Origin of the sequence: Brachymonas sp. J145, assembly GCF_036312245.1 — a bacterium.
GTDB lineage: Bacteria > Pseudomonadota > Gammaproteobacteria > Burkholderiales > Burkholderiaceae_C > Brachymonas > Brachymonas wangyanguii.
This window is the reverse complement of the sequence record NZ_JAZDCI010000006.1, coordinates 1-56,088: the sequence shown is the minus strand read 5'-3', so window position 1 is coordinate 56,088 and position 56,088 is coordinate 1. Positions and strand designations below refer to the sequence as shown.

The following is a 56,088-nucleotide window of genomic DNA, read 5'->3' as shown; positions in this document are numbered from 1 at the left end:
GCAGATCGTCCAGCAGTTCCAAGAAGACGGACAGCGGTGCCGACAGCAGGTGGAAGCCCTGGCTGCTGGCCTGCTGCTGCACATGGGCGGTCTGCTGCTCCCATTCTTCGCGCACATCCAGCACCACCGGCTGCTTGCCGGCGGCGCGCATGCGCTCGGCCCAGTCGGCCACCTGGGCCGGGGGCAGGGGCTGGAAACGCATCAGAAGCGGAAGCTGGTCGGCTCGGTCACGCCTTCGAGGCGTTGCACGACAACATCCCACAGCTCTTCGGTGGTGTAGCTGTTTTCGCTGTCGCGCGTGATGCGGATGGTCTGCATGGACGGCTCGTTGCCGGTGATGGCGACCAGGCGGCCACCGATCTTGAGCTGGGACAGCAGGTCATGCGGCACTTCGGCGACGGAGCCGCACAGCACGATGGCGTCGAACGGGCCGGTGGCCTGGGCACCCTTGAAGCCGCAGCCGTCACGCACATCAGCGTGGATGCCGGTGCGGTGCAGGTTGTCACGTGCGAACTGGGCCAGTTCCGGGTGGATCTCGAAAGCGACCACGCTTTGTGCGCTGCGTGCCAGCAGGGCGGTCAGGTAGCCGGAGCCGGCACCGATCTGCAGTACCTTGTCGGTGGGCTGCAGCTGGGCATCCTGCAGCAGGCGCGCCTGCACGCGCGGCGCCAGCATGACCTGCCCGCAGGGCAGCGGCAGTTCCAGATCCATGAACGCCATGCTGCGCTGGGCCGGCTGCACGAAATCATCGCGGCTGATCTGGTCCAGCAGGCCAAGGACGAACGGGTCCAGCACGTTCCAGGGGCGGACCTGCTGTTCGATCATGTTGAAACGGGCTTGTTCGGTGTTCATGCGTGCTCCGACATGGGCGCGCGCATGCACGCCCCTGATGTGACAAATGTAACCCTTATTCTAGCGTGTCTGGGCCCTTCCTTGGCAGGCGGCCATGCCAGATATTGGGAGCAGGAAGCTGGGCGCGCAGCGCTCAGAGCCAGCCCGCCAGCAACAGCACCGCTACCGGCAGCGCCAGCGCAGCCAGCAGCGTCTGGCAGGCGATGATGCCGGCCATCAACGGCGCATCGCCGCCGAGCTGGCGCGCCAGGATATACGATGACGATGCCGTCGGCATGGCCTGGAACAGCAGGGCCACCAGCGCGGCCGGTCCCTGCAAGCCCAGCGCGCGGCAAGCCAGCACGGTGGCAAGTGGCAACAGCACAAAGCGCGCCAGGGACGACATGACGACCGGGCGCATCCATTGCCGGGCCGCAGAGAAATCCAGTGCGGCACCGACACACAGTAGGCCCAGCGGCAGCGAGGCCGCGCCCAGTGTCTTCAGCGTGCTGTCCAGCCCGGGCGGCAAGCCCCAGCCACTGGCTTGCAGGCCGATGCCGATTGCGCAGGCAGCCACCAACGGATTGCGGATGATCTGCAGCAGCACATGTTTCAGCGCAAAGTCGTCTGTCGGGCAGAGGCGGACAAATACCAGCACGCACAGCACGTTGACGGTGGGCACCAGCGTGGCATTGGCGACTGCTGCCAGCGCCACGCCCTGGGCACCCAGCAGGCCAGCCGCGGCCGAGACGCCGACATAGTTGTTGAAACGGATACCGCCCTGGAAGATCGAGGTGAAGGCTGGCTTGCTGACCGCCATCCAGCGCCGGCTCACGAGCAGCAGCAGGGCGACTGTCAGTGTCGCCAGCAGCAGTACCGCCACCATGTTGCCAATGGGCAGGCCGCGCAGATCGGCCGTGGCCAGGCTGTGGATGAACAGGGCGGGCAGCAGGATGAAATAGCAGAGCCGTTCTGCCTGCGGCCAGAAGGCATCGGCCAGGAAGTTCTGCTGACGCAGGCCGGCACCCAACGCAATCAGCAGGGCGATCGGCAGCAGGGTCAGGAACAGGTCGACGATCATGGCGCAGAGTGGAGAAAACCCGGCATCATAATGAAAGCGGTTCACATCGAAAAACCGCTGATGCATTGGTGACAATCACAGTCGGACAACCACAAGGCGCTAACTGGTATTGGCCTGGTACTACCATGCGGGCAAGAGCATGCTCCGGATCCGGGAGCGAGACCAGCACAACCCCAAGACAAGGAGCGGGCGATCATGACAGATCAGACAGGCACGGTGTACGAGACGATCACCCTGGGTGGCGGCTGCTTCTGGTGCATCGAGGCCGTGTTCCAGCGCGTGCGCGGCGTCGTCGCCCTGGAAAACGGCTACAGCAATGGTGACCTGCCCACGGTCAATTACGAGGCGGTGTGCCGTGGCGATACCGGATTCACCGAAGTGGTGCGGCTGCAGTTTGATCCGGCCGTGATCAGCCTGGAGCAGATCCTGGAGATCTTCTTTGTCGTGCATGATCCGACCAGCCTGAACCGCCAGGGCAATGACGTGGGTACGCAATATCGCAGCGCCATCTACGCTGACGACGAGGCCCAGCTGCAGCGCGTGCAGGCTTGGGTGCAGGCGGCGCAGGCGCACTTTCAGCAGCCGCTGGTGACCGAGGTAGCGCTGACCGAGCGCTATCTGCGCGCCGAGGACTACCACCAGGACTATTTCAACCAGCACCCCTATCAAGGCTACTGCATGATGGTGGTGGCGCCCAAGGTGCAGAAATTCCAGCAGACCTTTGCCGACTGGCAGCGCTGAGCCTGCCGCAACGGGTCAGGGCGCGAGGCGTTCGCGCAGCCAGCTGCCATCGGGCTGGCGCTGGTAGCGCAGGCGGTCGTGCAGGCGGCTCTTGCGACCCTGCCAGAACTCCCATTGCTCGGGCACCAGGCGGTAGCCGCCCCAGTGCGGCGGGCGCGGCGGTTGCAGCAGGAATTTGGTGCCGTAATACGCGGCATTGGTGACCAGCACGCTGCGGCCATCGATCACCTGGCTTTGCGGCGAGGCCCAGGCACCGATGCGGCTGTCCAGTGGGCGCGTGGCGAAGTAGGCATCGCTTTCGTCGCCGCTGACCTTTTCCACGCGGCCCTCGATACGCACCACGCGCTCCAATTCGACCCAGTGGAACTGCAGTGCGGCAAACGGATTGCCGGCCAGCTGGCGGCCCTTGCGGCTCTCGTAGTTGGTGTACCAGCTGATGCCGCGTGCGTCATAGCCCTTGATCAGTACCACGCGTGTGCTCGGGCGCAGGTCGCTGCCCACGGTGGCCAGCGTCATGGCATTGGGTTCGGGGACTTCGGAGGCAACCGCTTCGCTCAGCCACTGGTCGAACTGCTGCATCGGATCCTGGTGCGAGGCGGATTCGTCCAGCTCGGCGCGTTCATAGCTCTTGCGCAGGCTGGCGATGTCGGGGTGGGTAGTTTTCATGGTCGGACCGGAAGTCATGTATGACAATACTTTACAATAGCCGCGATGCCGCAGTCGTGTCAGGTACCGGCTGCGCCCGATTTTCATTCCTCAACGATTCATAGCCCTGGAGAAACCATGTCCACGACCCAAGACAACGACAAGGAACAAAACACCGTAGTCGGCGTGCTGCTGACGCTGATCATCCTGTTTGCCATTGCCCTGGCAAGCGGCTTCGGCCTGTACAAGAGCGGCGTGTTTGGCGGCAAGAACGGCGCGGTGGCCACTTCCAGTGCCAGCGCTTCCGCCGCTGCCATGGCCGCTGATGCCGCATCTGCATCTGCATCTGCATCTGCTTCCGCCACCGATGGCGCTGCCGCTGCCGCTGCTACCCTGGCCGCTCCGGCTGCCGATACCGCTTCTGCCACTGCGGCTGCCGACGAGGCCAGCGTGCAGTACGACAACGGCAAGGTGCGCTTCTACTTTGCCAGCGGCAAGACCGAACTGGCTGCGGGTGCCAACGACGCCCTGAACCAGCTGCTGGCAGCCGCGAAGGACGGCCAGAAGCTGGTCATCAGCGGCTACCACGACAGCACCGGCAGTGCCCAGCTGAACGCCGAACTGGCCAAGCAGCGCGCCATCGCCGTGGCTGATGCCCTGAAGGCGCTGGGTGTGCCCGAATCCCGCCTGGAGCTGAAGAAGCCGGAAGTGGCTGAAATCACCAGCGGCAGCAACGCCGAAGCGCGTCGCGTGGAAGTGACGATCGAGGACTGATCCGGTCCTGTCGCCTTGCCGCTCTGGCAAGGCCGTCCATGAAAAATCCCCTGGAGCTGATGCTGCAGGGGATTTTTTTCGTCCGGGCCGAAGAAGGGGGTCTAGAACTTCTCCATGCCGGCGTCGTGGGCACGCTCAATCAGTTCGATCTTGTAGCCATCGGGATCGACGACAAAGGCGATCACGCTGCTGCCGCCCTTGACCGGGCCTGGTTCGCGCGTGATCTGGCCGTTGGCGGCCCGGATCTTGTCGCAGGCGGCGTAGATATCGGGTACACCGATGGCCAGGTGACCATAGGCCGTGCCATGGTCGTAGCTGTCGGTGCCGTAGTTGTAGGTCAGCTCCAGTTCGGCCTGTTGCGGGTTGCTTTCGTAGCCGAGAAAGGCCAGCGTGTACTGATATTCCGGGTTGTCACTGGTACGCAGCAGCTGCATGCCCAGTACCCGGGTATAGAAATCAATGGAGCGCTGCAGGTCGCCGACGCGCAGCATGGTGTGGAGGATTCGCATGGGGTTTGCTTCCTGTTGGTGGGGGAGGGTGCGCACAGGGGCGCATCATGACCCGGCTAGTGTGCCACATGGCCGGCTGGTGCATGGACTGCCACGGTCGTGACATATTGACGAATTGCCGGTTTCCCTGAGATGCAGGTTTTTTCTTGCAGAGGCATAATATCGCGATTCATACATTGAACCGAGATATCTGAAATCATGAGCGAAGTCCTGATTGACATGCAGCACATGCAGCTGGCCGCACGCGAAGCCAGCCAGTTGCTGCGTGTGCTGTCCAATGAAAACCGCCTGCTGCTGCTGTGCCAGCTGAGCCGGGGTGAGCGTTCCGTGGGGGAGCTCGAAGACATGCTGGGCATCCGCCAGCCTACGCTGTCGCAACAGCTTGGCGTGCTGCGCAACGAAGAGCTGGTGCAGACACGCCGCGAGGGCAAGCAGATCTTTTACCGCATCGCCGACAGTCGCGCCCAGGAGGTGCTGGAAACGCTGTATCGGCTTTATTGCTCCTGATCCGGGCAGCGCTTTACCAGCAAGCCTTTTTGCCAGCGGCCGGGATGTCCCGGCCGTTGCCGATTCTGTCGCAGTCGGACAGCCGGGCGGCAGGCAGCAAAAAGGCCGGAATCTCCGGCCTGATCTGGCAGCCCGGCGAACCGGGTCTGCAGTGATTTACCAGCCGAAGCCGCCACCACCGCCACCGCGCTTGTTGCGGTTGCTGCGGCGCAGACTGTCCACGCTGGTGCGCAGCGGGTCCGGCTGACCGCCGTTGCCCTGGTTGCGCGGTACACCGAATTCGCCCTTGAACAGCTGGCTTTCGTGGCTGCGCGGTTGTGCGTCGCTGCCGGCACGCTGCGGGTTGCGCCGGCCACGGCCCTGGCCGGCATTGCCGTGGGCCTGCTGTTGTTGCGGGTTGCGCGGCTTGTGCTGGCGCGGTTCACGGGCCTCACGCGGTTCGCGCTGGCCGGCGTTGTCAGCGTAGTTGTCCTGGCGCTGCTCGCCGGCACCACCGCTGCGGAGGCGGTTGCGACGGCGGCGGTTGCGCTGGGCGTTCTGTCCGTTGTCGGCATTGTCGGCGCCGGACTGCTGCGGAGCGTTGGAGTCTTGCGCATCGGCACGGGCGGCATCGGCCTGGGCTGCCGGCTTGCTGCGGCCAGCCGGGCGTGCCGTCTTGTTTTCGCGCAGGCGCTGCATCATTTCCTGGCGCGCAGCCTTGGCGGCGGCGGCCATCACGTCGCGGCTCGGCGGCTTGCCGGCACCACCCCACAGGGTCTGGCGCCCCATGGCGATCGGCTCGGCCTTTTCGCCTTCTTCCGGACCGAAGCCTTCGACGAATTCGACCGGAATCTGCTGGCGCGTGAATTTCTCGATGGCGTGCATGAAGCCTTCTTCGTCCAGGCAGACGAAGTTGACGGCGGTGCCGCTGGCACCGGCGCGACCGGTACGGCCAATGCGGTGCACATAGTCTTCGGAGATGTTGGGGATCTCGTAGTTCACCACGTGCGGCAGGTCATCGATGTCGATACCGCGGGCAGCGATGTCGGTGGCGACCAGGGCACGGATCTCGCCGGTCTTGAAGCCGGCCAGCGCCTGGGTACGGGCCGACTGGCTCTTGTTGCCGTGCAGCGCCATGGCAGTGATGCCGTTCTTGTTGAGGTAGTCGGCCACGTGATTGGCACCGAACTTGGTGCGCGTGAACACCAGCACCTGGCTCCAGTCGTGCTGCTGGATGATGTGTGCCAGCAGGGCCTTCTTCTTGTTGCGGCCGACCGGGTGGATGACCTGCGTGATGCGCTGCACCGTGGTGTTGCGCGGCGTGACCTGCACTTCGCGCGGATCATGCAGCAGGCCCTGGGCCAGTTCGCGGATGTCATCGCTGAAGGTGGCGGAAAATAGCAGGCTTTGCTTGTTGCGCGGCAGCAGGGCCAGCACTTTCTTCACGTCGTGGATGAAGCCCATGTCCAGCATGCGGTCGGCTTCGTCCAGTACCAGGATCTCGACCTGGGACAGGTCGACAGCACCCTGGCCCTGCAGGTCCAGCAGGCGGCCCGGCGTGGCGACCAGGATGTCCACGCCTTTCTGCAGGCGCTGGATTTGCGGGTTCATGCCGACACCGCCGAAGATCACGGTCGAGGTCAGCTTGAGGTTCTTGCCGTATTCACGTACCGATTCCTCGACCTGGGCCGCGAGTTCACGCGTCGGGCAGAGTACCAGGGCACGTACCTGGCCATTGCGGGCCGGCGGCTTGCTGTTGAGCAGCTGCAGCATCGGCAGCGAAAAGGCGGCGGTCTTGCCGGTGCCGGTCTGGGCACCGCCGAGCAGGTCATGGCCGGCCAGCACCAGGGGGATGGCCTCGACCTGGATGGGAGAGGGCTGCTCGTAGCCCAGTTCGCGCACGGCAGAAATCAGCTCCGGCGCCAGGTTCAGTTCTTCGAATGTCATGTTGTTATCAGGCACCAGCAGGGGTGCAGAACCATCGGCCGTAAGCGTGTGCACGGGAGGCACTGGCGCAAAACCAGTGAGTGGCAGATGGAATCCAGAGGAGCCGCAAGAAGGGACTAGCCCGATGGCCGGGCTGTGCGGCAGGCGGTAGAACACCGGTGTTGCCATGCACTGGTGGTGGCAACAGCATTTATTGTCGCATGCTGGGATAATGGAGGCATCAGGTATTTGAACGAAATCCCTGCATTTTTTCCGTTTTTGCCGGTTTTTGGTGGTTTTCGAACCACGGGCCGGCCTTTTGACCAAGGATTTTTGCCACATGGCCCAATACGTTTACACCATGAACCGCGTCAGCAAGATCGTGCCGCCCAAGCGGCAGATCCTGAAGGACATCTCGCTGTCCTTCTTTCCGGGAGCCAAGATTGGCGTGCTCGGCCTGAACGGTTCGGGCAAGTCCACGCTGCTGAAGATCATGGCCGGCATCGACAAGGAGATCGAGGGCGAAGCCATCCCGATGCCGGGTCTGGACATCGGCTACCTGCCGCAGGAGCCGCAGCTCAATCCCGAGCACACGGTGCGCGAAGCAGTGGAAGAGGCGATGAAGGAAGTCAACGATGCGCGTGCGCGTCTGGACGAGATCTACGCCGCCTATGCCGAGCCCGATGCCGACTTTGATGCCCTCGCCGCCGAGCAGGGCGAGCTGGAGGCCATCATTGCGGCGGCCGGCACCGATAGCGAGCACCAGCTGGAAATCGCTGCCGACGCGCTGCGCCTGCCGCCCTGGGATGCCGTGATCGGCAAGCTTTCGGGGGGCGAAAAGCGCCGCGTGGCACTGTGCAAGCTGCTGCTGAGCAAGCCCGACATGCTGCTGCTCGACGAACCGACCAACCACCTGGACGCCGAATCGGTCGAATGGCTGGAGCAGTTCCTGTCGCGCTTTACCGGTACCGTGGTGGCCATCACCCACGACCGCTACTTCCTCGACAACGCCGCCGAGTGGATACTGGAACTGGACCGTGGCCACGGCATTCCGTACAAGGGCAACTACAGCACCTGGCTGGAGCAGAAGGAAGCGCGTCTGGAGCAGGAACAGCGCACCGAGGATGCCCGCACCAAGGCCATGAAGAAGGAGCTGGAGTGGGCGCGCCAGAACCCGAAGGGCCGCCAGGCCAAGTCCAAGGCGCGTCTGGCGCGCTTCGAGGAGCTGAGCGATTACGAATACCAGAAGCGCAACGAAACGCAGGAAATCTTCATTCCGGTGGCCGAGCGTCTGGGTACCGAGGTGATCGAGTTCACCAACGTCAGCAAGTCCTTTGGCGACCGCCTGCTGATCGACAACCTGAGCTTCAAGATGCCGGCAGGCGCGATTGTCGGCATCATCGGCCCGAACGGCGCGGGCAAGTCCACGCTGTTCAAGCTGGTGGCCGGCGTCGAGCAGCCCGACAGCGGTGAGGTGAAGATCGGCAAGACCGTGCAGATGGCCTTTGTCGACCAGCACCGTGACGACCTGGCCAACGACAAGACCGTCTGGGAAGACATCTCCGGTGGTCTGGACCTCATCACCGTAGGCAAGTTCCAGATGCCGAGCCGTGCCTACTGCGGCCGCTTCAACTTCAACGGTGGCGACCAGCAGAAGAAGGTCGGCATGCTGTCCGGCGGTGAGCGCGGCCGTCTGCACCTGGCCAAGACGCTGATGCAGGGCGGCAACGTGCTGCTGCTGGACGAGCCGTCCAACGACCTGGACGTGGAAACCCTGCGTGCGCTGGAAGACGCGCTGCTGGAGTTTGCCGGCAGCGTGATGGTGATCAGCCACGACCGCTGGTTCCTGGACCGCATCTGTACCCACATCCTGGCCGCAGAAGGCGATTCCCAGTGGGTGTTCTTTGACGGCAACTACCAGGAGTATGAGGCCGACAAGATCAAGCGTCTGGGCGAAGAGGGCGCCAAGCCCAAGCGCATGCGCTACAAGGCCCTGAAGTAATCATGGCGTGCCGGCAGGAGCTTCGGCTCACGGCCGGCACTTTCCAGGACCGTTGCCCATGCACGTGATCCCTTATCTGCTGGTGGACCAGCTGCCGTTCATGGCCAACCATGACCAGGTTCGCCATTACTACGGCAAGCCGCTCAGTATCGAACGGCTGGAGATCGGCCTGCAGGCCTTGGATTACGGCAGCTGGGTGGCGCGTTTCCAGCACAACGGCCGGTTGGAAGAAATCACCAAGCGCGCGCCGGAGCTGTTCCTGTTCGGGCAGCGCGTACCGTTTGCCGGTCTTGAGACCTTTGTTCGCCAGCGTGATGCTGGCGTTTTTGTGCGCAGCGGCTTTGTCGTCAGCCCGCGATTTGGCCTGGCGTTCGTACCGGGCGAACCGGACTGGGTGACGGCGCTGGCGGCACACTGCATCCCGACCTGGCGCTCCATGCCGGCAGTCTGAATCGCTGTTGTTACGCCGGCTTACATGGGGCGGCTCCGGCTTGGGCTATGGTGAAAGCTGTACAAGCACAAGGAGAATGCAATGCAGGACCAGGCAATGATCGTGACCGGGGCTGCCATGGGTCTGGGGCTGGCTGCGGCCAGGGTGCTGGCGTCACGCGGTGCTGCCGTGGCACTGGTGGATTACAACGCGGACGTCTTGCAGCAGGCGCAGGCGGCACTGGCGGCTGAATGCCCACAGGCCAGGATCATCACCGTGGCGGCCGATGTGTCGGACGAGGCCGCCGTGCAGCGCTATGTGGATGCCACGGTAGAGGCTTTTGGCCGCATCGATGGCCTTTACAACAACGCCGGTATCGAAGGCCGCCAGGCACCGATGACGGACTACGACCTGGAGGTGTTCCGCAAGGTGCTGGACATCAACGTGATGGGTGTCTACTACGGCATGCGCCATGTGATTCCGGTGATGCGGAAACAGGGCTATGGCCGCATCGTCAATGCGGCGTCGGTGGGTGGCATTCGCGGCGTATTGAACCAGACTGCCTATGTGGCCAGCAAGCACGCCGTGGTCGGCATGAGCAAGAATGCGGCACTCGAATACGGCAAGGACGGCATCCTGACCAATGCCATCGCGCCTGGTGCGATCCTGACGCCGATGGTGGCCGAGGCCTTCAAGCAGGTCAATCCGGCCGATCCGAAAGCGGCGGAAACCGAATACGCCTCGCGCAACCCGACGCGCCGGCTGGGCGCGCCGGAAGATGTCGGCCAGCTGGTGGCCTATCTGCTAAGCCGCGAGAACGGCTATGTCAGCGGGCAGGTGATTGCCATCGACGGTGGTGAATCGAATATGTACGGTAATCCCTGAGCGTCTGCCGCTTCAGGCGCGGGATTTTTCCAGCGCCGCGCGCGGCACCACTGCCATGGTGACGCGCGAGATGCAGACCAGCTTGTCCTGTTCGTCGGTGATGCGCACTTCCCAGACCTGGCTGGTACGGCCCAAGTGGGCCGGGCGTGCCGTGCCGATCACCCAGCCCTCGCGTACCGCGCGTACGTGGTTGGCATTGATTTCCTGGCCGACGCACAGGAACTGCTGCGTATCCACGGTGCAGACCGAGGCAACCGAGGCCAGGGTTTCGGCCAGCACCATCGAGCAGCCGCCGTGCAGCAGGCCAAAGGGCTGGCGCGTGCGCGCATCCACCGGCATGCGTGCCGTCAGGAAGTCGTCGCCCAGGGCGGTGCATTCGATGCCGAGGTGGCTGACGGCGCAGCCGCTGTTGAGCTGGTTGATCTGCTCCAGGGTGACGGGTTGGTGCCAGATGCGCATGGGAAATTCCTGAAATAAGACGGTCGTGCCATTTTAGGGGCGCGCGTGCCGGGGGCTGGGCTCAGGAAAACCCTGAGTTTACGTTTACGTCAATGTCGTTATCCTGATGCGTTCCATTCCAGAGCCACAGGAGCAGACAGCCGATGCTGACCAAAGAAGAGATCAGCGCCTTTCTGGCGCGCGAGTTTCCCCAGACCAAGTGCGTGATCGAATCGCTGGGCGATGGCGAGGCGGTGCTGTCGCACCCGGTGGGTCAGGACGAGATCCGGCCGGGTGGCACGGTATCCGGGCCGGTATTGATGGAACTGGCCGACGTGGCCCTGTATGTGGCGCTGTTCACGCGCATCGGCATTGTGCCGCTGGCAGTAACCACCAACCTGACCACCAATTTCCTGCGCAAGCCGCCGGGCGACCGACCGGTGATGGCGCGCTGCCGCATGCTCAAGGTCGGGCGCAGCCAGGCGATGGGCGAGGTGCTCCTGTACTCCGAAGGCCGTCCGGAAGACACGGTGGCCCACGTGGTGGGCACCTACGCCATCCCGCCCAATCGCTGATCAGCGCGCGCTGCGCGAGCGCGGGTTGACGTACTGGCGGAAAAAGCGCAGCGATTCATCGCTGGCATTGGGGCCGACCGGATCGGTATAGCTGCCGGATGGGTGGCCGCCGCTCCAGGCATGGCCCAGGCCGTGTACCAGCCAGAGTTCACCAGCGATGCTGCCTCCGGGCGTCAGGTAGCGTGTCAGCGTGACGTCGCGGCCCGGAGTGCTGATGCGCTGTTCGACCGAACTGCAATCGCTGGGCAGCATGGCCTGGATCGTATTCAGGCCGTTGTCCGGGTGCACGGTTTCGTCCCGGTCGCCTTGCAGCACCAGCACCGGTACCGGCGGGTGGCCGGCAGGCAGCGGTGTGCCGCGGGCACCGCGTCGCATCGCGCTAAAGGCACCGGGAATGCTGGTGGCAGCACCGGGTGGCAGGCCGGCATGGATGGCTGCGGCAGCGAACAGGTCGGGGTAGTTGCGCGCCATCAGGGCGGTCATGGCACCGCCAGCCGACAGGCCGGCGACATAGATGCGCGAGGTATCGACCGGATGGTCCTGCATGGCCTTGCGCACCATGGAGGCGATCAGTTCCGGTTCGCCCCAGTCACGGCGCTGGTTGCGGCGCGAGAACCAGTTCCAGCAGCCTTGCGGGTTGCGCTTGCGGTTCTGGCCCGGGTAGAGCACGAAAAAGCCTTCGGTATCGGCCAGCTGGTCCATGCCGGTACCGGCGGCAAAATCGTCCGGGTTTTGCTTGCAGCCGTGCAGCATCAGCACCAGCGGGCGCGGGCGCTGCGGATCAGCCTGCAGCGGAATGAACAGGCGGTAATCGCTGCTGCCCACGCCGGGCTGGAATTCTTCACCGCGCTCGATGCGGCCGCGCAGGGGCGCGGGCGGGCGGGCAGTCGATGCCGGAGGTGGCGGGCTGGCGGGGGCAGCGGCAGGAGGGCTGCTGCGCTTGCGTTTGCGGAACAGCGAGGATACGCCGCTCCTGAGTTTGTCAATCCAGGTCATGGGCGTGATTGTGCAGGAAGTCGCCAGGCGCTGTGTGAGACAGGCGTGACATTGGACCAGAAACCCTGTTGCCTGGAGGACTAATTAGTTGAAAAACATGACACGTATGGTCACGGTCTGATACAACCGCTACATTCCGACAATCACGCCGGAAGTTTTTATACGGAGTTCAGCATGAATCAAATGTTATCCCGGCTCCTGTGGCTGGTGGTAGCCATTGCCGGGGCAGGTGCACTCGGCTACGTGGCACTGCAGCGAGGGGAGTCCATCAATGCCTTGTGGATTGTCGTGGCTGCAGTGTGCGTCTACCTGATTGCCTACCGCTACTACAGCCTGTTCATTGCGAACAAGGTGCTTGGCCTGGATGCCACGCGCATGACGCCGGCCTGGCGTCACAACGACGGTCTGGACTATGTGCCGACCAACAAGGGTGTGCTGTTTGGCCACCACTTTGCCGCGATTGCCGGCGCCGGCCCGCTGGTCGGCCCGGTCCTGGCCGCACAGATGGGCTATCTGCCCGGCATGCTGTGGATCCTGGCTGGCGTGGTGTTTGCCGGCGCGGTGCAGGACTTCATGGTGCTGTTCGTGTCCACGCGCCGTGACGGCCGCTCGCTGGGCGACCTGATCAAGTCCGAAATGGGTCCGGTGGCCGGCGTGATTGCGCTGTTCGGCACCTTCATGATCATGATCATCATCCTGGCGGTGCTGGCCCTGATCGTGGTGAAGGCGCTGACGCACAGCCCCTGGGGCACGTTCACCGTGGCCGCCACGATCCCGATCGCCATCTTCATGGGCTTGTACATGCGCTACCTGCGTCCGGGCCGCATCGGCGAGATTTCCATCATCGGCTTCCTGATGCTGATGTGGGCGCTGTACTACGGCGGTGTGGTGGCCGAGACGCCTTCGCTGGCGCAGCACTTTGACCTGGACGGCAAGCAGCTGACCTGGGCGCTGGTGATCTACGGTTTCGTTGCTGCAGTGCTGCCGGTCTGGCTGCTGCTGGCGCCGCGTGACTACCTGTCCACCTTCTTGAAGATCGGCACGATTGTCGGTCTGGCATGCGGCGTGCTGTTCATCGCGCCCGAGATGAAGATGCCGGCCGTGACCCGTTTCATCGACGGCACCGGCCCGGCCTGGAGCGGCAACCTGTTCCCGTTCCTGTTCATCACGATTGCCTGTGGCGCCGTGTCCGGCTTCCACGCGCTGATTTCTTCCGGCACCACGCCGAAGATGCTGGAAAACGAAAGCCACGCACGCCTGATCGGTTACGGCGGCATGCTGATGGAATCGTTCGTGGCCATCATGGCGCTGATCGCTGCGTCCGTGATTGACCCGGGCGTCTACTTTGCCATGAACGCACCGGCAGCGGTGCTGGGCACCACGCCGGAATCGGCGGCTGCCGTGATCAACGGCTGGGGCTTTGCCATCACGCCGGAAATCCTGAACCAGGTCGCGGCCGATGTGGGTGAATCCACCATCATCTCGCGTGCCGGTGGCGCACCGACGCTGGCGGTGGGCATGGCCCACATCCTGCACCAGGTGTTTGGTGGCGAGGGCATGATGGCCTTCTGGTACCACTTTGCCATCCTGTTCGAGGCGCTGTTCATCCTGACCGCGGTGGACGCCGGTACCCGCTCCGGCCGTTTCATGCTGCAGGACCTGCTGGGCAACTTTGTGCCGGCGCTGAAGCAGACCGATTCGCTGATCGGCAACCTGGTGGCTACCGCCGTCTGCGTGGCGCTGTGGGGCTACTTCCTGTACCAGGGCGTGGTCGATCCGCTGGGCGGCATCAACACGCTGTGGCCGCTGTTCGGCATTGCCAACCAGATGCTGGCCGCGATCGCGCTGACGCTGGTGGCGACCGTGCTGTTCAAGATGAAGAAGGACCGCTACGCCTGGGTCGCCATCGTGCCCACGGTCTGGCTGCTGATCATCACCATGTACGCCGGTTTCCAGAAGCTGTTCCATACCGATCCGCGTATCGGCTTCCTGGCGCTGGCCAACAAGTTTGATGCCGCGATGCAGTCGGGCCAGTTGCTGGCCCCGGCCAAGTCCATGGAAGAAATGAGCCGCCTGGTGTTCAACAACCGCCTGGATGCGGCCCTGACGGCCTTGTTCATGTCGGTGGTTGTGGTTATCCTGTTCTACGGTATCCGTACATCGCTGGCTGCGCGCAAGCAGGCACAGCCGGTGATGCATGAAGTGCCGTACGAGCCCTTGCCTGCCGAGGCCATGGCCAAGTCCCACTGAAGGAGACATCAGCATGTTCCAGAAACTGACTGCCGCCGGCCGTTACTTCGGCCAGACCGCCCGTCTGATGGTGGGCGTTCCCAGCTATGACAACTACCTGGCGCACATGAAGCGCACCCATCCGGACCAGCCGGCGATGACTTACGAAGAGTTCTTCATCAACCGGCAGCAGGCACGTTACGGCGGCGGTATCGGTCGCTGCTGTTGACCCCATGGTGGCGGGCGATTGGCCCCGCTGACCTGCAAAACGGCCACACCTGTTCAGGTGTGGCCGTTTTGCGTGTGGGGTAAACCCTTGGGCTAGTTATAAAGCACGATCGTGCGTCACATACGTACGGTAGCATGTATGTATAAAGCAACAGCATCGGCGCTGTGCCGGTGCAATAGCCTGAGAAGAATCATGGATATGGCACGCAGTACTGGTGCAGATCGGGCTAGCCCGCTGACCCTGGCTTCAGGGCTGACTACGGTCCCTTCTACCTTGCGCATCCCGCTGGCAGGACGCGCGCTCGGCGATGCCATGTTTCCCCAACTGGCCATTCATGACCAGTATGCTGCCGGTGTGTTGCAGTCCATGGGCGACGACGGATCGCGCTGGGCGGAAGATCGCCACAGCATCTGGGGCGTGCTGGTCCGTACCCGGTTCATCCTCGACAAGGCGCTGGCGTTTCTGCAGCAGCATCCGGATGCCGTGTTCCTGAATCTGGGCTGTGGCCTGAGCCAGTATTTCCAGTGGCTGGACAGTGGCAGCAGCATCATGGTCGATGCCGACTTGCCTGAGGTGATGCAGTTGCGTGAGCAACTTCTTCCCTGCATCAATGCGCGTCATCATGCTGTCACGCTCGACCTCACCGCGCCGGACTGGTGGCAGCAGTTGCCGCTGCAGCAGATTGGCACGCGTCCGGTGTTCGTGATGCTGGAAGGCGTCACCATGTATCTGGACCCGGAACAGGTGCGAGACCTGCTGCATAGCCTGGCCACGCACCTGCCGATCGGTTCGCAGATGGTGATGGATGCCTTCAGCCAGCTGGCCTGCGGTTCGGCCTATTGGCATCCTTCGCTGCGTCAGACGGGAGCCAAGCTGCGCTGGGGCCTGACGCACGCCGGCAGCCTGCAGGCCCTGGAAGGGCGCCTGAAGCAGCTGGACTGCAAGGACGTGATGGCGGGTTATGACTGGACGCTGGCGATGGCCATGGGTGGCTTCACCATGCTGTCGGGCGTACCGTTCTACGCCATGTACCTGCTGTCCTGGGAATAAGGCACAGGCGCACCTTGGCGCGCCACCATGTTCAGGCCATCAGGCCAGTTCCACGATCATCTCGATTTCGACGCAGGCACCCAGCGGTAGCTGGGCCACGCCAAAGGCACTGCGCGCGTGCGTGCCCACTTCCGGACCGAACAGTTCGCCCAGCAGCTCGCTGCAGCCGTTGGTGACCAGGTGCTGCTCGGTGTAGTCGCTGGTGGAGTTGACCAGGCTCATCACCTTGACCACGCGCTTGATGCGCTTCAGGTCACCGGTGGCGGCCTGCAGCGTGCCGAGCAGGTCGATAGCGACGGCACGTGCCGCCTGGGCGCCGGTGGCGGTATCCATGTCCTTGCCGAGCTGGCCGGTCCAGACTGTGCCATCGCGTCGGGCGATGTGGCCGCTGAGGAACAGCAGGTTGCCGGTTTGCATGTAAGGCACATAGGCGGCAGCCGGCACGGCGACCGGCGGCAGGCTGATACCCTGGGCTTCGAGGCGGGTGTAGATATCGGACATGGGGGCTCCTGGTGAAGTGGGAGGGATTTGCGCTACCATCGCGGCATGCGTCAAATATTAATACAAAATAATTACTATACGGTAAGGCAGTCCAGCCGGATCTGGCCGTCGCCGGGCATCACGGGAGGCGCTCTGGCCTGGCTGGCCGGAATCTGGCTGCAGCTGCAACAGGCCAGCCTGTCGGCCTTGCTGCATTACCAGCTGGCCGTGCTGCTGGCACTTGGCATCATCGGATTGTGCCTGAAACAGCGCCGCGCCTTGTCGGCCTTGTGGCTGGCCTTGGCCTGTCTGGGCTGGGGCGTGGCGGGCTGGCAGGCGCATGGCATGCAGGCACAGCAGCTGGATCCGGAACTGGAGGGGCAGACCTTGCTGGTCACCGGCGTGGTGCAAGGCCTGCCGCAGTGGTCGGCGGACGGGTCGCGCTTCGAATTCCTGGTGGAGCAGGCCTTGCTCCCGGATGGCCGTGCCGTGCGCCTGCCTGATCGCCTGTCGTTGGGCTGGTCGCAAGAGGCGGTTGCCGGGCAGTGCCAGGCTTGCGTGCAGCCGGGCGAGCGCTGGCAGCTCAGCCTGCAGCTGCGCCGGCCGCATGGCTATCGCAATCCCTTCGGCTTTGATCTGGAGCGCTGGATGTGGGAGCAGGGGCTGGGCGCCACGGCGCAGGTGCGTGCACAGGAGGGCGCCATGCGTCTGCCCGATGCGGGCTGGCTGTCTCCGCAGCATGCGCTGGATCGGGCACGGCTGCACGTGCGTGAGCAGATCCGGGCGCGCTGGAGCGCAGGTGATGTAGAGGGCCAGCGCGCCGGCAATCTGCTGGTGGCGCTGGTGGTGGGGGATCAGACAGCGATAGCGCAGGACGACTGGACCGTGTTCCGGCTGACTGGCATCGCGCACCTGGTGAGTATTTCCGGCCTGCATGTGACCATGTTTGCCTGGCTGGCAGCGGCCCTGGTCGGCTGGGGCTGGCGCTGGACGGCACGCCGGGGCTGGCCGTGCTGCCTGTGGTTGCCGGCACAGCATGCGGCGGCCATCGGTGCCTGCCTGCTGGCAGCTGGCTATGCCTGGTTCAGCGGTTGGGGCGTACCGGCGCAACGCACGGTCTGGATGCTGGCGGTGGTGGCCTTGCTGCGCTGCAGTGGCCGGCAATGGCCCTGGCATGCGGTGCTCGGTGCGGCTGCGGTGCTGGTGACGGCGCTGCATCCGCTGGCCTTGATGCAGCCGGGTTTCTGGCTGAGCTTTGTGGCAGTGGGGGTGCTGTTCCTGACAGGTGATTCGGCGAAATCCGAAACCCCAGACAACTGGTGGGCGCGCCTGCTGGCAGCAGTACTCGCGTTTGGCCAGCAGCAACTGGTGGTGGTACTGGCGCTGACGCCGCTGGCCTTGCTGATGTTTGGCCAGGTGTCGGTGGTCGGAATACTGGCGAATGCAGTGGCCGTGCCCCTGGTGACCGTACTGGTCACGCCCTTGGCGATGCTGGGCATGCTGTGGGCACCACTCTGGACGCTGGCTGGTGTGATCCTGGAATGGTGCTGGCCGGGGCTGGTCTGGATGGCGGCCTATCCGTGGGCGGTCTACGGCACGGCGATGGCACCGGTCTGGGTTGGCGCCATCGGCATCGCTGGTGGCGCGTTGCTGTGCCTGCGCCTGCCGCTGTGGTGGCGTGCGCTGGGTGCGGTCTGCCTGGTGCCGGTACTGGGTTGGCAGGCTCCGGCACCGCCCGCTGGTGGTTTCAGCCTGCAGGCGGTGGATGTGGGGCAGGGTGGTGCCGTGCTGCTGCGTACGGCACGCCACAGCCTGCTGTTCGACGCCGGTCCCGCCATCGGCCGCCATACCGATGCCGGCGAGCGCATTCTGGCGCCGATGCTGGCAGCGCAAGGCCTGCAGCTGGACCGCATCGTGCTCAGTCATTCCGATACCGATCACGTTGGGGGCCTGCTGTCCCTGCTGGCGAGCCAGCCGCAGGCCGTGTTGTCCGGCGTCATTGAGCCGGGCCATCCGCTGCATGAGCAGCGGCAGATCCAGCCCTGTCTGGCGGGCCAGCGCTGGGCATGGGATGGCGTGCAGTTCGAGGTGCTGCATCCGGCAGCGCAGGATCTGGCCGGCAGTGACTGGGGCAATGCCGGCAGTTGCGTGCTGCGTATCAGCAACGGCCAGCGTACCGCCATGCTGATGGGGGATGCCGAATTTGTCAGCGAGCAGCGCATGCTGCAACGCTATCCGGCGCAGCATCTGCGTGCCGATGTGCTGCTAGCCGGCCACCACGGCAGCAACAGCTCTACGGGTGCGGACTGGCTGCAGGCGGTGCAGCCGCGCTGGACAGTGATCCAGCACGGCTACCGTAACCGTTATGGTCATCCGCATACCGAGGTCTTGCAACGCTTGCAGGAGCAGGGTGCCAACGTAGTGCGCAGCGACAGTTGTGGTGCTGCATTGTGGAGCTCACAGGATCAGCGGATGCACTGCGAGAGGGCAGGAAATGCCCACTTCTGGTCATTCCGGATGTTATAAATTTGAAGTTGCGGCAGCAATTGCTACACCAGATTACAACTAGGCATCATTCTTGCTTGTCTTGCAGTGATCCATTCCAAACCTGAGGAGTCCCGACGATCATGCGCGCCTTTGATGAAATGTTTGCCTCCGTGCCTTACGCGGATGATCAGGTTCGCGACCACTATTTGCGCTACGCCGAGTGGCTGCGTAGCCAGACAGCCGAATCAATGCAGCGGCGTCGAGAAGAGGCTGAGATGATCTTTCGCAAGGTCGGCATCACCTTTGCCGTATATGGCGAAAAAGACGAGGATGGTGCCGGTACCGAGCGATTGATCCCCTTTGATCTGGTTCCACGCATCATTCCTGCCCAGGAGTGGCAACAGCTGGAAAAAGGGCTGGCGCAGCGTGTGACTGCACTGAACCGCTTCATTCAGGACATCTACCACGACCAGGACATTCTCAAGGCGGGCGTGATTCCGGCCGACCAGGTGCTGCAGAACGCGCAATATCGTCCGGAGATGGAAGGTGTGGTGGTACCGCATGGGGTGTATTCGCACATTAGCGGCATTGATATCGTTCGAGCCAGCCATGGTTCCAAAGACGGCGAATACTTCGTACTGGAAGACAATCTGCGCGTGCCCAGCGGTGTCAGCTACATGCTGGAAAACCGCAAGATGTCGATGCGTCTGTGCCCCGAACTGTTCCGCACCTATCAGGTCGAGCCGGTCGCCCACTATGCTGACCTGCTGCTGGAAACCTTGCGCTCCTGTGCTCCCGGCGCGGTGTCCGAGCCGGTGGTGGTGGTATTCACGCCCGGCATGTACAACAGTGCCTATTTTGAGCATGCCTTTCTGGCGCAGCAGATGGGCGTGGAGCTGGTTGAAGGCCAGGACCTGTTTGTCAAGGATGGCTTTGTCTATATGCGCACCACGCGGGGCCCGCAGCGCGTCGATGTGATTTACCGTCGGGTCGATGATGACTTCCTGGATCCAACCGTGTTCCGTGCCGATTCCACACTGGGCTGCCCTGGACTGATGGAAGCCTATCGATCCGGTCGTGTCACGATATGCAATGCCGTCGGCACCGGCATTGCCGACGACAAGTCGATCTATCCCTATGTGCCGAAAATGATCGAGTTCTATCTGGGTGAAAAGCCGCTGCTCTCCAACGTGCCGACCTGGTGCTGCCGCGAGCCCGACGACCTGCAGCATGTGCTGGCGCACCTGGACGAGCTGGTGGTCAAGGAAGTGCACGGTGCCGGCGGTTACGGCATGCTGATAGGCCCGACCGCCAGCAAGGCAGAGATTGCGGAATTCCGCCAGGTGCTGCAGGCGCATCCGGAGCGCTATATCGCGCAGCCGACGCTCAGCCTGTCCAGCTGCCCGACCTATGTGGAGCAGGGCATTGCGCCGCGCCACATCGATCTGCGCCCCTTCGTTCTGTCTGGCAAAACCGTGGAAATGGTGGCAGGTGGCCTGACGCGGGTTGCCTTGAAAGAAGGCTCGCTGGTGGTCAACTCCTCTCAGGGAGGCGGCACCAAGGACACCTGGGTCGTCTGACCAGAATTTTCCCATTCACGCAAACCGAAGGCCATCATGCTATCCAGAACCGCCGATCACCTCCTGTGGATGTCCCGTTATATCGAGCGTGCCGAAAACACCGCACGCATGCTGGACGTGAACTACCAGACCACGTTGTTGCCACAGTCAGCTTTCCAGGCCGAGCAAGGCTGGACCGGCCTGCTGTCGATCTGTGAACTGCTGCCCGCCTATCGCCGGCGTCACGGCGACATCCAGCCTGACAAGGTAATCGACTTCATGGTCGCCGATATGGACAACCCGGCCTCCATCATGTCCTGCCTGCATGCCTCGCGCGAGAATGCACGCGCGGTACGGGGTACGCTGACCACCGAGGTCTGGGAAACCTATAACCAGGTTTGGCTGGACGCCAAGCACCTCATCAAGACCGATGTGCTGCGCTCGGATCCGAGCCGCTTCCTGGAGTGGGTCAAGTACAACTCCCACCTGTCGCGTGGCGTGATCCTCGCCACCATGCTGATGGACCAGTCCCTCCACTTCATGCGGCTGGGCACCTTTCTGGAGCGTGCCGACAACACGGCGCGCCTGCTGGATGTGAAGTTCCACGGTAATGACCGAATGCCAGCGATGGATCTCGATGATGACGAGGAGCTGGACTTTTATTACTGGAGCAATATCCTGCGCAGCGTCTCGGCCTTCGAGATCTACCGCAAGGTCTATCGCGACGTGATCACGCCGGAACGCGTGGCCGAGTTGCTGATCATGCGGGGCGACATGCCGCGCTCCCTGACGCATTGCCTGAACCAGGTGGTGATCAAGCTGGAAAGCATTGGTGCCAGCATGCACAGCGGCAGCCAGTCACGCCGGCTGGCCGGACGGCTGCAGACCGACTTGCACTATGGTGATATCCGCGAGATCCTGCATACCGGGCTGCATGCCTACCTGACGCACTTCCTGGAGCGCATCCACGCCCTGGGCGTGGCGGTATCGCGCGAGTTCCTGCACCCGGAACACTGAGCCGGCTCAGCGCTGCGGCCCGCTGCCGGCCATGTGCAGCCGGATGCGTTGCACCGGCAGGCCGTCCTGCTGCAACCGCGACAGCCACAGCGGCAGCAGCTGGCGCACCTTGGCCGCCACGGCATTGCCGGAAATGATGACGCACCACTCGCCGTCCTGCACCGCACCCCAGGTGATGCGGCTGCGCATCATCGGCGGCACCAGTCGCGCAATGCTCTGACTGCACTGCTGCGACAGCTGCATGCACTGCAGCAAGGATCCCAGGATCGGTGCTTCCTCGGCAGCCTGGTTGACGTGAATGGCGTAATGCTTGCGCTTCATGCAGGGATTATCGGCCAGTCGCCGCCGCCGTGCAGCACCTTGTCACACGCGCAGGGGCTGGTGACACATGGCAGACAGGTGGCAAGAGTAGAATAGATCGTCTTATCCGGCAGCGGGAGCCGGGTCCGGCATGGGGAGGTGGCTTGCAGTACGGCCTTTTGCCCCCATGTAGCCTTTTTCGGATTTCCCTATCCCGGTGCTCCGGTTTTCATTACCTACCAAGGACATGGCCGTCTGGCGCTGCGACAGCGCAGGCGGTGATGTAGATGCATGGCCACAATCCTGACAAAAATCTTCGGCAGCCGCAATGACCGTCTGCTGGGCAAGTACCGCAAGGTCGTCTCGCGCATCAACGCCCTCGAAAAAGAATACGAACAACTCACCGACGAACAGATTCCGGCCAAGACCGCGGAATTCCGCCAGCGCATCGCCGATGGCGCCAGCACCGACAGCCTGCTGCCCGAAGCCTTTGCGCTGGTGCGTGAGGCCTCGCGCCGCATCATGAAGATGCGCCACTTTGACGTCCAGATGATTGGTGGCCAGGCGCTGCACGAAGGCAAGATCGCCGAAATGCGCACCGGCGAGGGCAAGACCCTGACTGCCACGCTGCCGGTCTACCTGAATGCACTCACCGGCAAGGGCGTGCACGTGGTGACGGTCAACGACTACCTGGCCAGCCGTGACGCGCAGTGGATGGGCCGTCTGTACAACTTCCTGGGCATGACGGTGGGCATCAACCTGCCCAACATGGCGCGCGCCGAGAAGCAGCAGGCCTACGCCGCCGACATCACCTACGGCACCAACAACGAATTCGGCTTTGACTACCTGCGCGACAACATGGTCTACGACCTGAACGAGCGCGTGCAGCGTCCGCTGCACTACGCCATCGTCGACGAGGTGGACTCGATCCTGATCGACGAGGCACGCACGCCGCTGATCATCAGCGGCCAGGCCGACGACCATACCGAGATGTACCGCGTGATGAACCAGGTCGCGCCGCAGCTGACACGCCAGGAGGGCGAGGCCGATCCGCTGACCGGCGAAGGCGTGACCAAGCCGGGCGATTTCACCGTGGACGAAAAGGCGCATCAGGTCTACATGACCGACCAGGGTCACGAACGCGCCGAAGAGCTGCTCAGCAAGATCGGCCTGCTGCCCGAAGGTGCTTCGCTGTACGACCCGGCCAACATCACGCTGATGCACCACCTGTACGCCGCCCTGCGTGCGCACAACCTGTACCACCGCGACCAGCACTATGTGGTGCAGCAGGGTGAGAAGGGGCTGGAAATCGTCATCGTGGACGAATTTACCGGCCGCCTGATGGCAGGCCGCCGCTGGAGCGATGGCCTGCACCAGGCCGTGGAAGCGAAGGAAAACGTGCCGATCCAGGCCGAGAACCAGACGCTGGCCTCGATCACCTTCCAGAACTATTTCCGTCTCTATGAAAAGCTGTCCGGCATGACCGGTACCGCTGATACCGAGGCTTACGAATTCCAGGAAATCTACGGCCTCGAGACCGTGGTGATCCCGCCGAACCGCCCGAGTGCGCGCCAGGACCAGCTGGATCGCGTCTACAAGACCACGCCCGAGAAGTACCAGGCTGCCATTGACGATATCCGTGACTGCTACGAGCGTGGCCAGCCGGTGCTGGTCGGCACGACCTCGATCGAGAACTCCGAGATCATCTCCGGCATGCTCACCGAAGCTGGCCTGCCGCACCAGGTGCTCAATGCCAAGCAGCACGAGCGCGAAGCCGAGATCGTGGCCCAGGCCGGTCGTGCCAAGATGATCACGATTGCCACCAACATGGCCGGTCGCGGTACCGACATCGTGCTGGGTGGCAACCTGGAAAAGATGATTGCCGCCGTCGAGGCCGACACTTCGCTTGACGACGCCACGCGCCAGCAGCGCATCACCAGCCTGCGCGATAACTGGCAGTCCGACCACGACGCCATCCGTGAGCTGGGTGGCCTGCGCATCATCGCGACCGAGCGCCACGAATCGCGCCGTATCGACAACCAGCTGCGCGGCCGTTCCGGCCGCCAGGGTGACCCGGGTTCCTCGCGCTTCTACCTGAGCCTGGACGACCAGCTGATGCGCATCTTTGCCGGTGACCGCGTACGCGCCATCATGGACCGCCTGAAGATGCCCGAAGGCGAGGCCATCGAGGCCGGCATGGTGACGCGCAGCATCGAGAGCGCGCAGCGCAAGGTCGAGGCGCGCAACTTCGATATCCGCAAGCAGCTGCTCGAGTACGACGACGTCGCCAACGAGCAGCGCAAGGTGATCTACCGCCAGCGCAACGAGGTGCTGGAGTCGCTGGGCGTGCAGGACGTCGTGGACGGCCTGCGCCACGGCTGCTTCACCGATCTGGTGAACGCCTTCGTGCCGCCGGAAAGCATGGAAGAGCAGTGGGACCTGCCCGGCCTGGAAAAAGTGCTGGCCGAAGAGTGGGGCGTGCCCATGAACCTGCGCGCCGAGGTCGAGCAGTCCAGCAGCATGACCTCCGAGGACATCCTGGAGCGCGTACTGCAGGAAACCGATGCCGCCTTCCAGAGCAAGCTGGAGCTGGTCGGCGAAGAGCAGTTCGTCAACTTCGAGCGTGCCGTGGTGCTGCAGAGCATTGACACGCACTGGCGCGAGCACCTGAGCGCGCTGGACCATCTGCGCCAGGGCATCCACCTGCGCGGCTATGCGCAAAAGCAGCCCAAGCAGGAATACAAGCGCGAGGCCTTCGAACTGTTCGGCCAGATGCTGGACGCGATCAAGAATGATGTCACCCGCATCCTGATGACGGTGCGTATCCAGTCGCCCGAGCAGCTGGACCAGGCCGCCGACCAGATGGTGGGCAACGACGGTGGTGGCTACATCAACATCACCTACACTTCGCCCGATGAATCCGGCGAGCCGCAGCAGAACGCCGGTGTGCCGCTGGGTGAAGACGGCTCGCTGCCGCCCGAGGCCCTGGCTGGAGTCGGTCGCAACGATCCCTGCCCCTGCGGCAGTGGCAAGAAGTACAAGCAGTGCCACGGCAAGCTGAGCTGATTTTTCCTTCTTTTTTGCAGGAGCTTCCATGCCCGTACAACTCCAAGCCCCCCGTCCCGAAGATCTGCATCCGGTCGCCGGCGTGCGTCTGGGCGTGACCGAAGCCGGTGTGCGCAAGGCCAACCGCAAGGACCTGACCGTGATCCTGCTGGACGAGGGTGCCAGCGTTGGTGCCGTATTTACGCAGAACCGCTATTGCGCCGCACCGGTGCAGGTCTGCCGCGAACATCTGGCGGCCGACAACGCGGCCATTCGCGCACTGGTGGTCAACACCGGCAATGCCAACGCCGGTACCGGTGCCAGCGGCCTGCAGCATGCGCGCCAGACCTGCGATGCCATGGCGGCACAGCTTGGCGTGCAGCCGCAGCAGATCCTGCCGTTCTCGACCGGCGTGATCATGGAGCCGCTGCCGGTGGATCGCATCATCGCCAAATTGCCGGATGCGATCGCCGCAGCCGCGCCGGACCAGTGGGCCGTGGCCGCCGAAGGCATCATGACCACCGATACCCTGCCCAAGGCCTACAGTGCCACGGCAGAAATCGGCGGTGCTAGCGTCCACATCACCGGCATCAGCAAGGGTGCCGGCATGATCCGCCCGAACATGGCCACCATGCTGGGCTTTCTGGCCACCGACGCGCGTGTCAGCCAGGGCGTGATGGCACAGCTGGCGCGTGAGCTGGCTGATGGCTCGTTCAACCGCATCACCATCGATGGCGATACCTCCACCAACGATTCCTTTGTCGTGATCGCCAGCAACCAGGCCGACCATGCCGAGATCACCTCGCTCGACAGCGCTGACGGTCAGGCGCTGAAGGCGGCGATGCAGGCGGTGGCACTGAAGCTGGCACAGGCCATCGTGCGCGATGGCGAGGGTGCCACCAAGTTCATCACGGTGCAGGTCGAAGGCGGCAAGACCGCCGAGGAGTGTCGTCTGGCGGCCTATGCGATCGCGCATTCGCCGCTGGTCAAGACCGCCTTCTACGCCAGCGACCCGAATCTGGGCCGCATCCTGGCGGCGGTAGGATATGCCGGCATCACCGATCTGGACCAGGAAAAGATCGAGCTCTACCTGGATGACGTGCATGTGGTCACGCAAGGTGGCCGCAACCCGTCCTACCAGGAAGCGGATGGCCAGCGCGTGATGCAGCAGGCCGAGATCACCGTGCGCGTGCAACTGGGTCGCGGTGATGCCTCCGACACGGTCTGGACCTGCGACTTCAGCCACGATTACGTGAGCATCAATGCGGATTACCGGTCGTGATCTGATCGGCTGATCCAGACATGACAAAGGCGGCTCCATGAGCCGCCTTTTGCGTTTGCAGGGTAGGGATGAACTCAGTGCAGCGTATCGTTGCCCGGCAGCAACTGCGCCCCCGGCTCCAGCTTGAAGAAGCCGGTGCCGGCCGAACCGCGACCGATTTCGTCCACCGTGGCTTCGCGCACGCCGTGGATGCGCAGCTGCAGGTGCAGGCTGATGCCGGCCAGCGGGTGGTTGCCGTCCAGCACCACGTGATCGGGATACAGGTCAGTCACGATATAGAGCGCGTCCTGCGGGATGTCCGCGCTGCAGCCGGCGGGCAGGCCCTGGCCGTCAAACGTCATGCCTTCCTCGGTCTCGGCCGGGAACAGCGTGCGTGCTTCCAGGAAGATCAGGTTCTCGTCGTAATCGCCAAAGGCGTCCAGCGGCTCCAGATCCAGCTTGATCGTGTCGCCGACCTGGCGGCCAATCAGCGCCTGGTCGATGCTGTTCAGCAGGTCATCGCCGCCGACCAGGAATTCGACCGGGTCTTCCAGCTCGTCCAGCACATCGCCCATGGAGTCTTTCATGACCCAGGTCAGGGCCACCACCGACTGGTCAGTGACGGCAGGGGTGTCAGGGGTATCGGTATCTGTGGTGTTTTCCATTGCACAATTGTCCCATGAACACGCAAATCCCCATGGCCCTGCTGGGTCAACTTTCTCCCGCCGATTTCATGCAGCAATACTGGCAGCGCCAGCCGCTGGTGATCCGCCAGGCGATTCCCGGTTTCCAGCCCTTGCTCAGCCGCGAGGAACTGGCCGATCTGGCCAGCCAGGACGAGGTCGAATCGCGCCTGATCGGCGATTTTCCAGATGGTGGCTGGCAGATGGAGCGTGGCCCGTTCGAGGCGGAAGACCTGCCGGATTACGACGAGCCGAAATGGACGCTGCTGGTGCAGGGCGTGGACCTGCACGATGCCGCGGTGCACCAGCTGATGCAGCAGTTCCGCTTCATTCCCGATGCGCGCCTTGACGACGTGATGATCAGCTACGCTACAGAAGGCGGTGGCGTCGGTCCGCACTTTGACAGCTACGATGTGTTCCTGCTGCAGGCCATGGGCAAGCGCCGCTGGCGCATCGGCCGCCAGGAAGATCGAACGCTGGTGCCGGATCTGCCGGTGCGCATCCTGGCCGATTTCCAGCCGGAAGAGGAGTTCGTGCTGGAGCCGGGCGACATGCTTTACCTGCCGCCGGGCTGGGCGCATGACGGCATCGCCGAAGATGGCGAGTGCATGACTTATTCCATCGGCTTCCGCGTGCCGCAGCGTGGCGATCTGGCACGTGAACTGCTGGGCCGCATGGCCGATCCGGCTGCCGATGCGCTGGGCGAGGATCTGTATGAAGATGCCGACCAGCCGGCGGTACAGGCCTCGGCGGCGATTCCGGTCAGCATGCAGGATTTTGCGCGGCAGGCCATTGCAGAAGCGTTACAGGATGATGACAATCTGGCATGCGCCTTGGGCGAATACCTGACCGAACCGAAAGCCAACGTCTGGTTTGACGTGCCGGAGCAGCAGCCCGAGGTGCTACAGGCCTGCTTCTGGCTGGATCGCCGTACGCGCATGTTGTATGACGAGCGCCATGTGTTCATCAACGGTGAAAGCTACCGCGCTGCAGGGGAAGATGCGGCGCTGATGCGCCAGTTGGCCAACCAGCGCCAGCTCGATGCCGACGCGCTGGCTACGGCGAGCGAGGAGGCGCGGGCGCTGTTGCTGTCCTGGGCTGATGATGGTTGGGGCCATACAGGTGCTGCATTGCAGCAATGATGTGGCAAGCTGACAACAGATTGACAATTGCTCACAAGCAGGGTGTCAGCTTCTGTCAGCTTAGCGGGTGTTTTCCCTATAATGCGGTGCAGGGGGCAAGTAACGGGCTTCCTCCCGTCTTCTGCCGACAGGCAGAAAACACTCCCGGAAACTGTTTCGTACCCAACACATTCCTCAAGGATTGAAAAAATGAACAAGTCTTACCTGATCGCTGCTGTTATCGCTGCTGCTGCCCTGACCGCTTGCGGCAAGAAAGAAGACGCTGCTGTGCAAGCCGCTTCTGCTGCTGCTTCCGCTACTGATGCTGCTGCTTCCGCTGTTGACGCTGCTGCTTCCGCTGCTGCTACCACCGTGGACAACGCTGCTTCCGCTACGGCTGACGCCGCTGCTTCCGCTGCTGCTGTTGCTACCGACGCTGCTGCTTCCGCAGTTGACGCCGCTGCTTCCGCTGTGGACGCTGCTGCTTCTGCTGTTGACGCTGCTGCTTCCAAGTAAGCACAGGTCAGCCACATGGCAGCGCAAGCTGCCATGCAGCACCAAAAACCGCCTTGAATTCAAGGCGGTTTTTTCATGCCTGAAAGCAGGCGGATTCAGGTGGATTCAGACGGCGGCCGCTGGTGGCAGGCGCTGCCAGCCAGCATGGTCGGCTTGCCAGCGCAGCACCTCGGCGCGTTGCGGGCCGCGGCCGGGCTCCAGCTGCCAGTCGCTCAGCACGATGCGTTGCAGCGCGCAGCTGTCTTCCGGCAGATGCAGGGCGTGTTCGCCGGGGCGGTGCGTATGGCCATGGATCAGCGTGGCAGCGTCATGCGCCTGCAGCCAGGCACGCGCCAGTGCCGGATCCACATCGGCATAGCCTTCCACGCCCAGTTCGTTCTTGCGTGCATCGCTCTGGGCGCGCATCTGCTGCGTCATCGCCATGCGCACGGCCAGCGGCTGCTGCAGGAATTGCTGCTGCACCGCCGGGTTGCGCACCGTCTGGCGGAATTGCATATAGGCCACATCATCAATGCATAGCGCATCGCCGTGGCTGAGCAGCACGCGCTCGCCATCGGGCAGCTGCAGCACGCTCGGGTCCGGCAGCAGGCGCGCCTGCGCATGCTCGCAGAAGGCCTGTGCCAGCAGGAAATCGCGGTTGCCATGCATCAGGAACACCTGGCAGCCGCGTGCCGCCAATGCGGCCAGCTCGTCAGCCACCAGCTGCTCGAAAGCATGGTTGCTGTCCTGCAGCACATCGTCACCGATCCAGACTTCAAAGATGTCGCCGAGCAGGAACAGGGCCTGCGCCGGCGTCTGGCGCAGGTAGCCGAGCAGGGCCTGCCAGGTGGCGCCGTCCTGCTGCAGGTGCAGGTCGGAAATGCAGTCGATGGTGTGCCAGCCGGCATCGGCCAGCAGCAGTTCGGCGTCAGGAATCGGGTGCGTGGGGGCAGGCGTGCTCATGGGCGTGTGGCGGGAATCGGATCAAGAAAAAGGCCACGGCAGCGAGGGGCTGCGTGGCCTGTGCGATAGCGCTGTCAGATCAGAGCACGGTGGCCTTCTCGACCAGCACGTCGTCCTTCGGCACATCATCGTGGTAGCCGCGGCGGCCGGTCACGACCTTGGCGATCTGGTCGACCACTTCCGTGCCGCTCACGACCTTGCCGAATACCGCATAGCCCCAGCCCTGGGCCGTGGGGGACTTGAAGTTCAGGAAGTCGTTGTTGGCGACGTTGATGAAGAACTGGGCGCTGGCAGAGTGCGGCGCAGAAGTACGGGCCATGGAGATGGTGTACTTGTCGTTCTTCAGGCCGTTGTCGGCTTCATTCTTGATTTCGGCAGCGGTGGGCTTCTGGTCCATGCCGGGGACGAAACCGCCGCCCTGGATCATGAAGCCGGGAATCACGCGGTGGAAAATGGTGCCGTCATAGTGGCCCTTGTTCACGTACTCCAGGAAGTTGGCCACGGTCACGGGCGCCTTTTCGGCGTCCAGTTCGATGGTGATGTTGCCGAGGCCGGCGATCTGCAGTTCGACTTGGGGGTTGGACATGGGTTGCCTTTGTATCTGAAAAATGAGCTGCCAATGGCAGACGAACGCTTATTTTATCTGTGTCGCCGATTCGATCAGCATGGTGTGGCGCGGAACATCACTGGCAAAAGGGCCAAGCGGGCCGGTCGGCTGCTGGCGTATGCGCATCACGGTGTCCATGCCGCTGACGACCTTGCCGAAAACCGTGTAGCCGTAGAGCTGCGGTGCGCGCTCCAGGCTGGCACGCGACACGTTGGTGTAAGTGCGGCCCTGGTAGACAAAGCGTGGCACCGGATCGGCATCGGGAATCGGCACCGGATCAAGGAAGCCGTTGTCCTTTACGTTGATGAAGAACTGGGCGCCGGCAGAATCGGGATCATTGGTGCGCGCCATGGCGATGCTGCCCGTGACGTTGCGCAGGCCGGCCTGGTAGGCCTGGCGACCTTCGTGCACCACGCGCTGGCGCGCCGGGCGTTCGATCAGCTTGGCATCATAACCGCCGCCCTGGATCATGAAGTCCGGAATCACGCGGTGGAAGATGGTGCCATCGTAGTGCTTCGCCTTCACGTAGTGCAGGAAGTTGGCCACGGTTTTGGGCGCCTTGTCCGGATATAGCTCGACCACGAAGTTGCCCTCGCTGGTAGTGAACTGGACTTGCGGTGCCGGCTTGGCTGCCAGCGCCGGCGTACCCAGCGTCAGCATCAGGGCGCTGGCCAGCAGGGTACGGCGACTGGAAAAAAAGAAGGTGCGTGGTGTCATGGAAAGAGCTTTGCAAAGGGATTCGAGGCATCAGGCAGGCGCATTATGGCAGCATACGGCAAGAGGCCTGCCACACGCTGTGTCCGGCTGTTGCCGAATGCAATCATCGGTTTGGGGTACCATTGGAAGTCCTGACGTACTTTTTGACAGTGCGTCCAGACCGCTTCAGCCCGACAGCAGCCTGTCGGGCTTTTTCAGCCGTGGCGTCTGCTGCGGCCAGTCTCCGGATTTCTCCACACGACGATGACGCTCCGTATCTACAACACGCTGGCGCGTGACCTGCAAGATTTTGTCCCGCTCGAACCTGGCCATGTGCGCATGTATGTGTGCGGCATGACGGTGTACGACCTGTGCCATCTCGGCCATGCGCGCGTGATGGTGGCATTTGACGTGGTGCAGCGCTGGCTGCGAGCCAGCGGCTACCGCGTCACCTATGTGCGCAACATCACCGATATCGACGACAAGATCATCAAGCGTGCGCTGGAGAATGGCGAAACCATGCGCGGCCTGACCGATCGCATGATTGCTGCCATGCATGAAGATGCCGATGCGCTCGGCATCGAGCGCCCGACGCACGAGCCGCGCGCCACCGATTTCGTGCCGCAGATGCTGTCCATCATCGGCACGCTGCAGGACAAGGGCCTGGCCTACCAGGCCGGCAATGGCGACATGCTGTATGCGGTGCGCAAGTTTCCCGGTTACGGCAAGCTGTCCGGCAAGTCGCCTGACGAGCTGCGCGCCGGCGAGCGCGTGGCGGTGCAGGACGGCAAGCAGGATCCGCTCGATTTCGTGTTGTGGAAATCGGCCAAGGAAGGCGAGCCGGAAGAGGCCAAGTGGAGCAGCCCCTACGGCAGCGGCCGTCCGGGCTGGCATATCGAGTGCTCGGCGATGAGCTGCGCGCTGCTGGGCGAAACTTTTGACATCCACGGTGGCGGTGCCGACCTGCAGTTTCCGCACCACGAGAACGAGATCGCCCAGAGTGAAGGCGCCCATGGCGACGGCTTTGCGCGCCTGTGGATGCACAACGGCTTTGTGCGCGTGGACAACGAGAAAATGTCCAAGAGCCTGGGCAACTTCTTCACCATCCGCGAGGTGCTGCAGGACTACGACGCCGAAACCGTGCGATTCTTTATTTTGCGCGCGCACTACCGTAGCCCGCTCAACTACAGCGATGCCCATCTGGACGATGCGCGCGCCGCGCTCAAGCGCCTGTACACGGCGTTGAGCCTGGTGCCGGCCGAGGTGCCCGCCAGCATGGACTGGACCAATCCGTATGCGGCGCGCTTCCAGGCCGCCATGGATGAGGATTTCGGTACGCCCGAGGCGGTGGCCGTGCTGTTCGAACTGGCGTCCGAAGTCAACCGCAGCCAGTCGCCGGAACTGGCCGGCCTGCTGAAGGCGTTGGGTGGCGTGATCGGCCTGCTGCAGGCGGATCCGCAGCAGTTCCTGCAGGCGGGTGCCAGCCTCGACGCTGCCGCCATCGAGCAGCAGATTGCCGCGCGCGCTGCCGCCAAGGTGGCCAAGGACTGGGCTGAGGCCGACCGCATCCGCAAGGACCTGCTGGAGCAGGGCGTGGTGCTGAAGGACAGTGCCAGCGGCACGACCTGGGAAATGGCACAGTAATGGGCAGTAGCAGTAACCAGGCACTGGTCGTGAGCAGCACCCGCGCATCTACCGTCGCCGTTCCGGTACAGGAGCTGACCGTGCCATTTCCGGATTATTGGGCCGAGGCCTGCAAGCAGCTGGCGCGGCGCGATCGCGTCATGAAACGGCTGATTCCGCTGTATGCGCATACCAGCCTGCAGTCGCGTGGCGATGCCTTCAGCACGCTGGCGCGCAGCATCATCGGCCAGCAGATATCCGTCAAGGCAGCGCAGTCGGTGTGGAACCGTTTTGAAGCGGCCTGTGGCCAGATGCTGCCGCAGCAGGTGCTGGCGCTACCGACCGAGCAGATGCGTGCGGCCGGCCTGAGCGCACGCAAGGCGGATTATCTGCATGACTTGGCGCTGCACTTTGCCGAAGACCGGCTGCACCCGCAGGCCTGGCAGGGCATGGACGACGAGGCCATCATCAGCGAACTGGTGCAGATCCGCGGCATCGGCCGCTGGACTGCCGAGATGTTCCTGATGTTCCACCTGTTGCGCCCGAACGTGCTGCCGCTGGACGATGCCGGCCTGGTGAAAGGTATCAGCCAGAACTATTTTTCCGGCGAACCGGTCAGCCGCAGCGACATGCGCGAGGTGGCCGAAGCCTGGAAACCCTGGTGCACTGTCGCCACCTGGTTCATCTGGCGCTCGCTGGAACCGGTGCCGGTGGCTTACTGAAGTCCAGTTACCCTCCCAACCATCGCGTTCTGACCGTGGGTCAGGGCAATGCAACTTACAATACGCGGCATGTTCCCCCAAAGGAGTTCAAGTGGCCAAACGGACCTTCCTCGATTTCGAGCAACCCATTGCCGAACTTGAAAACAAGATCGAAGAACTGCGCCAGGTGCAGAGCGAATCGGCGGTTGACATCTCTTCCGAGATCGACCAGCTGAGCAAGAAGAGCCAGCAGCTCACCAAGGATATCTACAGTGACCTGACCGCCTGGCAGATCACGCGGATCGCGCGTCACCCCGACCGGCCCTATACGCTGGACTATGTGCGCGAGATCTTTACCGATTTCGTCGAGATGCATGGCGACCGCCATTTTGCCGATGACCGTTCCATCGTCGGCGGCCTGGCGCGCTTCAACGGCAGGCCCTGCATGGTGCTGGGCCAGCAGAAGGGCCGCGACACCAAGGAGCGCGGCCTGCGCAACTTCGGCATGAGTAAGCCCGAAGGCTATCGCAAGGCGCTGCGCCTGATGAAGACGGCCGAGAAGTTCGGCCTGCCGGTGTTCACCTTTGTCGATACTCCGGGCGCCTATCCCGGCATCGACGCCGAGGAACGCGGCCAGAGCGAGGCGATTGGTCGCAACATCTTCGAGATGGCGCAGCTGGAAGTGCCGATCATCACCACCATCATCGGTGAGGGTGGTTCCGGTGGCGCGCTGGCAATCAGCGTGGCCGACCAGGTGCTGATGCTGCAGTATTCCGTTTATTCCGTGATCAGTCCCGAAGGCTGTGCCTCCATCCTGTGGAAGACCGCCGACCGCGCCGAGGAAGCCGCCGAGGCGCTGGGCGTGACGGCACCACGCCTGAAATCGCTGGGCCTGGTCGACAAGATCGTGAACGAGCCGGTGGGCGGCGCCCATACCAACCACCAGCAGATGGCCAGCAAGCTGAAGACGGCGCTGGTCGATGCGCTGAACCAGGTGGTGGAGCTGCCGGTGAACGAGCTGCTGGACCGGCGCTACGATCGCCTGCAGAGCTACGGCCGTTTCAAGGATACCGGCCCGGCTGCCGCCTGAGTGACAACGCCCTTGGCTGATGCCAGCCAGGCCGGCCTGCCGGCCCTGATGGACTGGCCCGACTCCGATACCGACCGCGCGCTGCAACAGTGGTGGCAGGCCTGGCCGCAGCCCGGCCCGACCGTGCTTGGTATCGCCTACAGCGGTGGTGCCGATTCCACCGCCTTGCTGCTGGCAGCAGTGCGCCTGCTGCTGCGCCAGCGCGATGAGCTTCCGGCGCTGCGCTGGCCGACGCGGTTGGTGGTGCTGCATGTGCACCATGGCCTGCAACAGGCCGCGGATGGCTTTGAACACCACGGGCAGGTTTTTTGCGCCGCACTGCAGGCAGCGCACCCGATATTGCAGCAGGATCTGCACTGGTGCAGCCGCCATATCCAGGTCGATCACCAGCCCGGCGCCAGCCTGGAAGCCAGTGCGCGCCAGGCGCGTTATGGCACGCTGGCCGAGATGGCACGCGAGCAGGGCGCCAGCCTGGTGTTGCTGGGCCAGCATGCCGATGACCAGGCCGAAAGCCTGCTGCTGGCGCTGAGCCGTGGCGCCGGTGTCGCCGGTCTGGCGGCAATGGCGGCACGCTTTAAGCGCCATGGCATGCTGTTTGCCAGGCCGCTGCTGGATGTACCTGCGGCTGAATTGCGCCGCTGGCTGCAAGCATGGCAGGTGCCCTGGATCGATGACCCCACCAACGTGGACCAGCGCTTTACGCGCAACCGCTTCCGCCATACGCTGCTGCCGGTGCTGGAGCAGGCCATGCCGGCGTTCCGCAGCAGCTTCGCCCGCAGCGCCCGCTTGGCGGCCGAAGCCGACCAGCTGTTGCAGGAACTGGCTGCGATCGACCTGCAGCAGGCCGGCCAGCCGCCGCGCATCCGGACCTTGCAGGCACTGTCACTTGCACGCCAGGCCAATGCCTTGCGCCATTGGCTCAAGCAGGCACATGGCGTGATCGGCAGTGAGGCGCAGCTGCATGCCTTGCTGGAGGTGCTGGCGGCCTGCACCACGCGTGGCCACCAGATCCGGATCCGGGTCGGGCCGGGCTATGTGGTGCGGCAGGGTGAGTTGCTGGGGTGGGTGGAACAGGCCTGAGCCTTGTTTCGCAAAAGTTGGGTTGGCGTGCTGACAAACGATAAAAAACTGCGCTACAATAGCGCTTTGCTGGAGACGTGACCGAGAGGCCGAAGGTGCTCCCCTGCTAAGGGAGTATGGGGTGTAGAGCCCCATCGAGGGTTCGAATCCCTCCGTCTCCGCCAGAATCAGCCCGCCCTGACGCAAGTCAGGGCGGGCTTTTTTGTGTACCCATACTTCCATGTCCACTGCACCCAAGCTTGAAGATTTGCGCCGTTATGCAATAGCGCGCAGCCTGTTCCCTGCGACAACGCTGCTGGCCGCCATCCGTCGTCTGGGCTTTGTACAGGCAGACCCGATACGTGCGCCAGCCCGAGCGCAGGATCTGACTTTGCGGCATCGTGTGCAGGGTTATCGTGCAGGCGATCTGGAGCGGCGTTATGAACGGCTACCAGTCGATGAAGACTATTTGGTCAACTATGGTTTTCTGCCAAGCGAAGCCGTGTCCCTGTTGCAGCCACGCCAGCCAAAACGCGTCTGGGATGCAGATATCCTGCGCAAGGCTGCCGATGTACTGGCGTTTGTGCGTGAGCGGGGAGAAGTGCATCCGCGAGAGCTGGAGAAGCATATTGCCCAAGGACGGGTGCAGAACTACTGGGGCGGTTCGAGCCGAGCCGGTACGCAGCTGCTGAACGATATGCATTACCGCGGTTTGCTCCGGGTCAAGCGGCGTGACAGTGGCACGCGTATCTATGCCTTGGCCAGCCATCCCGCGCTGGACGACAGTCCGCAGGATCAGGCTCGACGTGCTACCGCATTGATCGACCTGGTGGTGAACAAGTACGCACCCTTGCCAGCCAGTAGCCTGACATATCTGGTACGACTGCTGGATTACGGAGCACCGCATCTGTCGCAACAGACGCGTACTGCGCTAAATCTGACGCGCCAGACCTTGAGCAGTTGCCAGATAGCAGGGACTACTTGGTACTGGCCTTCCGATGAGTGTCCAGCTTCCCATCGGGACCTGGTGGATGAGGGCGTGCGCTTGCTGGCACCGTTTGATCCCATCGTTTGGGATCGGGCGCGGTTTTCTCGATTCTGGAACTGGGATTACAAGCTAGAAGCCTATACCCCGGCAGCGCAGCGACGGTTTGGCTATTATGCTTTGCCCATGCTCTGGCATGATCAGGTGGTTGGTTGGGCCAATGTGACCATCAAGGCCGGACGACTGGATGCCAGCTTCGGCTATGTCACAGGCACGCGTCCTGGAGCGCTCGGCTTCAAAAAGGGACTGGATCAGGAGCTGCAGCGCATGGAGCAATTTCTTGCCTCGCGTGCGGATACGTCTCTGGCCGGGAACGGCCAGAGCCCGGCAGCCTGATAAAAACTGGCCAAGTCGTGTGCTTGCTGCCTTAGGCTTTCGATGTGTTATGTCTGCAAGCGCATAACGATCCTCCATTGGTTAAAGTATTAACTGAGTAAGACGGCAGGTTGAGGTTGCGGCCAGACAAGGTACACGGTGAATGGCCGATAATGTTGCTGCTGGCAACCAGTCCAACATGGCAGAATTACGCTCCTGTACCGGGTTAAGCCGGTCTCACGGTGATAACTGTCAGGCTACGATGGACTGGCAGTCACAATTTTCATAAATGCTCTTGGAGGACACGGCCATGATGGATATGGACCGGAGACAATTCTTCCGGGTCAGTGGGGCAGGGCTGGCAGGTTCCAGCATGGTGGTCCTGGGCTTCTCGCCCACCGCCGCACTTGCCGAAACGCGCCAGTTCAAGCTGGCACGTACCACGGAAACCCGTAACACCTGCACCTACTGTTCGGTAGGTTGCGGCCTGATCATGTACACCCTGGGTGATGGCGCCAAGAACGTGCGCGGCAGCATCATCCACATCGAAGGCGACCCGGATCACCCGGTCAGCCGTGGTTCCCTGTGCCCGAAGGGCGCCGGCATCCTGGACTACGTCAAGAGTCCGAACCGCCTGCGTTACCCCGAGGTGCGCGAGCCCGGTACCAACGAGTGGAAGCGCCTGAGCTGGGATGAGGCCCTGGGCCGCATCACCAAGCTGATGAAGGAAGACCGCGACGCCAACTTTATCGCCACCAACGAAGCTGGCCAGACGGTGAACCGCTGGACCACGACAGGTTTCCTGGCTGCGTCTGCCTCCTCCAACGAGGCGGGCTATATCACCCACAAGGTGATGCGCAGTACGGGTGCCATCGTCTTCGACAACCAGGCACGTGTCTGACACGCCCCGACGGTAGCCAGTCTGGCTCCGACGTTTGGGCGCGGCGCGATGACCAACCATTGGGAGGACATCAAGAACGCCGATCTCGTGCTGATCATGGGCGGTAACGCCGCCGAAGCACACCCCGTGGGTTTCAAGTGGGTGATCGAGGCCAAGCAACGCAACAAGGCGAAGCTGGTCGTGGTCGATCCGCGCTTTACCCGTTCCGCAGCCGTTGCCGACTACTACGCACCGCTGCGTGCCGGTTCTGACATCGCCTTCCTGGGCGGCGTCATCAACTACCTGTTGAGCAATGACAAGATCCAGACCGAATACGTCCGGAACTACACCAACGCCGCGTTCATCGTGAACGAGGGCTATAGCTTCACTGACGGCCTGTTCTCGGGCTACGACGAAGCGAAGCGTGGCTACGACAACAGCAGCTGGGCCTACGAGAAGGAAGGCGATCACGCCAAGATTGATCCGACCATGCAGCACCCGCGCTGCGTGTTGCAGATCATGAAGAGCCACTACAGCCGCTATACGCCGGAAGTGGTGGAGCAGATCACCGGTACGCCCAAGGAGAAATTCCTGAAGGTTGCCGAGATGATCGGCAGCACGGCCACGACCGACCGCGTGATGACGATTCTGTACGCGCTGGGCTGGACCCAGCACAGCATGGGCTCGGAAATCATCCGTACCGCGGCCATGGTGCAGCTGCTGCTGGGCAACATCGGCCAGCTGGGTGGTGGCATCAATGCGCTGCGTGGCCACAGCAACATCCAGGGTCTGACCGACCTGGGCCTGCTGTCCACCAGCCTGCCGGGCTACCTGAGCCTGCCGCGCGACAGCGAGCAGGAGCTGCAGGGCTATCTGGACGCGCGCTCGACCAAGCCGCTGCGCCCGAATCAGATGAGCTACTGGCAGAACTATCCCAAGTTCTTCGTGAGCTACCAGAAGGCGACCTGGGGCGCGGCTGCGACCAAGGAAAACAACTGGGCCTACGATTACCTGCCCAAGTACGACCGTCTGTATGACATCCTGACTGCGTTCGAGCTGATGAACCAGGGCAAGCTCAATGGCTACTTCTGCCAGGGCTTCAACCCGGTCGGTTCCTTCCCGAACAAGAAGAAGATCATCAGCGGCCTGAGCAAGCTCAAGTACCTGGTGGTGATGGATCCGCTGAACACCGAGACCGCCGAGTTCTGGAAGAACCACGGCGAGTACAACGATGTGAAGCCGGAAGAAATCCAGACCGCCGTGTTCCGCATTCCGACCTGCTGCTTTGCCGAGGAGGATGGCTCCATCACCAACTCCAGCCGCTGGCTGCAGTGGCACTGGAAGGGCGCCAACCCGCCGGGCGAAGCCAAGCCGGACATGGAAATCATGGCCCAGATCTTCATCCGCCTGCGCGATGCCTATCGCAAGGACGGTGGTGCCTTCCCGGATCCGATCGTGAATCTGGACTGGAAGTACAAGGTGCCGCATGCGCCCACCGCCACCGAGCTGGCGATGGAGTCCAACGGCTATGCCGTGACCGATGTGGTTGCGCCGGCAGACCCGAACAATCCGGGCGCGGCAGCACAGGTGCTGGCCAAGGCCGGTGAGCAGCTGTCCGGTTTCGGCCTGCTGCGTGATGACGGTTCTACCGCTTCCGGTTGCTGGATCTACGCCGGCTCCTGGACGCCGGCCGGCAACCAGATGGCGCGCCGCGACAACACCGACGTCTACGACAATGGCCAGACCCCGAACTGGGCCTGGTCGTGGCCGGCCAACCGCCGTATCCTGTACAACGCTGCGTCTGCGCGTCCCGATGGTTCGCCCTGGGATCCGAAGCGCCGCCTGGTGTGGTGGAACGGCAGCAAGTGGGTCGGTGCCGACGTGCCTGACTACAAGGCGGATGCGAACCCGGCTGATCCGGACCGCATGATGCCCTTCATCATGACTGGTGAAGGCACGGGTCGCCTGTTTGCCCCGACTGGCCTGGCCGATGGCCCGCTGCCGGAGCATTACGAGCCCTTCGAATCGCCGCTGGAAAACAACCCGATGCACCCGAACAACCCAAAGGCGCGCGCCAACCCGGCCGCCCGCGTGTTCAAGGGGGACATGGAAGCCTTTGGCAAGCCGGCGGACTTCCCGTACGTGGCAACCAGCTATCGTCTGGTCGAGCACTTCCACTACTGGACCAAGAACGCGCTGAGCAATGCCATCCTGCAGCCGCAGCAATTCGTCGAGATCGGCGTTGAGCTGGCCAAGGACAAGGGCATCAACAACGGCGACATGGTGAAGGTCTCGAGCAACCGTGGCTACATCAAGGCCGTGGCGGTGGTGACCAAGCGCATTCCGCGCCTGACGGTCGATGGCAAGCCGGTGGATACCGTTGGCCTGCCGAACCACTGGGGCTTTGTGGGGCTGACCAAGCCCGGCTATCTGGTGAACACGCTGACCCCGTTCGTGGGCGACGCCAACACCCAGACGCCCGAGTACAAGAGCTTTACCGTGAACATCGAGAAGGCCTGAGCAGGAGCACGACATGTCATCTTTGCAATCCCTTGACATCGCCAAGCGCTCTGCCACGACCACGCCGTCTCCGCAGGTGCGCAAGGAGGCGACTCCTGAAGTCGCCAAACTGATCGACGTTTCCAGCTGCATCGGCTGCAAGGCCTGCCAGGTAGCCTGCATGCAGTGGAACGACCTCCGCCCCGAAGTGGGCCACAACGTCGGGGTGTACGACAACCCGGCTGATCTGGGCCCCGAGGCCTGGACCGTCATGCGCTTCGCCGAAGTCGAAGTCGAGGAAGACCGTCTGGAGTGGCTGATCCGCAAGGACGGCTGCATGCACTGCGAGGATCCGGGCTGCCTGAAGGCCTGCCCGTCCCCCGGTGCCATCGTCCAGTACGCCAACGGTATCGTCGACTTCATCAGCGAGCACTGCATTGGCTGCGGCTACTGCGTGAAGGGTTGCCCGTTCGATATCCCGCGCATCAACACGGTGGACAACAAGGCGTACAAGTGCTCCCTGTGCTCCGACCGTGTGGGCGTGGGCCTGGAACCGGCTTGCGTGAAAACCTGCCCGACCGGCGCGATCCGCTTCGGTACCAAGGAAGACATGCTGCACTTCGGCGAGACCCGCGTGGCCGACCTGAAGGAGCGTGGCTACGAGAATGCCGGCATCTACGACCCCGAGGGCGTGGGTGGCACGCACGTGGTCTATGTGCTGCAGCACGCGGACAAGCCCGAGATCTATAACGATCTGCCCAAGGATCCGTCCATCAGCCCCTGGGTGTCGCTGTGGAAGGGCGCGGCCAAGCCGCTGGCGCTGGCCGCCATGATCGGTGCCGCCGTGACCGGCTTCTTCCACTACGTGAAGGTAGGCCCGGTGCCCGAGCCCGAGGACGAGAACGATGTGGCCGACCCGGTTGGCTACGCTGATTCGACTAGCCGTCGTGAAGGAGATGCATGATGAAACGCTACCTGCAACGCTATGGCAGCATGATGCGCTTCAACCACTGGATCATGGTGCTGCTGTTCGGCCTGGCCGGCTTCTCCGGTCTGGCCCTGTTCCACCCGAGCCTGTTCTTCCTGAACAACCTGTTCGGCGGTCCGCAGTGGACGCGTATCCTGCACCCCTACCTGGGTGTGGGCGTGTTCATCGCCTTCTTGTTCATGTTCTTTGCCCTGGCCAAGGACAACCTCTTCGGTCCGCGTGACATGGAGTGGATCAACAAGTCGTCGGACATGCTGAAGGGCAACAAGGCAGCGATGCCGCCTGCTGGCAAGTACAACGCTGGCCAGAAGGGTGTGTTCTGGGTGATGGCCATCTGCCTGCTGCTGCTGCTGGTGACCGGTCTGCTGTTCTGGCAACAATGGTTTGCCGATTCGGTGCCGATTCCGCTGCAGCGTGCCGCGGTGGTGATCCATGCCATTTCCGCCTTCATCATCTCGCTGGTGGTGGTCATGCATATCTACGCGGCCCTGTGGGTGAAGGGCACGGTCCGTGCCATGACCCAGGGTACGGTCTCTGCTGGCTGGGCCAAGCAGAACCATTATCTGTGGTACAAAAAGGTCACTGGCCAAGGCGCTGACAAGCGCTGATCCCGCCGGCTGACGGATACCTCCCAGGCCCCGGCACCCAGTGTGCCGGGGTCGTTTTTTATGCACGCCATGAACGATCACACTCAAGCCGCAAGCATTGTTCCCGCCGAGGAACTGGCCTTGCGCACCGAAATCGAAGCCACTTTCCTGCACCTGCCGGAAGTGCGTACCTGTTTTGCCGAACGCGAGATGCGTCTGCGCCAGCTGGCTCCGGGCCATGCGATGCAGGATTTCCTGCTGTTCATGGCCGAGCTGGCCCATGCGCAGCACGAGCAGCTGCAGGCTTTTGCCGGTGCTGCGCTGCCGGACGAGGAAGCCGTTACCCAGGCCGCACTGCTGGGCCGCCCGCCGCTGCCGGCAGAGCTCTGGACACGCGATCCGGCCTGGCAGCAGATTGCGCGCGCGCTCGCACGCAGCCTGCGCGACCACGCCCCTGAGCCGGCCCACGAGATGCTGCAGCAGCTCGAAGAGGCCCAGGGCGACTGGCTGGAGCTGCAGGCCGACAAGCTGCTGCACGGCATTGCCTACGACCTGGACATGGGTGCGGCCCCGGTGATCGGTGCGGCGCTGCAGGTCTACTGGACCTGGATGGTTGATGCCGTGGCCAAGCGCCCGCAGACTGGCGAGCAGCGCGTGGCGCCGTTTGGCCGTATCGACGATGCCAAGGTCTGCCCCTGCTGCGGCAGCAAGCCGGTGGCCAGCGTGGTCAAGGCCGGTGTCGAGCGCGGTGGCCAGCGCTACCTGCAGTGCTCGCTGTGCGGTAGCCAGTGGAACATGGTGCGTATCAAGTGCACGCATTGCGAATCGACCAAGGGCCTGCAATACCAGGAGCTGGAACTGGCCGATGTCGAGCACGACGAGTCGCGCGCACGCAAGGCCATCGTGCAGGCCGAGACCTGCGACGAATGCGGCCACTACAGCAAGCTGATCCACGCCGATCGCGACGTGATGGCCGATGCCGTGGCCGACGATCTGGCCAGCCTGACGCTGGACCTGCTGGTGACGGAATCGGGCAAGCAGCGCCACGGTGTCAACATGATGCTGCTGTTTGGCGCGGCCGACCCTGAAGCACCAGGAGAGGCATGATGCACGAACCCGCTGAATCCGTGGTGCACGGTTCCGGGTTCGGAGCTGAAGGACAAGAACAAGGCAGGGCGCATCCGCGCGACCTGCCGGCGACGGACCGGTTGCTGCGCGAAGCGCAGGTGCAGCAGCTGATCACCGAACACGGCCATACGCTGGTGGCGACCGAGGCGCGTGGCCTGCTGGACGGCTGTCGCCAGCAAGCGGTGGCCGGGGCGCTGACACAGGATCAGGCCGCACTGCCGGCATTGGCCGTGCAATTGCAGGCGCGCGTGCAGCAGCAGCTGCGCCCGCGCATGCAGGCAGTGCTGAACCTGACCGGCACGGTGATCCATACCAATCTGGGGCGCTCGCTGCTGGCCGAGCCGGCGCTGCAACACATGCTGGCGATGATGTCCGGCCCGAACAACCTCGAATACGACCTGGACAGCGGTGGCCGTGGCGACCGTGACGACCTGATTGAGGAGCTGCTGTGCCAGATCACCGGTGCCGAAGCGGCGACGGTGGTGAACAACAATGCCGCAGCCGTGCTGTTGACGCTGGCGGCGATGGCGCGTGGCCGCGAGGTGATCGTGTCGCGTGGCGAGCTGGTGGAAATTGGCGGCGCCTTCCGCATGCCGGACGTGATGGAAAGTGCCGGTGCGCGCCTGGTCGAGGTCGGCACCACCAATCGCACCCATCCGCACGATTACGAGCGCGCCATCACCGGCAACACCGCCTTGCTGATGAAGGTGCATACCAGCAACTACCAGGTGCAGGGCTTTACCCGCAGCGTGACCGAGGCCGAGATGGCGGACATCGCGCACCGCCATGGCCTGCCGATGGCGACCGACCTGGGCAGCGGTTCGCTGGTGGATCTGGCGCAGTACGGCCTGCCGCGTGAGCCGCTGCCGCAGGAGATGCTGGCTGCCGGCTGTGATGTGGTGACCTTCAGCGGCGACAAGCTGCTGGGTGGTCCACAAGCCGGCCTGATCGTCGGCAGCAAGGAGGCGGTTGGCCGCATCCGCAAGTTCCCGATGAAGCGTGCGCTGCGCATGAGCAAGCTGCCGCTGGCGGCGCTGGAAGCCACGCTGCGCCTGTACCTGCAACCCGAACACCTGACGCGCGACGTGCCGACATTGCGCCTGCTGACGCGCCCGGTGGCGCAGATCCGTGAGCAGGCACAGCGTTTGCAGCCCTTGCTGCAACAGGCGGTGGCGGGGCGCTTTGGCGTTGATCTGGTGGAGCTGCAGGGCCAGATCGGCTCCGGCTCGCTGCCGGTGGACCGGCTGCCGTCTGCCGGACTGGCCATTCGTCCGCTGGAGAAAAAAGGTGCCGGCCGCGCACTGGACGCGCTGGCTACCACCTTGCGCGGCCTGCCGCTGCCGGTGATTGGCCGCATTGCCGATGACAGCCTGATCCTGGACCTGCGCTGTCTGGAGCAGGAGCCGGCATTTGTCGGGCAGCTGTCAATGCTGCAGGAGCGTCTCGCATGATCGTCGGCACCGCAGGCCATATCGACCATGGCAAGACCACGCTGGTGCGCGCGCTGACTGGCGTCGATACCGACCGCTTGCCGGAGGAAAAAAAGCGCGGCATCAGTATCGAGCTGGGCTACGCCTTTCTGGATACGCCCGAGGGCGATCGCATCGGCTTTATCGATGCGCCAGGCCACGAACGGCTGGTGCACACCATGCTGGCGGGTGCCAGCGGCATTGATTTTGCGCTGTTGCTGGTGGCGGCCGATGACGGCATCATGCCGCAGACACGCGAGCATCTGGCGGTGCTGTCGCTGCTGGGCAAGACGCGTGGCGCGGTAGTCATCACCAAGGCAGACCGGGCTGATACCGGCGGTATCGAGACGCTGACGGCCGAGCTGCAGGAATTGCTGCAACACAGCAGCCTGACCGGTGCGCCAGTGCTGGCGGTATCCGCACAGAGCGGGCAGGGCGTGGATGCGCTGCGTCAGTTGCTGGTGGATGCCAGTCGTGCGCTTGCCAGTCAGGATGCCGGACAGGCTTTCCGCCTGGCCGTGGATCGCAGCTTCAGCCTGGGCGGTACCGGTACTGTGGTGACCGGTACCATCCACACGGGACAGGTACAGGTGGGCGACCAGCTGCAGCTGGTGCCGTCCGGCCATGCGGTGCGCGTGCGCAGCCTGCATGCGCAGAACCAGCCGGTGCAGCAGGCCCATGCCGGGCAGCGCTGTGCCGTGGCGCTGGTCGGCATCGACAAGGAACAGGCTGGCCGGGGTGACTGGCTGGTGGAGCCGGCGGTGGCGCTGTCCACGCACCGGCTGGATGTGCGCCTTAGCCTCTGGCATGCCGAAGAGAAGGCGCTGAAATCCGGCGCGCGCGTGCAGGTGCACCTGGGTGCCGAATCGGTACCGGGTACGGTGGCCGTGCTGGACCAGGGCAGCCTGCAGCCGGGCGCATCTGCTCTGGTGCAAATCGTGCTGCACCAGCCACTCGGCGCCTGGCATGGAGATCGCGTGGTGCTGCGCGATGCCTCGGCCACGCGCACCATGGCTGGCGGCGTGGTGCTGGATCCGTTTGCGCCGGTGCGTTATCGGCGTACGCCGCAGCGCCTGGCGGAGCTGGCGGCCTGGGAGCTGCCTGATCCCGGCCAGCGTCTGCAGGCCTTGCTGGAGTTGTCGGCGCACGGGCTGGACCTGCGTCGCTTTGCCCAGGCGCAGGGCTTGCGCAGCCTGCCTGAGTTGCCTGCTGGTGCCTTGCAGGGCGAGCAGGCCGGTACCACCTGGGCCATGGGCGAGGCTGCGGTGCAGCAGGCCTGGGACAAGGTGCAGCAGGCGCTATCCGTCTTTCACGAGAAGCAGCCGGACGAACTTGGGCCGGTGTTGTCACGCCTGCGCCGGCTGTCGCAGCCGCGCATGCCGGAGCCGCTGTGGGAGCTGCTGGTGCAACGCTGGCGGGATGAGCAGCGGCTGGCGCAGCAAGGTGCCTTCCTGCATCTGCCGGAGCATGGCGTGCGCCTGTCGGCGACGGAGGAGCGGCTGGCAGAGAAAGTGCGGCCGCACCTGTCACAGGCCGGTTTTGAAGGGGCCTGGGCGCGCGATCTGGCCAAGCTGACTGGCGAGCCAGAGCCGCTGGTGCGTTCTACCCTGGCGCGGCTGGCGCGTCGCGGCGAGCTGCATCAGGCGGTGAAGGATTTGTATTATGATGCAGCGACCATGCGTGCCCTGGTGCAGCTGGCGCGGCAAGTTGCGCAACAGCACGAGGGCAAGGTGCTGGCGGCCGATTACCGCGACGCCACCGGACTGGGCCGCAAGCGCGCGATCCAGATCCTCGAATACCTGGACCGCATCGGCGTGCTGCGCCGGGTCGGCGATACGCATCTGCTGCGTACCGACAGCAGCCTGTTCACGTAGCGCGTAACAGACAACGGAAGAGCAACGATCCTGGTGGGTCGGCCGGGCTTCAAACCCGGTGGGTGGTGCCAAGCGCTGCCGGGCAGGTTCGACTCCTGTGCTCTTCCGCCAATTTCCTTTTAAATCAATTTGTTAAGTTGTTGAGGCGACTGTCTGATGGTATCCGATACCATCAACCGCGCTGCCCCAGCACCTTTTCAATCTTCTTGTCGGTCTTGTACTGGCTCAGCGCATACACGGCCCAGATGGTGGCCGGCAGCCAGCCGATCAGGGTGATTTGCAGGATCAGGCAGATGATGCCGGCGAACGGGCGGCCGATGGTAAAGAAGGTTAGCCAGGGCAGGATGAGGGCGATCAGCAGTCGCATGAGGATTCCTTTCAGGAGGGAGGCCGAATACAGATCGGCAGAAAACGAAAAGCCGCTGACTTCCAGCGGCTTTTCCGTGCAGCCTGCATCATACAGTGCAGGCAGACGCTATCAGGCGTGAGCTGCAGCCAGCGCCAGTTTGCGCTTGTTGCGCGCCCGGATATTGAGCGCTTCCACGGCCAGCGAGAAGGCCATGGCCGAGTAGATATAGCCCTTGGGGATGTGCGCGTCAAAGGCTTCGGCGGTGAGTGCCATGCCGACCATGACCAGGAAGGCCAGTGCCAGCACCTTGACGGACGGATGGCGTTCCACGAATTCGCTGATCGAACGCGCAGCCAGCATCATCACACTGATGGAGGTGATCACAGCGGCGACCATGATCCAGATCTCGTCCACCATGGCGACGGCTGTGATCACGGAATCCAGCGAGAACACGATGTCGATCACGGCAATCTGGGCAATGATGTTCCAGAACAGGCTGCGACCGCTCTTCTGCAGGGCGGCATCGTCGGTCTCGGTCGGACCATGCTGCTCGGGTGCTTCCACTTCGACAAAGATCTCGTGCGAGGCCTTGTAGAGCAGGAACAGGCCGCCGAACAGCAGCACCAGATCCCGGCCGCTGATGCCCTGGCCGGCCACTTCAAACAGGTCGGCGGTCAGGCCCATGATCCAGCTCAGCGAGAACAGCAGCAGGATACGGCAGATCATGGCCATGGCCAGTCCGATCTTGCGGGCGCGATCGCGCATGTGCTGGGGGAGTCGTCCGACGAGGACGGAGATGAAGACGATGTTGTCGATGCCCAGCACGATTTCGAGCGCGGTGAGCATGAAGAAGGCAACCCAGATGTTCGGGTCCAGCAGGAATTCCATGAAAGAGAATGGTTCGTCAATGACCGGAGCAGCGGCCTTGGAGGCCAAGGCTGTCCACGAGCTTTCGCATTCTAGGGATGCGATGTGCATCGGTAAATCAGAAAAAAATCCGCCAATCTTCGAAAAAAATTGATAATGGCGGCATGCTCAACTACAAGCACCTGCACTATTTCCAGCAAGTGGCCGAGGCTGGCAGCATTGCCCGCGCCAGCGAGCGCTTGCATCTGAGTCCGCAAACCATCAGCGGCCAGATTGCCGAGCTGGAAGAGCGTCTTGGCGTGGAGCTGTTCGTGCGCAATGGCCGCGCGCTGGAGTTGACCGAAACCGGTCGCATGGCGCTGCAGTATGCGCGCGATATCTTTACCACGGGCGCCGAACTGGAAGCGGTGCTGCGCGGCCAGGCCGAGCAGGGCAGCAAGGCACTGGAGTTGCGCGTTGGCATCGTGGACAGCCTGTCCAAGGCGGTGGCGCTCCATCTGGTGGAGCCGGCCTTGTCGCTACCGGAGCCGGTGCGGCTGGTGTGCCAGGAAGGGCGCATCGAGCATCTGCTGACCGAGCTGGCTTTGCACAAGCTGGATCTGGTGTTGTCCGAGGGGCCGCAGCCGGCGGGGGTGAGCGTCAAGGCATACAGCCATCGGCTTGGTGGCACGGGGTCTGCTTTCTACGCGGCGACCAGTCTGCGCGAGAAGCATCCGCAGCCGTTTCCGCAGTGTCTGCAGGGGGCGCCCATGTTGTTGCCGACGGCGGTGTCGGCGGTGGGGCAGCGCGTGCGCGCCTGGCTGCAGGAGCAGGGGCTGCGCCCGGTGATCGTGGGCGAGTTCGATGACAGCGCGCTGGCGCAGGAGTTTGGCCGCAAGGGCGTGGGCTTTTATGTCGGGCCGGCGGTGCTGGCCCACGGCATCGTGGAGCAGACCGGCATGCAGCTGATCGGACAGGTAGACAGCCTGCGTGCCGAGTTCTACGCGATTTCGATCGAGCGGCGCATCCGGCATCGCGGCGTGGCGGCAATCACGCAGGCGGCGCGCAGCCTGCTGAGCTGAATGGCTTTCCCTCAGCCGGTCAGCTGGTTCAGCTCCATGATCGGCATCAGCACTGCCAGCACGATCAGCATTACCACCAGGCCCATGCCAACGATCAGCAAGGGCTCCAGCACCGTCGCCAGCCGCATGGCACGCCGCTGCACCTCGCCACTGAGCTGGCGTGCCACGCGGCCCAGCATCTCGCCGAGCTGGCCGGTCTGCTCGCCGAGGCGGGCAAACATGCCGATCAGCTTGGGGAAGCGGCTCTTCTGGCTCAGTGCGCTGCCCAGGGGTGCGCCTTCGCGCACCAGCACGATCACGTCTTCGGCATCGACCTGCATCGCGCGGTTGGAGAGCGTGGCGGTGGCGGCCTGCAGCGCGCGCAGGATCGGCACGCCGGCCTGCGACAGCATCGCCAGGGTGCCGGCAAAGCGCGCGGCGTTGTACTGGCAGCTGAGCGGGCCGACGACCGGCAGTTTCAGCCACCAGGCATCGAAGCGCTGACGGAAGGCATCGCCCTTGAGCAGTTGCCGCAGCAGCAGGCCGCCGCCCAGTAACAGCAACGCCAGCAGCCAGCCCCATTGGCGGATCAGGTCGCTGAAGGCGAGCATGATGGTGGTGAGCACGGGCAGGGCGCGCTTGCTGCCGGCATAGACACCGGCGACCTGCGGCACCACATAGCTGAGCAGGAAGATCACGATGGCCACCGCGACCAGCGAGACAATCGCCGGATAGAGCGCGGCACCGGTGACCTTGGACTTCAGTTCCTGCTGCGCCTCCAGGTCATCGGCCAGCCGCAGCAGCACCATGCCGAGGCTGCCGCTTTGCTCACCGGCGGCAATCACGGCGGTGTAGATGGGCGTAAACTCGCGCGGATGCTGCTGCAGCGCCTTGGCAAAGCTGCTGCCGGCATGCACCTCGGAGCGCAGCGCGCCGACCAGCTGGCGCTGGCGTTCCGGCGCGGCGTCTTCGCTTAGCGCCTGCAGCGCACGTTCTACCGGCAGGCCAGCCGATACCAGCCCGGCCAATTGGCGCGTCCAGACCGCCAGTGTGGTGCTGTCAAATATCTTGCTGACGAACAGCTGGCGGTTCAGGCCGCTGCCGCGCTGCGCCGCATCGCCTTGTAGCGCCTTGACTTCCAGTGGCACCAGCTCGCGTGCACGCACGGCAGCGCGTGCCGCCTTGAGCGTATCGGCCTCCAGCGTGCCCTTGCGGGTGCGGCCATTGGCATCGAGCGCCTGGTACTGGTAGACGGGCATGGCGGCGGGGTGTCCTTAGTCGCGCGTCACGCGCAGCAGCTCTTCCAGCGTGGTGATGCCGGTATCGACCAGGCGCTGGCCATCGTCGCGCATCAGCGTCATGCCGGCGCGCTGGGCGGCGGCGCGGATATCGGCTTCGGCGGCGCTGTGGTGGATCTGCTCGCGGATGGTGTCGTCCACCACCAGCAGCTCGAAGATACCGGTACGGCCGGCATAGCCGCTCTGGCCGCAGTGCTCGCAACCGCTGCCGTGGCAATGCTGGCAGCGCTTGCGCACCAGCCGTTGCGCCAGCACGCCCAGCAGCGAGGACGACAGCAGGAAGGGCTCGATACCCATGTCGGCCAGTCGCGTGACGGCGCTGGCCGCATCGTTGGTGTGCAAGGTCGCCAGCACCAGGTGGCCGGTGAGAGAGGCCTGGATCGCGATCTGCGCAGTTTCGAAATCGCGGATCTCGCCGATCATGATCACGTCCGGATCTTGGCGCAGCAGCGCGCGCAGCGCGCGCGCGAAAGTCAGGTCGATGCGGGCATTCACCTGCGTCTGGCCAATGCCGGGCAGCTCGTACTCGATCGGGTCTTCCACCGTCATGATGTTGCCGCTGCGCGCATCGAGTCGGCTCAGCGCCGAATACAGCGTGGTGGTCTTGCCGGAACCGGTCGGGCCGGTGACCAGCAGGATGCCGTGCGGCTGGCGGATCAGATGGTCGAACTGGCGCAAGGTATCGCCCTGCATGCCGACCGCTTCCAGGCTGATCTTGTTGCCGGACTTGTCCAGCAGACGCAGCACGGCGCGCTCGCCAAAGGCGCTCGGCAGGGTGGATACACGCACGTCGATGGCCCGCGTGCCCAGGCGCAGGCTGATGCGGCCATCCTGCGGCAGGCGCTTTTCTGCAATATCGAGATCGGCCATGATCTTCAGGCGCGAGATCAGCGCTGCGTGCAGCGCGCGGTTGGGCTGTACCACCTCGCGCAGATTGCCGTCCACACGGAATCGCACCAGGCTGTGGTGTTCGTAGGGCTCGATATGGATATCGCTGGCGCCATCACGGGCCGCCTGGGTCAGCAAGGCGTTGAGCATGCGGATGATGGGCGCTTCGTCGGCGGCCTCCAGCAGGTCTTCTACCGGCGGCAGCTCCTGCATCATGCGCGACAGGTCGGCATCGCTTTCTACCTCGCTGACGATGCTGGCGGCGGTCGATTCGCCCTGGGCGTAGGCGGCGCTGATGCGCTGCGCCAGCGCCGGCGCTTCCAGCGTGCGGTGCGCGCCCACCGGGTACTTGCGCATGACCTCGTTCCAGGCCGCCGTGGGAGCCTGGTCGCGGCCATGCCAGAGCAGCAGACTGCCGTCATCCTGCTGTTCCAGCAGCAGCTGGTGCTTGCGCGCAAAGGCGTAGGGCAGGGGGTGTCGCATGCCGATTACGCTCCGCCGGAGGTATCCCAGGTGTCAGTGGAGATATGCGCAGGAGAATAGCTGATTTCAGGAGATACATTCCCGTTAGGGTTGATTATTTTTTCCCATGGGTTTTCTGCAGCAGGCTGCAGGTGTGCGTCGGGTGCCTGCATGTCCTGGTAGATCAGCGGTCGCGGCAGCAGCTTGTCCGGCGCGTCGCTAACCGGTGCCCAGGCCGTGTCGTCCTGCGGGCGGATGGCTGGTAGCACCGGTGCCTGCAGCGGCTGAATCAGGCCCGGGTTCGGCTGGGTGTTGATCTGGGTGGCGCGCATCATGTCGTAGCGGTCCATCGACAGCGCATGGCTGTCGCTCAGGTCGCGCACCACGATCGGGCGCAGGAATACCATCAGGTTGGTCTTCTTGCGGCTGCGGTTCTCGTTGCGGAACAGGCCGCCAATCACCGGAATATCGCCGAGCAGCGGAATCTTCTGCTGGGTGTTGGCATATTCGTCGGACAGCAGGCCGCCCAGTACGATGATCTGGCTGTCTCCAACTACCACATTCGATTCGATCGAGCGCTTGTTGGTGCTCAGGCCGCTGGGCGAGTTGACCGAGGCCGGATCGACGCTGCTGACTTCCTGGTAGATCTGCATGCGCACCGAGTCGTTCTCGCCGATCTGCGGCTTCACGCGCAGCGTCAGGCCGACGTCCTGGCGCTCGATGGTCTGGAACGGGTTGACGGCGCCGTTGCCGCTGTTGTTGTTGGTGTACTGGCCGGTGACGAAGGGCACGTTCTTGCCGATCATGATGCGTGCTTCCTCGTTGTCCAGCGTGATCAGGTTGGGCGTGGACAGGATGTTGGCATCGCCGGTGCTTTGCAGGAAGTTGGCGACCAGGCCGAGGATCGGCTGGCCATTGACGCGATCGGTCATGGCCAGGTTGAGGCCGCCACGCACGTCGGGCATGGTGCGGTTGGCAATCGCCGCCGTCATGCCGAGGATATTGCCCGGGCCGCCAAAGTTGGTGCCGATCAGGCCGACGTTGCCACTGCTGCTGAAGGCGTTCTGCCACTGGATGCCCAGATCGGCGGCGGTATCGGCATTCACTTCGGCGATCAGGCTTTCCACGTAGATCTGGGCGCGGCGCGTATCCAGGCGATCGATCACGGCGCGCAGCTGGCGGTATTCCGGTTCGCTCGCGGTAATGACCAGCGAGTTGGTGCTCGGATCGGCCTGGATGCGGCCGCCGGTGGACGGGTTGCCGCTGGTCTGCAGCGCCGAGGTGGCGGTGACCTGCACCTGGTTGCCGGTGGTGTTACTGCTGCTGGTTCCCGCGTTCACGCCCATGCTACCGGTGTTGCCCTGGATGGCGGCATCGTTGGCTGCCATGGCGGCGCGCAGCGTGGTGGCCATCTTGGCGGCATCGGAGTTCTTCAGGTGTACCACCCAGATATTGCCGGCGGCACCGTTGCTGCTGTGGTTGCTCAGCGCTGGCTGGTCGAGCTTCAGGATCAGGCTGCGCGCTTCCAGGGCTTGCGCGTGGGTGGGCGCACGCAGCAGCAGCGCGTTGCTGCGCGGCTCCGGCAGCACCACGGTACGGCTGAAGCCGCCGACGCCGGCAGCCGTTGCCTGGGCGGCCACGGCACCGACACCGCTGCCATCCAGCAGGCGCTGCACCAGCGGTGCCATGTCGGTGGCCACGCCGTAGCGCAGCGGGATCACTTCGACGCCGCTGCCGACCGGCTGGTCGATGCCGGAAATGATGCGACTGATGCGCTCGACGTTATCGGCGTAATCGGTTACCACCAGCGTGCTGCTGCCGCTGGCGTTGATGGTGTTGTTGGGGCTGATCAGCGGGCGCAGTACCGGAATCAGGTTGGCGCTGTTTTCGTGCTGCAGCTTGAACACGCGCGTCACCACCTGGTTGCCCATGGTGCTCTGGCCGCGCGGCAGCATGCGTGCCTGCAGCTTGGCATCGGCTTCGGGCACGACCTTGTACATGCCATCGGCCTGCACCAGCGCCAGGCCCTGCAGGCGCAGCGCCGCGGCGAACTGGTTGACCGCCTGTGCCGGCGTCACCGGGCGCTCGGACTGGATGCTGATGGTGCCCTTGGCGCGTGCATCCAGCACCACGTTGCGGCCGGTGATGGAGGCAATCGTGCGCGCTACCGATTCGATATCGGCATTGGAAAAATTCAGCGTGATGCGTTCCTGCGACCAGGCCGGCGCAGTCTGCGCCAGGCCGGCCAGCAGCAGCGCCACGGCCAGGCCATGGCGCCAGCCGCGTGCGGACTGCAGGAGGGTGGGAGGGGTGAAAAACGACAACATGGTGGTTCGGGCTTAGCCCACGGAAAGAATGGAACGGTCGCCACTGCGGCGGCCGATGATGTTGATCAGGTTGTTCAGCGCTTCTTCCTTGCCGGCATCGGCACGGGCTTCGCCACGGAAGCGGAACTTGCCATCGATCCACTCGCCCTTGCCCTGCAGCAGCAGGCTGCTGCCGGGCTGGCTGTCGAGCGTGAGTTCGGGGCGGGCGGTACTGCCGGGCGCGCCGCCCAGCAGGCGCAGCTGGTAGCTGCCAATCGGGCTCAGCGTGGACAGGCGCGTGGTGGCCTGGTCCAGGCGGATATCGAGCGTGCCGAAGAGCTGGCTGCGGCCCTGGACCAGCGCCAGCTGCAGGTTCTTGCTGCGCGCGCCCAGCCGGCCATCCAGCTGCAGCGTGTTCCAGGGCGTGCCCAGACCGGCCAGCAGGCTGCTGGGCAGGTCGATGTCGCTATCGGCCAGTTGCAGCAGCGTGCGGCCGGGTTGCCAGCTGATATCGAGTTGCAGCGGCTGGCGCGTGCAGCAGGCGCTTTCCAGCGCCACGCGGGCACCCAGCAGGCGCGGACGCAGCTGCCACTCCAACCGCGAAGGCAAGGTGGTGGCATCGCGGCTCTGGCTGCCGCCAGTCAGCACCAGCCAGGCCGAGCCGTTCCAGACCGTGCCGCTGGCATCCTGCAGCTGTACCTTTTCATCGCTGGCATAGGACACGGCAGCGGCCAGCCAGCGCGCCGGTGCAAACAGCACGATGGTCAGCAGCAGGCCGAGCAGCATGCCGGCCAGCGCCCAATACCAGGGGCGCAGCAGGCGTACCGGGCCAGCGGCCTGGGGCAGGCGTGTACGGCGTGCCGATGCCGGAGCCGGCAGGCGCAAGCGCAGCTGCGGGCGCGGCAGGCGCAGCTGGGGCAGGGGGATGCGCGGTGTCTTCATCGGGCGGCCTCCTGCGCTGGCAGTGGCACGATCAGGCTGCCGTTCCAGCCGGTGGCGCTGCGCTGCAGCTGGGCCTGTTGCGGCAATACATGGGCCAGCAGGCGTGTCTGCATCAGCCATTCGGCCAGTGCCGCTGGCGGCACGTTGCGCAGCTGGATCTGCGCCTGGCCTGCCTGCACGCTGATGCTGTCCGGTCCGAGCAGGCGCAGAGACAGTTCAGTCAACAGCTGCTCACGCGTGGCTGGATTGACGCGCGGCAGTTGCTGCAGCGCGTGCGCCTGCTCCTGCAGGTGGCGCATCTGGATCAGCTGGCGGTCCAGGTCGGCCTTGCGTTGTGGGGCTTCGCGCAGGGTCTGCAGCGCAGGCGCTATCGCCAGCAGCCAGAGCAGCGCCAGCAGCAGCACGCCGCCGCCGACCTGCAGCAGCATGCGCTCACGCGGCGACAGCTGCTGCCAGCGCTGGCGCACCACCTGCAGCTGCGGACGTAGTTTGGCGCTCAGGGCATCGGTGCGGCTCATGGACGTGTCTCCAGCAGCCAGTCATTGCCGTCCTGACGCACGCGCACGGCGGCATCGGCCAGCGCGGACTGGATGGCGGATTGCTGGTCGGTGCCGAGCGCCAGGCCCTTGAGGCGCAGCACCTGGCCATCCCATTCCAGCTGTTGCAGCTCGGCTTCGGGCGAGCTGGCGACTACGGCAGCGAGCCGGCCTTCCAGCGTATGGCCGGTCAGCACCGCATGTTGTTGCTGCAGCAGGCTGACTTCGCGCTGCATCTGCTTCGGTGCATCGACGACCAGCTTCACCTGTGGGAAGGTGCTGGTCAGGATGCGATCTGGAGTTGGAGTTCCCCCTATCTCACGGACGGTTGAGCGCTGAAGAATTCAGCGCGGTAACGGTGGTATTTTCTACCGGGGACTGCCCGGATTGTGCATTGATTTGCTCGAATTCGTTGGGAGCAAGGTAGCCCAGTGCGCTGTGCAACCGATGTGGGTTGTACCAGCCCTCTATCCAGGTAAACACGGCATGCCTGGCCTCGGTCTGGCTTTTCCAGCTTCTTCGGTTGACCAGTTCGCATTCCAGGCTGGCAAAGAAACTCTCGGCCATGGCGTTGTCGTAAGCATCCCCCACCGATCCCATGCTTGGGCGCACGCCCATTTCCTCGCAACGCTTGCCAAACACCGTGCTGGTGTATTGGCTGCCCTGATCGGAGTGGTGGATGACGCCCTGGGGCTTGCGCGTGAAGGCGGCCATCTCCAACGCCTGCACCACCAGATCGGCCGTCATGCGCGTGCCAAAGGCCCAACCCACTACTTTGCGGCTGTATACGTCGATGACTACCGCCAGATAGGCAAACCCGCTCCAGGTAGGCAGGTAGGTCATGTCTGCCACCCAAAGTTGGTTAGGAGCATCCGCCGCAAAGCGGCGATTGACCAGATCGCTGGCCAGCCCAGCCTCTCGATCACGGCGCGTTGTCACGCACCAGCCGCGCCGGCGGCTGACACCCTTCAGACTCGCCTGACGCATCAGGCGTTCGACGCGCTTCTTGTTGACGATCACCCCATCGCGCGCCAGTTGCGCGACCATGCGCGGCACGCCGTAGGTGGTATCGCTCATCTGATGGATGGCTTTGATGCGCAGCAGCAGCTCGGCATTGGCCTGATCGCGTGCACTGGGTCGGCGATTTAGCCAGTCGTGGTAACCACTGCTGGACACACCCAACACCCGGGCCATGGTGCGTATTGGGAGATCGGCCTGGTTCGCCTGCATCAGCGCGTAGACGGCGTGGACGTCTTCTCGCTTTGTCCGGCAAACCAGGCCGTAGCCTTTGCCAGGATGTCGCGCTCCGTTTGAAGACGCTTGACCTCCCGGCGCAAGCGGACGAGTTCCTCGCGCTCGGACGTTGTCAACACATCCTTGCCGGATAACGGCTTGCCAGCATCGGCTGCAGCGCGTGCAACCCAGTTGGCAATGCTCACCGCTGACACATCGAACTCACGTGCCAGCTCGGATTGGCTGCGACCGGAATGAAACAGCTCGACGATCTGCTGTTTGAATGCCTCGGGGTACGGGGGCTTGGTTTTTCCCATGGGGGCTCCTTTCTTCTCAGTGAAAGTGTCCGTCAAATGGGGGGAACTCCA

At 63.8% G+C, this 56,088-nt stretch carries 53 protein-coding genes and 2 tRNA genes (1 of these 55 only partly in view); 32 read left to right on the top strand and 23 right to left on the bottom strand.

What is annotated here, in order from left to right; genetic code table 11:
• The 3 genes from V1261_RS07250 to V1261_RS07240 all read right to left on the bottom strand — a co-directional run.
• Positions 1-202, bottom strand: partial view of a rhodanese-like domain-containing protein gene (locus V1261_RS07250; protein WP_329770989.1) — the 5' portion only. It extends 158 nt beyond the left edge of the window; only the first 202 of its 360 coding nucleotides appear in the window; it begins with the start codon at positions 200-202; its stop codon lies beyond the left edge, outside the window.
• Positions 202-852 (bottom strand): protein-L-isoaspartate O-methyltransferase family protein, encoded by a 651-nt coding sequence (locus tag V1261_RS07245; RefSeq protein ID WP_329770988.1) that lies wholly within the window; start codon positions 850-852, stop codon positions 202-204. Before V1261_RS07245 ends, V1261_RS07250 begins: the two co-directional genes overlap by 1 nt.
• Before the next feature lie 133 nt (positions 853-985).
• On the bottom strand, positions 986-1,912 hold the full coding sequence (locus V1261_RS07240) for an AEC family transporter (RefSeq protein WP_329770987.1): 927 nt from the start codon (positions 1,910-1,912) through the stop codon (positions 986-988).
• Between the two features lie 195 nt (positions 1,913-2,107).
• Between V1261_RS07240 and msrA the strand changes: the two genes are divergently transcribed.
• Entirely contained in the window at positions 2,108-2,653 is a 546-nt protein-coding gene (msrA, locus tag V1261_RS07235; RefSeq protein ID WP_329770986.1) for a peptide-methionine (S)-S-oxide reductase MsrA, read from the top strand.
• Between the two features lie 15 nt (positions 2,654-2,668).
• Here msrA and pdxH read toward each other — a convergent pair whose 3' ends face one another.
• Positions 2,669-3,319: a pyridoxamine 5'-phosphate oxidase gene (gene pdxH / locus V1261_RS07230; protein ID WP_329770985.1), complete on the bottom strand. Its 651-nt coding sequence runs from the start codon at positions 3,317-3,319 to the stop codon at positions 2,669-2,671.
• A gap of 117 nt (positions 3,320-3,436) precedes the next feature.
• On the opposite strand from pdxH, the gene V1261_RS07225 reads away from it, so the two are divergent.
• The gene (locus tag V1261_RS07225) at positions 3,437-4,072 is read left to right on the top strand and encodes an OmpA family protein (RefSeq protein ID WP_329770984.1); all 636 of its coding nucleotides are present in this window, start codon (positions 3,437-3,439) and stop codon (positions 4,070-4,072) included.
• A gap of 101 nt (positions 4,073-4,173) precedes the next feature.
• Here V1261_RS07225 and gloA read toward each other — a convergent pair whose 3' ends face one another.
• Positions 4,174-4,581, bottom strand: a complete 408-nt coding sequence (gene gloA / locus V1261_RS07220) for a lactoylglutathione lyase (RefSeq protein ID WP_026320569.1) — start codon at positions 4,579-4,581, stop codon at positions 4,174-4,176.
• A gap of 198 nt (positions 4,582-4,779) precedes the next feature.
• Between gloA and V1261_RS07215 the strand changes: the two genes are divergently transcribed.
• Entirely contained in the window at positions 4,780-5,088 is a 309-nt protein-coding gene (locus tag V1261_RS07215) for an ArsR/SmtB family transcription factor (protein ID WP_018714972.1), read from the top strand.
• A gap of 156 nt (positions 5,089-5,244) precedes the next feature.
• On the opposite strand, the gene V1261_RS07210 is transcribed toward V1261_RS07215, so the two are convergent.
• Complete coding sequence (locus V1261_RS07210; protein ID WP_329770982.1) at positions 5,245-7,014, bottom strand: DEAD/DEAH box helicase; 1,770 nt, start codon at positions 7,012-7,014, stop codon at positions 5,245-5,247.
• Positions 7,015-7,333: 319 nt separating this feature from the next.
• Here V1261_RS07210 and ettA point away from each other — a divergent pair, with 319 nt between their 5' ends.
• The 3 genes from ettA to V1261_RS07195 all read left to right on the top strand — a co-directional run bounded on the left by ettA (position 7,334) and on the right by V1261_RS07195 (position 10,310).
• Positions 7,334-8,995, top strand: coding sequence for an energy-dependent translational throttle protein EttA (gene ettA, locus V1261_RS07205; RefSeq protein ID WP_329770980.1), 1,662 nt, complete (start codon positions 7,334-7,336; stop codon positions 8,993-8,995).
• A gap of 58 nt (positions 8,996-9,053) precedes the next feature.
• Positions 9,054-9,446 (top strand): hypothetical protein, encoded by a 393-nt coding sequence (locus V1261_RS07200; RefSeq protein ID WP_329770978.1) that lies wholly within the window; start codon positions 9,054-9,056, stop codon positions 9,444-9,446.
• A gap of 81 nt (positions 9,447-9,527) precedes the next feature.
• Positions 9,528-10,310 (top strand): glucose 1-dehydrogenase, encoded by a 783-nt coding sequence (locus tag V1261_RS07195; protein WP_329770975.1) that lies wholly within the window; start codon positions 9,528-9,530, stop codon positions 10,308-10,310.
• 12 nt (positions 10,311-10,322) lie between these two features.
• Here V1261_RS07195 and V1261_RS07190 read toward each other — a convergent pair whose 3' ends face one another.
• Positions 10,323-10,769 carry a hotdog fold thioesterase gene (locus tag V1261_RS07190; protein WP_329770974.1) on the bottom strand — a complete coding sequence of 149 codons (447 nt, stop codon included), beginning with the start codon at positions 10,767-10,769 and terminating at the stop codon, positions 10,323-10,325.
• A gap of 143 nt (positions 10,770-10,912) precedes the next feature.
• On the opposite strand from V1261_RS07190, the gene V1261_RS07185 reads away from it, so the two are divergent.
• Positions 10,913-11,323 (top strand): PaaI family thioesterase, encoded by a 411-nt coding sequence (locus V1261_RS07185; RefSeq protein WP_329770973.1) that lies wholly within the window; start codon positions 10,913-10,915, stop codon positions 11,321-11,323.
• Here V1261_RS07185 and V1261_RS07180 read toward each other — a convergent pair whose 3' ends face one another.
• Complete coding sequence (locus tag V1261_RS07180; RefSeq protein ID WP_329770971.1) at positions 11,324-12,319, bottom strand: extracellular catalytic domain type 1 short-chain-length polyhydroxyalkanoate depolymerase; 996 nt, start codon at positions 12,317-12,319, stop codon at positions 11,324-11,326.
• 174 nt (positions 12,320-12,493) lie between these two features.
• Here V1261_RS07180 and cstA point away from each other — a divergent pair, with 174 nt between their 5' ends.
• The 3 genes from cstA to V1261_RS07165 all read left to right on the top strand — a co-directional run bounded on the left by cstA (position 12,494) and on the right by V1261_RS07165 (position 15,827).
• Positions 12,494-14,569 (top strand): pyruvate/proton symporter CstA, encoded by a 2,076-nt coding sequence (gene cstA / locus V1261_RS07175; RefSeq protein ID WP_329770969.1) that lies wholly within the window; start codon positions 12,494-12,496, stop codon positions 14,567-14,569.
• A gap of 13 nt (positions 14,570-14,582) precedes the next feature.
• On the top strand, positions 14,583-14,777 hold the full coding sequence (locus V1261_RS07170; RefSeq protein ID WP_329770967.1) for a YbdD/YjiX family protein: 195 nt from the start codon (positions 14,583-14,585) through the stop codon (positions 14,775-14,777).
• Between the two features lie 312 nt (positions 14,778-15,089).
• Positions 15,090-15,827, top strand: coding sequence for a class I SAM-dependent methyltransferase (locus tag V1261_RS07165; RefSeq protein WP_329770965.1), 738 nt, complete (start codon positions 15,090-15,092; stop codon positions 15,825-15,827).
• A gap of 39 nt (positions 15,828-15,866) precedes the next feature.
• Here the strand turns inward: V1261_RS07165 and V1261_RS07160 are convergent, their stop codons facing one another.
• On the bottom strand, positions 15,867-16,328 hold the full coding sequence (locus V1261_RS07160) for a RidA family protein (RefSeq protein WP_329770963.1): 462 nt from the start codon (positions 16,326-16,328) through the stop codon (positions 15,867-15,869).
• Positions 16,329-16,373: 45 nt separating this feature from the next.
• On the opposite strand from V1261_RS07160, the gene V1261_RS07155 reads away from it, so the two are divergent.
• The 3 genes from V1261_RS07155 to V1261_RS07145 all read left to right on the top strand — a co-directional run bounded on the left by V1261_RS07155 (position 16,374) and on the right by V1261_RS07145 (position 21,370).
• Positions 16,374-18,833, top strand: coding sequence for a DNA internalization-related competence protein ComEC/Rec2 (locus tag V1261_RS07155; RefSeq protein WP_329770962.1), 2,460 nt, complete (start codon positions 16,374-16,376; stop codon positions 18,831-18,833).
• 101 nt (positions 18,834-18,934) lie between these two features.
• Positions 18,935-20,374, top strand: a complete 1,440-nt coding sequence (locus V1261_RS07150) for a circularly permuted type 2 ATP-grasp protein (protein WP_329770960.1) — start codon at positions 18,935-18,937, stop codon at positions 20,372-20,374.
• A 36-nt stretch (positions 20,375-20,410) separates the two neighbouring features.
• Positions 20,411-21,370, top strand: coding sequence for an alpha-E domain-containing protein (locus V1261_RS07145; RefSeq protein ID WP_329770958.1), 960 nt, complete (start codon positions 20,411-20,413; stop codon positions 21,368-21,370).
• A 6-nt stretch (positions 21,371-21,376) separates the two neighbouring features.
• Here the strand turns inward: V1261_RS07145 and V1261_RS07140 are convergent, their stop codons facing one another.
• Positions 21,377-21,691, bottom strand: coding sequence for a hypothetical protein (locus tag V1261_RS07140; protein ID WP_329770956.1), 315 nt, complete (start codon positions 21,689-21,691; stop codon positions 21,377-21,379).
• A gap of 270 nt (positions 21,692-21,961) precedes the next feature.
• Between V1261_RS07140 and secA the strand changes: the two genes are divergently transcribed.
• Together secA and argJ are read left to right on the top strand one after the other, a co-directional pair.
• A complete protein-coding gene (gene secA, locus V1261_RS07135) occupies positions 21,962-24,736 on the top strand; it encodes a preprotein translocase subunit SecA (RefSeq protein WP_329770954.1) in 2,775 nt (924 codons plus the stop codon).
• Positions 24,737-24,764: 28 nt separating this feature from the next.
• Positions 24,765-25,997, top strand: coding sequence for a bifunctional glutamate N-acetyltransferase/amino-acid acetyltransferase ArgJ (gene argJ / locus V1261_RS07130; RefSeq protein WP_329770953.1), 1,233 nt, complete (start codon positions 24,765-24,767; stop codon positions 25,995-25,997).
• Positions 25,998-26,071: 74 nt separating this feature from the next.
• Here argJ and V1261_RS07125 read toward each other — a convergent pair whose 3' ends face one another.
• Entirely contained in the window at positions 26,072-26,641 is a 570-nt protein-coding gene (locus V1261_RS07125; RefSeq protein ID WP_329770951.1) for an FKBP-type peptidyl-prolyl cis-trans isomerase, read from the bottom strand.
• Between the two features lie 14 nt (positions 26,642-26,655).
• On the opposite strand from V1261_RS07125, the gene V1261_RS07120 reads away from it, so the two are divergent.
• Both V1261_RS07120 and V1261_RS07115 read left to right on the top strand, forming a co-directional pair.
• Positions 26,656-27,801: a ribosomal protein uL16 3-hydroxylase gene (locus V1261_RS07120; RefSeq protein ID WP_329770950.1), complete on the top strand. Its 1,146-nt coding sequence runs from the start codon at positions 26,656-26,658 to the stop codon at positions 27,799-27,801.
• Between the two features lie 189 nt (positions 27,802-27,990).
• Complete coding sequence (locus tag V1261_RS07115; RefSeq protein WP_329770948.1) at positions 27,991-28,296, top strand: hypothetical protein; 306 nt, start codon at positions 27,991-27,993, stop codon at positions 28,294-28,296.
• A 105-nt stretch (positions 28,297-28,401) separates the two neighbouring features.
• Here the strand turns inward: V1261_RS07115 and V1261_RS07110 are convergent, their stop codons facing one another.
• The 3 genes from V1261_RS07110 to V1261_RS07100 form a co-directional block, all read right to left on the bottom strand.
• A complete protein-coding gene (locus tag V1261_RS07110; RefSeq protein WP_329770946.1) occupies positions 28,402-29,238 on the bottom strand; it encodes a UDP-2,3-diacylglucosamine diphosphatase in 837 nt (278 codons plus the stop codon).
• 79 nt (positions 29,239-29,317) lie between these two features.
• Complete coding sequence (locus V1261_RS07105) at positions 29,318-29,824, bottom strand: peptidylprolyl isomerase (RefSeq protein WP_329770944.1); 507 nt, start codon at positions 29,822-29,824, stop codon at positions 29,318-29,320.
• A gap of 48 nt (positions 29,825-29,872) precedes the next feature.
• Positions 29,873-30,562 carry a peptidylprolyl isomerase gene (locus tag V1261_RS07100; protein WP_329770943.1) on the bottom strand — a complete coding sequence of 230 codons (690 nt, stop codon included), beginning with the start codon at positions 30,560-30,562 and terminating at the stop codon, positions 29,873-29,875.
• Positions 30,563-30,805: 243 nt separating this feature from the next.
• On the opposite strand from V1261_RS07100, the gene cysS reads away from it, so the two are divergent.
• From cysS to V1261_RS07035, 13 genes are all read left to right on the top strand, one after another.
• Positions 30,806-32,185 carry a cysteine--tRNA ligase gene (cysS, locus tag V1261_RS07095; RefSeq protein ID WP_329770941.1) on the top strand — a complete coding sequence of 460 codons (1,380 nt, stop codon included), beginning with the start codon at positions 30,806-30,808 and terminating at the stop codon, positions 32,183-32,185.
• Positions 32,185-32,886 (top strand): DNA-3-methyladenine glycosylase family protein, encoded by a 702-nt coding sequence (locus tag V1261_RS07090; protein WP_329770940.1) that lies wholly within the window; start codon positions 32,185-32,187, stop codon positions 32,884-32,886. The genes cysS and V1261_RS07090 overlap by 1 nt, the downstream gene beginning before the upstream one ends.
• A gap of 91 nt (positions 32,887-32,977) precedes the next feature.
• Positions 32,978-33,955: an acetyl-CoA carboxylase carboxyltransferase subunit alpha gene (locus V1261_RS07085; RefSeq protein WP_329770938.1), complete on the top strand. Its 978-nt coding sequence runs from the start codon at positions 32,978-32,980 to the stop codon at positions 33,953-33,955.
• Positions 33,956-35,035, top strand: coding sequence for a tRNA lysidine(34) synthetase TilS (tilS, locus tag V1261_RS07080; RefSeq protein ID WP_329770937.1), 1,080 nt, complete (start codon positions 33,956-33,958; stop codon positions 35,033-35,035).
• 71 nt (positions 35,036-35,106) lie between these two features.
• Positions 35,107-35,199: transfer RNA gene (locus V1261_RS07075), tRNA-Ser, on the top strand.
• A 56-nt stretch (positions 35,200-35,255) separates the two neighbouring features.
• A complete protein-coding gene (locus V1261_RS07070) occupies positions 35,256-36,395 on the top strand; it encodes a DNA glycosylase AlkZ-like family protein (RefSeq protein ID WP_329770935.1) in 1,140 nt (379 codons plus the stop codon).
• A 289-nt stretch (positions 36,396-36,684) separates the two neighbouring features.
• A complete protein-coding gene (gene fdnG / locus V1261_RS07065) occupies positions 36,685-39,774 on the top strand; it encodes a formate dehydrogenase-N subunit alpha (protein ID WP_465247264.1) in 3,090 nt (1,029 codons plus the stop codon).
• Between the two features lie 13 nt (positions 39,775-39,787).
• Positions 39,788-40,717 carry a formate dehydrogenase subunit beta gene (fdxH, locus tag V1261_RS07060; RefSeq protein ID WP_329770933.1) on the top strand — a complete coding sequence of 310 codons (930 nt, stop codon included), beginning with the start codon at positions 39,788-39,790 and terminating at the stop codon, positions 40,715-40,717.
• Entirely contained in the window at positions 40,714-41,349 is a 636-nt protein-coding gene (locus V1261_RS07055; RefSeq protein WP_329770931.1) for a formate dehydrogenase subunit gamma, read from the top strand. The genes fdxH and V1261_RS07055 overlap by 4 nt, the downstream gene beginning before the upstream one ends.
• Before the next feature lie 69 nt (positions 41,350-41,418).
• On the top strand, positions 41,419-42,435 hold the full coding sequence (gene fdhE / locus V1261_RS07050; RefSeq protein WP_329770930.1) for a formate dehydrogenase accessory protein FdhE: 1,017 nt from the start codon (positions 41,419-41,421) through the stop codon (positions 42,433-42,435).
• Entirely contained in the window at positions 42,432-43,907 is a 1,476-nt protein-coding gene (gene selA / locus V1261_RS07045; RefSeq protein ID WP_329770928.1) for an L-seryl-tRNA(Sec) selenium transferase, read from the top strand. The genes fdhE and selA overlap by 4 nt, the downstream gene beginning before the upstream one ends.
• Positions 43,904-45,799, top strand: coding sequence for a selenocysteine-specific translation elongation factor (gene selB / locus V1261_RS07040; protein WP_329770926.1), 1,896 nt, complete (start codon positions 43,904-43,906; stop codon positions 45,797-45,799). Before selA ends, selB begins: the two co-directional genes overlap by 4 nt.
• Positions 45,800-45,814: 15 nt before the next feature.
• Positions 45,815-45,910: transfer RNA gene (locus tag V1261_RS07035), tRNA-Sec, on the top strand.
• Between the two features lie 61 nt (positions 45,911-45,971).
• Here V1261_RS07035 and V1261_RS07030 read toward each other — a convergent pair.
• Both V1261_RS07030 and V1261_RS07025 read right to left on the bottom strand, forming a co-directional pair.
• A complete protein-coding gene (locus V1261_RS07030; RefSeq protein WP_329770924.1) occupies positions 45,972-46,166 on the bottom strand; it encodes a YqaE/Pmp3 family membrane protein in 195 nt (64 codons plus the stop codon).
• A 111-nt stretch (positions 46,167-46,277) separates the two neighbouring features.
• Complete coding sequence (locus V1261_RS07025) at positions 46,278-47,036, bottom strand: TerC family protein (protein ID WP_329770923.1); 759 nt, start codon at positions 47,034-47,036, stop codon at positions 46,278-46,280.
• On the opposite strand from V1261_RS07025, the gene V1261_RS07020 reads away from it, so the two are divergent.
• Positions 47,035-47,169 (top strand): hypothetical protein, encoded by a 135-nt coding sequence (locus V1261_RS07020; RefSeq protein WP_329770922.1) that lies wholly within the window; start codon positions 47,035-47,037, stop codon positions 47,167-47,169. The genes V1261_RS07025 and V1261_RS07020 overlap by 2 nt on opposite strands.
• Before the next feature lie 10 nt (positions 47,170-47,179).
• Positions 47,180-48,076 carry a transcriptional activator NhaR gene (nhaR, locus tag V1261_RS07015; RefSeq protein WP_329770920.1) on the top strand — a complete coding sequence of 299 codons (897 nt, stop codon included), beginning with the start codon at positions 47,180-47,182 and terminating at the stop codon, positions 48,074-48,076.
• An 11-nt stretch (positions 48,077-48,087) separates the two neighbouring features.
• Here nhaR and gspF read toward each other — a convergent pair whose 3' ends face one another.
• The 7 genes from gspF to V1261_RS06980 form a co-directional block, all read right to left on the bottom strand.
• Positions 48,088-49,314 carry a type II secretion system inner membrane protein GspF gene (gene gspF, locus V1261_RS07010; RefSeq protein WP_329770918.1) on the bottom strand — a complete coding sequence of 409 codons (1,227 nt, stop codon included), beginning with the start codon at positions 49,312-49,314 and terminating at the stop codon, positions 48,088-48,090.
• A 15-nt stretch (positions 49,315-49,329) separates the two neighbouring features.
• On the bottom strand, positions 49,330-50,724 hold the full coding sequence (locus tag V1261_RS07005; protein WP_329770916.1) for a GspE/PulE family protein: 1,395 nt from the start codon (positions 50,722-50,724) through the stop codon (positions 49,330-49,332).
• Between the two features lie 5 nt (positions 50,725-50,729).
• Positions 50,730-53,030, bottom strand: coding sequence for a type II secretion system secretin GspD (gene gspD, locus V1261_RS07000; RefSeq protein WP_329770914.1), 2,301 nt, complete (start codon positions 53,028-53,030; stop codon positions 50,730-50,732).
• Positions 53,031-53,042: 12 nt separating this feature from the next.
• Entirely contained in the window at positions 53,043-53,951 is a 909-nt protein-coding gene (gene gspN / locus V1261_RS06995; protein WP_329770913.1) for a type II secretion system protein N, read from the bottom strand.
• On the bottom strand, positions 53,948-54,469 hold the full coding sequence (gspM, locus tag V1261_RS06990) for a type II secretion system protein GspM (protein WP_329770912.1): 522 nt from the start codon (positions 54,467-54,469) through the stop codon (positions 53,948-53,950). Before gspM ends, gspN begins: the two co-directional genes overlap by 4 nt.
• Entirely contained in the window at positions 54,466-54,753 is a 288-nt protein-coding gene (locus V1261_RS06985) for a type II secretion system protein L (RefSeq protein WP_329770911.1), read from the bottom strand. The genes gspM and V1261_RS06985 overlap by 4 nt, the downstream gene beginning before the upstream one ends.
• 52 nt (positions 54,754-54,805) lie before the next feature.
• Positions 54,806-56,037, bottom strand: a protein-coding gene (locus tag V1261_RS06980; RefSeq protein WP_405197982.1) for an IS3 family transposase whose coding sequence is annotated in 2 segments (ribosomal slippage) — positions 54,806-55,770 and positions 55,770-56,037 — 1,233 coding nt in all. Because the reading frame shifts where the segments join, the coding sequence is not laid out codon by codon here.
• Between the last annotated feature and the right edge of the window lie 51 nt (positions 56,038-56,088).

Coding starts and splice junctions, on each gene's coding strand:
- nhaR (WP_329770920.1), top strand. CDS start 47,180: ATGCTCAACTACAAGCACCTGCACTATTTCCAGCAAGTGGCCGAGGCT.
- V1261_RS07005 (WP_329770916.1), bottom strand. CDS start 50,724: ATGCGACACCCCCTGCCCTACGCCTTTGCGCGCAAGCACCAGCTGCTG.
- V1261_RS07225 (WP_329770984.1), top strand. CDS start 3,437: ATGTCCACGACCCAAGACAACGACAAGGAACAAAACACCGTAGTCGGC.
- V1261_RS07110 (WP_329770946.1), bottom strand. CDS start 29,238: ATGAGCACGCCTGCCCCCACGCACCCGATTCCTGACGCCGAACTGCTG.
- V1261_RS07210 (WP_329770982.1), bottom strand. CDS start 7,014: ATGACATTCGAAGAACTGAACCTGGCGCCGGAGCTGATTTCTGCCGTG.
- V1261_RS07140 (WP_329770956.1), bottom strand. CDS start 21,691: ATGAAGCGCAAGCATTACGCCATTCACGTCAACCAGGCTGCCGAGGAA.
- V1261_RS07090 (WP_329770940.1), top strand. CDS start 32,185: ATGGGCAGTAGCAGTAACCAGGCACTGGTCGTGAGCAGCACCCGCGCA.
- V1261_RS07185 (WP_329770973.1), top strand. CDS start 10,913: ATGCTGACCAAAGAAGAGATCAGCGCCTTTCTGGCGCGCGAGTTTCCC.
- argJ (WP_329770953.1), top strand. CDS start 24,765: ATGCCCGTACAACTCCAAGCCCCCCGTCCCGAAGATCTGCATCCGGTC.
- V1261_RS07200 (WP_329770978.1), top strand. CDS start 9,054: ATGCACGTGATCCCTTATCTGCTGGTGGACCAGCTGCCGTTCATGGCC.
- V1261_RS07030 (WP_329770924.1), bottom strand. CDS start 46,166: ATGCGACTGCTGATCGCCCTCATCCTGCCCTGGCTAACCTTCTTTACC.
- V1261_RS07180 (WP_329770971.1), bottom strand. CDS start 12,319: ATGACCTGGATTGACAAACTCAGGAGCGGCGTATCCTCGCTGTTCCGC.
- V1261_RS07155 (WP_329770962.1), top strand. CDS start 16,374: ATGCGTCAAATATTAATACAAAATAATTACTATACGGTAAGGCAGTCC.
- V1261_RS07055 (WP_329770931.1), top strand. CDS start 40,714: ATGATGAAACGCTACCTGCAACGCTATGGCAGCATGATGCGCTTCAAC.
- V1261_RS07070 (WP_329770935.1), top strand. CDS start 35,256: ATGTCCACTGCACCCAAGCTTGAAGATTTGCGCCGTTATGCAATAGCG.
- fdhE (WP_329770930.1), top strand. CDS start 41,419: ATGAACGATCACACTCAAGCCGCAAGCATTGTTCCCGCCGAGGAACTG.
- gspN (WP_329770913.1), bottom strand. CDS start 53,951: ATGAAGACACCGCGCATCCCCCTGCCCCAGCTGCGCCTGCCGCGCCCG.
- V1261_RS07240 (WP_329770987.1), bottom strand. CDS start 1,912: ATGATCGTCGACCTGTTCCTGACCCTGCTGCCGATCGCCCTGCTGATT.
- V1261_RS07195 (WP_329770975.1), top strand. CDS start 9,528: ATGCAGGACCAGGCAATGATCGTGACCGGGGCTGCCATGGGTCTGGGG.
- V1261_RS07215 (WP_018714972.1), top strand. CDS start 4,780: ATGAGCGAAGTCCTGATTGACATGCAGCACATGCAGCTGGCCGCACGC.
- pdxH (WP_329770985.1), bottom strand. CDS start 3,319: ATGAAAACTACCCACCCCGACATCGCCAGCCTGCGCAAGAGCTATGAA.
- V1261_RS07170 (WP_329770967.1), top strand. CDS start 14,583: ATGTTCCAGAAACTGACTGCCGCCGGCCGTTACTTCGGCCAGACCGCC.
- V1261_RS07100 (WP_329770943.1), bottom strand. CDS start 30,562: ATGACACCACGCACCTTCTTTTTTTCCAGTCGCCGTACCCTGCTGGCC.
- V1261_RS07125 (WP_329770951.1), bottom strand. CDS start 26,641: ATGGAAAACACCACAGATACCGATACCCCTGACACCCCTGCCGTCACT.
- V1261_RS07160 (WP_329770963.1), bottom strand. CDS start 16,328: ATGTCCGATATCTACACCCGCCTCGAAGCCCAGGGTATCAGCCTGCCG.
- V1261_RS07025 (WP_329770923.1), bottom strand. CDS start 47,036: ATGGAATTCCTGCTGGACCCGAACATCTGGGTTGCCTTCTTCATGCTC.
- gspM (WP_329770912.1), bottom strand. CDS start 54,469: ATGAGCCGCACCGATGCCCTGAGCGCCAAACTACGTCCGCAGCTGCAG.
- V1261_RS07150 (WP_329770960.1), top strand. CDS start 18,935: ATGCGCGCCTTTGATGAAATGTTTGCCTCCGTGCCTTACGCGGATGAT.
- gspF (WP_329770918.1), bottom strand. CDS start 49,314: ATGCCCGTCTACCAGTACCAGGCGCTCGATGCCAATGGCCGCACCCGC.
- gloA (WP_026320569.1), bottom strand. CDS start 4,581: ATGCGAATCCTCCACACCATGCTGCGCGTCGGCGACCTGCAGCGCTCC.
- V1261_RS07165 (WP_329770965.1), top strand. CDS start 15,090: ATGTTTCCCCAACTGGCCATTCATGACCAGTATGCTGCCGGTGTGTTG.
- gspD (WP_329770914.1), bottom strand. CDS start 53,030: ATGTTGTCGTTTTTCACCCCTCCCACCCTCCTGCAGTCCGCACGCGGC.
- ettA (WP_329770980.1), top strand. CDS start 7,334: ATGGCCCAATACGTTTACACCATGAACCGCGTCAGCAAGATCGTGCCG.
- msrA (WP_329770986.1), top strand. CDS start 2,108: ATGACAGATCAGACAGGCACGGTGTACGAGACGATCACCCTGGGTGGC.
- V1261_RS07120 (WP_329770950.1), top strand. CDS start 26,656: ATGAACACGCAAATCCCCATGGCCCTGCTGGGTCAACTTTCTCCCGCC.
- selA (WP_329770928.1), top strand. CDS start 42,432: ATGATGCACGAACCCGCTGAATCCGTGGTGCACGGTTCCGGGTTCGGA.
- V1261_RS07145 (WP_329770958.1), top strand. CDS start 20,411: ATGCTATCCAGAACCGCCGATCACCTCCTGTGGATGTCCCGTTATATC.
- cysS (WP_329770941.1), top strand. CDS start 30,806: ATGACGCTCCGTATCTACAACACGCTGGCGCGTGACCTGCAAGATTTT.
- fdxH (WP_329770933.1), top strand. CDS start 39,788: ATGTCATCTTTGCAATCCCTTGACATCGCCAAGCGCTCTGCCACGACC.
- V1261_RS07105 (WP_329770944.1), bottom strand. CDS start 29,824: ATGTCCAACCCCCAAGTCGAACTGCAGATCGCCGGCCTCGGCAACATC.
- V1261_RS07115 (WP_329770948.1), top strand. CDS start 27,991: ATGAACAAGTCTTACCTGATCGCTGCTGTTATCGCTGCTGCTGCCCTG.
- V1261_RS07245 (WP_329770988.1), bottom strand. CDS start 852: ATGAACACCGAACAAGCCCGTTTCAACATGATCGAACAGCAGGTCCGC.
- cstA (WP_329770969.1), top strand. CDS start 12,494: ATGAATCAAATGTTATCCCGGCTCCTGTGGCTGGTGGTAGCCATTGCC.
- selB (WP_329770926.1), top strand. CDS start 43,904: ATGATCGTCGGCACCGCAGGCCATATCGACCATGGCAAGACCACGCTG.
- secA (WP_329770954.1), top strand. CDS start 21,962: ATGGCCACAATCCTGACAAAAATCTTCGGCAGCCGCAATGACCGTCTG.
- V1261_RS07190 (WP_329770974.1), bottom strand. CDS start 10,769: ATGCGCATCTGGCACCAACCCGTCACCCTGGAGCAGATCAACCAGCTC.
- V1261_RS07020 (WP_329770922.1), top strand. CDS start 47,035: ATGAAAGAGAATGGTTCGTCAATGACCGGAGCAGCGGCCTTGGAGGCC.